The organism is Faecalibacterium sp. An58 (assembly GCF_002161515.1).
Lineage (GTDB): Bacteria > Bacillota > Clostridia > Oscillospirales > Ruminococcaceae > Faecalibacterium > Faecalibacterium avium.
In genome coordinates, this window is record NZ_NFHX01000019.1 from 1 (window position 1) to 44,070 (window position 44,070).

A 44,070-nucleotide genomic window follows, 5' to 3' on the forward strand; every position below is an offset into this window, starting at 1 on the left:
TTTTATACACCATAAGGAGGAAAAATTCATTATGAAACTCAAGAAGATTGCTTCTCTGGCGCTGGCCGGCATCATGGCCGTCAGCATGCTGGCTGGCTGCAAGGACGGCGGCAATGGCACTAATAACGGTGGTGCTTCTTCTGATAACAGCAACACCAACTCTGGTTACAGTGCGTATGTTCTGAATATGTCCAATGCTGGAGACAGCAAGAGCATTGTTGCTGCTGACGATGCAAAACTGAATGCTGCTGTCGAAAACTTTGTTAAGAATAAGCCGGTTAATTTTTCGAACATGAGCAATGTTCGGAATCTCAAACTTCTGAGTGACGTGACCGGTAAAAATAATGCTGATGTAAAGGTTTGGCTGGCTCAGGCAGCTCGTGACATGAGCGGTGCTACGGCTGTGGCTACCGGAAACGGCTGGGATACTGTTTTGGGAGTGAATGAAAATAAAGATAAAGATAAGACTGCATATTGCATCTACTATATTTCTGCTGCTATGAACGATGATGTCATCGATAACTTGGTTGCAAATAAAATTGATCAGATTGCTGGCGTCATTAATGGTAGTTTTAATCCTGATAAGGAAGATAGCTATTCCTTCACTGTAAGTGCTACCAAGGAATATTGGCAGGTTGGCAAAGATGCTAATGCGGACGATGATGGTGTTGTGATTGGCATTGCAGTTAACTTTGAGTACAACAAAGCCGAATATTGATTTTACTTATAACACCCCCGGGGCACCATACCGGGAGATGATATAAGGGGCGGGCGGGTGCCAGAGACCACCTGTGCGCTCGGGTAAAACACCCATCCGATGTGGCGGCAAAGAGGAATAGAACCAATATTCCTTCTGTTGTTGATCGCACCAAAACAAAAGAACTTTTGCGTCACGAAAGATAGGGTCCCTCTGCGGGGGTCGGCCATACGGCCGGCCCCCGCATTGTTTTGCCCCGGCTCTGCGTCCGCCGCGCCCCCTTACTTTATATATGTAGAGCGCCTTTCGCCGGGCGCTGCCATTCTCCGCCCTCTTTTGGCAGCCTTGTGCCAAAAATGGAGCGAATTCTTTATGCTTTGTGCACAATTACATCTTGCGGGACGGCCGGGTTTGTAGTATCATAAGGAAGCTGCGGGGCTTAGGGCGGCGTCCCAAAAACCCGCGAAAAAAAGTTTGATTTTTTTCAAAAAAGGGCTTGCAAAATAGGCCGGGATATGGTAAAATATCTGACGGCTGCAAAGGGCTTGTGCGATACAAGTCGTGCAGGCCACGATATGCGTTGATGCGGGAGGTTGCCGCACGGCTTGGCCGATGCGGGTTATTTCCGCGGAGTATGTCCGATCTACGAACCGGGCGAAAGAATTACTGACAGTGAAGGGATATGTCCCCGCGCCGCTGCGCGATGCGGACCAATGTCTGTTTGTCTTTGCTAGGTTGTTTTCCGGGAAAACTGCGATGGGCGGTTTACCGGCTTTTCTAATGCGAAGACGTGAGACACCCGGAACTGTGTGCAGTGATTGATCGAGTTGCCCATACTAACATTATCAGGAGGCACAACCAAATGGCAGTCAAGGAAAAGATCAGAATCCGTCTTCAGAGCTACGATGTCCAGCTGATCGATGCGGCAGCAGAGAAGATCGTCGAGACCGCAAAGCGTACCGGCGCCCGCGTGTCCGGCCCCATCCCCCTGCCCACCGACCGTGAGGTGGTCACCGTCCTGCGTGCGACCCACAAGTACAAGGACAGCCGTGAGCAGTTCGAGAGCCGCACCCACAAGCGCCTGATCGACATTCTGAAGCCGTCCAACAAGACGGTCGAGGCTCTGATGAGCCTCCAGCTCCCCGCTGGCGTGGACATCGAGATCAAGCTGTAAGGCTTTGGCTCGGGCCCTCGTTTCCCGAGGGGTCATGTTGGCGGTGACGTGCGCCGCCAACCAATAACCTTTACAGGAGGAAAAGAAAATGGTTAAAGGCATTATCGGCAAAAAGGTCGGTATGACCCAGCTGTTTGACGAAAATGGCAAGGTCATCCCTGTGACCGTCATCGAGGCAGGCCCCTGCACCGTGGTGCAGAAGAAGACTGTCGAGAGCGACGGCTATCAGGCTGTCCAGCTTGGCTTTGGCGAGGTTTCCGCCAAGAAGGTCAACAAGGCAGCAGCAGGCCACTTCAAGAAGGCCAACGTGGCCCCCAAGAAGACTCTCCGCGAGTTCCGCCTCGAGGACGTGTCCGGTCTGAATGTGGGCGATGTGATCAAGGCTGACGTCTTCGCCGCTGGCGATAAGGTGGACGTGGCCGGCATCTCCAAGGGCAAGGGCTACCAGGGCGTCATCAAGCGCTACGGCCAGCACCGCCTGCGCGAGAGCCACGGCACCGGCCCCGTTGCACGGCATGCAGGTTCCAACGGCTCGACCTCGACCCCCAGCCGCGTTTATCCCGGCAAGCGCCTGCCCGGCCACATGGGCTTTGTGCGGGTCACCGTGCAGAACCTGACGGTGGTCAAGGTGGATACCGAGAACAATCTGATCGCTGTCAAGGGTGCAGTGCCCGGCACTAAGGGCACCATCATCACCCTGGCCAACAGCGTGAAGGCCTAAGGAGGAAAGCTACAATGGCAAAATTTGACGTAGTCGATCGGAACGGCAAAAAGGTCAGCGAGATCGAGCTTTCCGACGCCGTGTTCGGCATCACCCCGAACGAGAAGGCTGTTCACATCGCAGTCGTGAACTTCCTGGCCAACCAGCGCCAGGGCACCCAGAACACCAAGATCCGCAAGGAAGTCTCCGGCGGCGGCAAGAAGCCCTGGCGCCAGAAGGGCACCGGTCACGCCCGTCAGGGTTCCATCCGTGCTCCCCAGTGGACCCACGGCGGCGTCGCCCTGGGCCCCAAGCCCCGCAGCTACAGCTACCACATCAACAATAAGGTTCGCCGCCTGGCCCTGCTCAGCGTGCTGAGCGACAAGGCCGCAAACGGCAACATGATCGTGGTGGACAGCCTGGCTGTGGAGGCCTACAAGACCAAGGCTGTGGTCCAGATGCTGAATGCCATCGGCGCCGGCAAGAAGAACCTGGTGGTCAACGAGAACGTCGATCCCATGTTCGTCAAGAGCGCCGCCAACATCCAGGGCGTCAAGACCACCTTCGCCGGCAGCGTGAACACCTATGACGTGCTGAACGCCGACAAGCTGATCCTCAGCGAAGGCGCAGCGAAGAAGCTCGAGGAGGTGCTTGGCTAATGAAAACCGCACATGACATCATCCTGAAGCCGGTCATCACCGAGAACTCCATGGCTGGCATCGCTGACAAGAAGTACACCTTCAAGGTCGCCACCGACGCGACCAAGATCGAGATCGCCCAGGCTGTGGAGACTCTGTTCCCCGGCACCAAGGTGAGCAAGGTCAACACCATTTCGGTCCGCGGCCGTTTCCGCCGCCAGGGCCTGCACGGCGGCTACACCGCCGCTTCCAAGAAGGCCATCGTCACCCTGACCAAGGATTCGAAGGAGATCGAATTCTTCAACAGCATGGTCTGATGAGGGCCGGGCCCGCCGAGGGCCCCGCTATGGGGATATGACCCCGATAATAATTCATGAGATAAGCAAAAGGAGAATAGCACAATGGCTATCAAGAAATACGGCCCCACTACCCCGGGCCGCCGCGGCATGACCGTCACGGACTACAGTGTCCTGTCCAAGGTCGCCCCTGAGCGCAGCCTGCTGGAGCCCATGAAGAAGCACAGCGGCCGCAACAACACCGGCAAGATCACCGTCCGTCACCACGGCGGCGGCAACCGCACCAAGTACCGCGTCATCGACTTCAAGCGTCAGAAGCTGGATGTCCCCGCTACCGTCAAGACCATCGAGTATGATCCCAACCGCAGCGCGTTCATCTGCCTGATCGAGTACACCGACGGCGTCAAGAGCTATATCGTCTGCCCCGAAGGCCTGAAGGTGGGCGACACCATCATCTCGGGCGCCGGCGCCGACATCAAGCCCGGCAACTGCCTGCCCTTCGAGAACATCCCCGTCGGTACCATCATCCACAACATCGAGCTGTACCCCGGCCGCGGCGCCCAGCTGGTCCGCTCCGCCGGCAACATGGCACAGCTGATGGCCAAGGAGAATGGCTACGCCCTGATCCGTCTGCCCTCCGGTGAGATGCGCAACGTGCCCCTGAACTGCACCGCAGTCATCGGCCAGGTCTCCAACATCGACCACGAGAACGTCAACCTGGGCAAGGCCGGCCGCAAGCGCCACATGGGCATCCGTCCCGGCAGCCGTGGTTCTGTCATGAACCCCAACGACCATCCCCACGGCGGTGGCGAGGGCCGCGCCCCGATTGGCCACTCCGGGCCTATGACCCCCTGGGGCAAGCCCGCACTGGGCCTCAAGACCCGCAAGCATCACAAGCGCTCCGACAAGCTGATCGTGAAGCGTGCCGGCAAGTAAGAGAGGAGTGTAGACCATGGGTAGAAGTATTAAAAAGGGACCTTTCGTCCAGCCTGCTCTTATGAAGCGCGTGGAAGCCATGAATGCTTCCGGCAAGAAGCAGGTCATCAAGACCTGGAGCCGGGCCTCCACCATCTTCCCCGAGTTCGTGGGCCACACCTTCGCCGTTCATGACGGCCGCAAGCATGTGCCTGTGTACGTGACCGAGGATATGGTTGGCCACAAGCTGGGTGAGTTCGTGCCCACCCGCACCTTCAAGGGCCACACCGGCAATTCTAAGTAAGTGAAGGAGGAACACAAACATGGAAGCTCGGGCAATTCTTCGTTATGCCCGCATTAGTCCTCGCAAGGTTTCGATCGTGATGGACCTCATCCGCAACAAACCCCTGGACGAAGCGATGGCGATCCTGCAGTACACCCCGAAGGCCGCTTGTGAGCCCCTTCTGAAGCTGGTGAAGTCTGCTGCTGCAAACGCTGAGAACAACTTCAATATGGATAAGAACAACCTCTATGTGGCCGAGTGCTACGTCTGCCCCGGCCCCACGCTGAAGCGGATGATGCCCCGCGCCCAGGGCCGCGGCTACCGCATCCTGAAGCGCACCAGCCACATGACCGTCGTTCTGAAAGAGAAAGAGTAAGTGAGGAGGTAAACAAATGGGCCAGAAAGTTAATCCGCACGGGCTTCGTGTCGGCGTTATTAAAGACTGGGACAGCCGCTGGTTTGCTTCCAAGAAGGACTTCAGCGATAACCTGGTGGAGGATCACAAGATCCGCACCGAGCTGAAGGCTCTGCTCAAGGACGCCGGTGTCCCCAAGATCGAGATCGAGCGCACGGTGGATTCTTCCACCAGCGCACCCCGCGTCACCGTCAACGTTTACTGCGCCAAGCCTGGCATGGTGATCGGCAAGGGCGGTGAGGAGCGCGTCGCCCTGCAGAGCAAGCTCTGCAAGGAGTACGGCAAGAACATCGTGGTCAACGTGATCGAGGTCAAGAGCCCCTCCACCAACGCACAGCTGGTGGCTGAGGACATCGCCCGTCAGCTGGAGAACCGCGTCACCTTCCGCCGCGCCATGAAGCAGTGCATCCGCAATGCCATGAGCCCCCGCGACCGCAGCACTGTCCCCGCAAAGGGCATCAAGGCTATGTGCTCGGGCCGTCTGGGCGGCGCTGATATTGCCCGCACCGAGAGCTATCACGAGGGCACCATCCCCCTGCAGACCCTGCGCGCCGACATCGACTACGGCTTTGCAGAGGCTGCCACCACCTACGGCCGCATCGGCGTCAAGGTGTGGATCTACAAGGGCGAGGTCCTCAAGAGCGCCAAGAACGCCAAGACCGCTCCCAAGAAGGAAGGAGGCAACAAGTAATGTTACTGCCTAAGCGTGTTAAATACCGCCGCGTCCAGCGCGGCCGCATGACCGGCAAGGCCACCCGCGGCAACGTGGTGTGCCAGGGCCAGTACGGCCTTGTTGCCCTGGAGCCGGCCTGGATCACCTCCGCACAGATCGAGGCCGCCCGTGTCGCCATGACCCGTTATATCAAGCGTGGCGGCAAGGTCTGGATCAAGATCTTCCCCGACAAGCCCGTCACCGAGAAGCCTGCCGAGACCCGCATGGGCTCCGGTAAGGGCTCTCCCGAGTACTGGGTCGCCGTTGTCAAGCCCGGCCGCGTGCTGTTTGAGCTGGCAGATGTCGATGAGGCAACTGCCCGCGAGGCTCTGCGCCTGGCCATGCACAAGCTGCCCATCAAGTGCAAATTTGTTGTCCGTGAGGACTCCGTGAAGGAGGATGGCACCAATGAAGGCTAATGAACTCCGCGAAATGCAGCCTGCAGAGCTGACCAGCAAGCTGGCAGACCTGAAGGCAGAGCTGTTTAACCTGCGTTTCCAGCATGCCATCAACCAGCTGGAGAACCCCGGCCGCATCGAGACAGTCAAGCGCGACATCGCCCGTGTGATGACGGTTCTGGCTGAGAAGCAGTAAGGAGGTTAAACGATGGAAGAACGTAATCTGCGCAAGACCCGCGTCGGCGTGGTCGTATCCGACAAAATGGACAAGACCATCGTGGTTGCCGTCAAGGACAGCGTGCAGCACCCCCTGTACAAGAAGATCCTGAAGCGCACCGCCAAGTTCAAGGCTCGTGACGAGAAGAACGAGTGCGGCATCGGTGATCGTGTTGAGATCATGGAGTGCCGCCCCCTGAGCAAGGATGTCCGCTGGCGCCTGGTCCGTATCGTCGAGAAGGCAAAGTAAGCCTTTTCGGCCCCCGCTGCTTTGAACAGTTTGAAAGGAGAAGTCTGATATGATTCAGATGCAAACTTATCTCAAAGTTGCCGACAACACCGGTGCCAAAGAGCTGATGTGCTTCCGCGTGCTGGGCGGTACCCGCAAGAGATATGCAAATATTGGCGACGTCGTGGTCTGCTCCGTCAAGAAGGCAGCCCCCGGCGGCACCGTGAAGAAGGGCGACGTTGTGAAGGCTGTCATCGTGCGCAGCAAGCATGGCGTCCGCCGCGACGACGGGTCCTACATCCGTTTCGATGAGAACGCCGCCGTCATCGTCATGGCCGACAAGAGCCCCAAGGGCACCCGCATCTTTGGACCTGTGGCCCGCGAGCTGCGTGATGCCGGCTACACCAAGATCCTGAGCCTGGCTCCGGAATCGCTGTAAGGAGGTTTTAAATTATGAATCATCTTCATGTTAAAACCGGCGACAACGTTATGATCATCAGCGGCAAGGACAAGGGCCACACCGGCAAGGTTCTGCAGGTCAGCCCCTCCGAAGGCAAGGTCATTGTTGAAGGCCAGAACATGGTTACCAAGCACGTCAAGCCCCGCCGTCAGGGCGAGCAGGGCGGCATCGTCAAGGCCGAGGGCGCTATGTACGCTTCCAAGGTGATGCCCATCTGCCCCAAGTGCGGCAAGGCTGTGCGCGTGGGCCATGTGGAAAAGGACGGCAAGAAGGTCCGCGTCTGCAAGAAGTGCGGCGCTGAGCTGTAAGAAAGGAGTATGGAACAATGGCTCGTTTGAAAGAACAGTATGTCAATGAAATTGCTCCTGCTCTGAACAAGAAGTTCGGTTACAAGAGCGTCATGCAGATCCCCAAGCTCGACAAGGTGGTCATCAACGTCGCCTGCGGCGAGGCCAAGGAGAACGAGAAGATCCTGGAGTCGGTCATGAAGGACCTGGCCCAGATCACCGGCCAGAAGGCAGTCATCTGCCGCGCCAAGAAGAGCGTTGCAAACTTCAAGCTGCGCGCCGGCACCCCCATCGGCTGCAAGGTCACTCTGCGGGGCGAGCGGATGTATGAGTTCGTTGACCGCTTCTTCAACGTTGCGCTGCCCCGCGTGCGCGACTTCCGCGGCATCAACGGCAACGCATTCGACGGCCGCGGCAACTTTGCCTGCGGCATCCGTGAGCAGATCATCTTCCCCGAGATCGACTTCGACAAGGTCGATGCAGTCCGCGGCATGGATGTCTGCTTCGTCACCACCGCCAAGACCGACGAGGAGGGCAAGGAGCTGCTGAAGGCTCTGGGCGCCCCCTTCGAGAATAACTAAGGGAGGAGATTAACCAAAATGGCAAAGCTGTCTATGAAGCTCAAGCAGGCCCGCCCTGCAAAGTTCTCCACCCGCGCATACACCCGCTGCCGCATCTGCGGCCGGCCCCACTCGGTGCTGCGCAAGTACGGCGTGTGCCGTGTGTGCTTCCGTGAGCTGGCCTACAAGGGCGAGATCCCGGGCGTCAAGAAGGCTTCCTGGTAAGTCCCAGGGGCTTTGAGGTAGTTGGATACCCGCCCCGGGGCGCAGATACGTTTCGGGGCGGTATCATTATAGAAAGAACAAACACAACGCAAAGCTAATCTAAGGAGGTTAGTGGCATGCAAATCACCGATCCTATCGCGGACCTGCTCACCCGCATCCGCAACGCCAGCACTGCCAAACACCCTTCTGTGGAGATCCCGGCTTCTAACATGAAGAAGGCCATCTGCCAGATCCTGGTCGACGAAGGGTACGTCAAGAGCATGCAGGTCAAGAACGACACTGTCCAGGGCACCATCGTGCTCAACCTGAAGTACCAGGCCAACGGCGAGCCCGTTCTGGCCGGCCTGAAGCGCATCTCCAAGCCTGGTCTGCGCATCTACACCAATTGCGAGAATATGCCCCGCGTCATGAAGGGCCTGGGCATCGCGATCATTTCCACCTCCAAGGGCGTCATGACCGACAAGGCTGCTCGTGCTGCGCACGTCGGCGGCGAGGTCCTGGCCTACGTGTGGTAAGAAAGGGGTAAAAGACAATGTCGAGAATTGGAAGAAAACCCATCGTCATTCCTGCCGGCGTCACGGTCACTGTCGATGAGGCAGCACACACCGTCGCCGTCAAGGGCCCCAAGGGCAGCCTGAATTCCAACTATCATCCCCTGATGACCGTCAAGGTCGAGGGCAATGAGGTTTTGGTTACCCGCCCCAATGACGAGAAGCTGGCCAAGAGCCTGCACGGCCTGACCCGCACCAACATCGCCAACATGGTCAACGGCGTGGTCAACGGCTACTCCAAGCAGATGGAGATCGTGGGCGTCGGCCTGCGCTGCCAGAAGCAGGGCTCCAACCTGGTGATGAACCTGGGCTATTCCCACCAGGTGATCATCTCCGACACCGATGACATCAAGATCGAGTGGCAGGATCCCAACAACTTCACCATTACCGGTATCGACAAGCAGAAGGTCGGCCAGTTTGCCGCTGAAGTCCGCGCCAAGAAGCCGCCCGAGCCTTACAAGGGCAAGGGCATCCGCTACAAGGGCGAGGTCGTCAAGCACAAGGAAGGCAAAGCCGGCAAGGGCAAGAAATAAGGTAAGGAGTGAAAGACAATGGTTAAGCAGATCGACAAGAACGAAGCCCGTCTTCGTCGTCATCGCCGCGTTCGCGGCAAGATCAGCGGCACCGCCGCACGTCCTCGCCTGGATGTTTTCCGCTCCGCCAAGCATATTTACGCTCAGGTCATCGATGATGAGAAGGGCGTGACCCTGGTGTCGGCGTCCACCCTGGACAAGGACTTCGAGGGATTCGGCGGCAACGTCGAGGCAGCCACCCAGATCGGCAAGAAGATCGCAGAGCGCGCCCTGGCCAAGGGCATCACTGAGGTCGTGTTCGACCGCGGCGGTTTCGTGTATCATGGCCGTGTCAAGGCCCTGGCTGAGGGCGCCCGCGAGGGCGGCCTGAAGCTGTAACGAGAGGAGGAAGACAGTTATGGCTATGAGAAACCGTGAAGACGACGGCATGATCACCAAGGTGGTCTCCATCAACCGCGTGTCCAAGACCGTGAAGGGCGGCCGCATCATGAAGTTTGCCGCTCTGGTGGTCGTGGGCGACGGCAAGGGCACCATCGGCTACGGCATCGGCAAGGCGGGCGAAGTGCCCGAGGCCATCCGCAAGGGTGAGGCCGCTGCCAAGAAGAATATGCACAAGATCGCCACCAAGGGCACCACCATCCCCCACGAGATCGTGGGCAAGTACGGCGCAGGCGCTGTCCTGCTCAAGCCCGCTGCCCCTGGTACCGGCATGATCGCCGGCGGCCCTGTCCGTGCTGTCATCGAGGCAGCCGGCATCAAGGACATCCGTGCGAAGTCGATGCGTTCCAACAACCCCATCAACGTTGTTTCCGCTACCTTTGCAGGTCTGTGCGGCCTGGTCAGCGCCGAGTCTGTCGCTGAGAAGCGGGGCAAGACCGTCAAAGAAATTTTTGGCTGAGGAGGGTACACACCATGGCAGATAAGATGCTCAAGATCGAGCTGAAGAAGAGCCTGATCGGCCGCGGCAAAAAGCAGATCGCTACTGCTGAGGCCCTGGGTCTGAAGAAGCCCGGCGACGTGACCGTTCAGCCTGACAATGCCGCTACGCAGGGCAAGATCGCAAAGATCGGCTTCCTGCTCAGCGTCACCGAAGCGTAACAGCAGGGGGTACACGCAATGAATCTTCATGAATTACACGCGATTCCCGGCGCCAACAAAGCCCGCACCCGCAAGGGCCGCGGCATCGGCTCGGGCAATGGCAAGACTGCCGGCTACGGCAGCAAGGGCCAGAAGGCCCGTTCCGGCGTCAAGCGCGCCGGCTTCGAGGGCGGCCAGATGCCGCTGCAGCGCCGTCTGCCCAAGGTCGGCTTTAACAACGTTTTTGCTACCCGGTACGCCATCGTCAACCTGGCGGACCTGGAGAAGGTTTTTGAGGCAGGCGCCGTGGTGGATACCGAAGCGCTGAAGGCGAAAGGCCTGGTCAAGAAGACCCTCGACGGCGTCAAGATCCTGGGCAACGGCGAGCTGACCAAGGCCCTGACCGTCAAGGCCGCAGCCTTTTCTGCTTCTGCCAAAGAGAAAATCGAGAAGGCAGGCGGGAAGGCTGAGGTGATGTAAGGTGTTTCAGACATTCCGAAACGCATGGAAAATCCCTGAACTGAAGAGCCGGCTGCTCTTCACGCTGGGCATCCTGATCGTCTACCGTCTGGGCAGCGCGATCCCTGTGCCCTTCGTGTCGGGCGACGCGCTCACGGCGATGTTCGCAAACGGCAGCATGCTGACTTATCTGGACATGATGAGCGGCGGCGCGCTGTCCCGGTGCACGATTTTCGCGTTAGGCGTCACACCCTATATCAATGCCTCCATCATCGTGCAGCTGCTGTGCGTCGCGATCCCGTATCTTGAGAACCTGGCCAAAGAATCCGACGGCCAGAACAAGATCCGCCAGATCACACGCTATGTGGGCGCAGGCATCGCACTGGTGCTGAGCATCGGCTATTATTTCCTGGTGCGCAATATGGGCGCACTCAAGTACACTGCGGGCGCCGCAGGCATCTTCACCGCCATCGTGGTGATCCTGACCTTTACCGCAGGCGCACAGCTGACCACCTGGTGCGGTGAGCAGATCGATGACAAGGGCATCGGCAACGGTGTCTCCCTCATCATCTTCGCTTCCATCGTCTCCAACTGGTCGTCGGTCACCACCATGGTCACCGATATGCTCACCCGCGCTTCCAGCGGACAGCCGCTGTACTATGTGCTGCTGCCTTTGCTGGTGGTCTTTGCACTGGCCGTGGTGGTGTTCATCGTCATCATGACCAATGCCGAGCGCCGCATCACCATCCAGTATGCGCGGCGGGTGGTGGGCCGCAAGCAGATCGGCGGGCAGAACAGCTATCTGCCCCTCAAGCTGAACATGAGCGGCGTCATGCCCATCATCTTCGCCAGCACCTTCTGCTCCATCCCCGGCACCATCGGCAGCTTCATCAATGTGGACCCGGTGGCGCATCCGTTCTGGTATGCGTTCTTCAGCACCTTCAACTACACCTCTGCGCTGTATGTGGTGGTGTATGTGCTGCTGATCGTCGCGTTCAACTATTTCTACGTTTCCATCCAGTACAACCCGATCGAGATCGCCAACAATCTTCGCCGCAACAACGGCTCGATCCCCGGCTTCCGTCCCGGCAAGCCGACCAGTGATTTCATCATCAAGACGCTGAGCAAGATCACCATGATCGGCGGTATCTTCCTGGCGCTTGTGGCTGTACTGCCCATCATCCTGGGCAATCTGACCGGCGTGGCCATCCAGCTGGGCGGCACCAGTATGCTGATCGTCGTTGGCGTGGCACTGGACACCACCCGCAGCCTGGACAGCTATATGACCATGCGCAATCACAAGGGTTTCCTGGGCTGATGTTCCCCTGACGGGATGTTTTTGAACTGAATCAAGCACCGTCGAAAAAAGCACTGGAAAGGAGAGGAGCCCTCGATTTTTCAGTGCTTTTTTGCATATTTCCTGATAAGTAAGGTATAGGCAAGAAAGGAGCATGGAAATGAATCTCATTCTGTTAGGCGCCCCGGGTGCAGGCAAGGGCACCCAGGCCGAAGTGCTCACCGCAAAACTGGGCATCCCGGCCATCTCCACCGGCAACATCCTGCGTGCCGCCGTCAAGGAGGGCACCGAGATGGGCCTGAAGGCCAAGAGCTACATGGACGCCGGCGGGCTGGTCCCCGACGAGGTGATCATCGGCATCCTGAAAGAGCGGCTGGCTCAGCCCGACTGCGCCAAGGGCTTTATCCTGGACGGGGTGCCCCGCACCATCGCCCAGGCCGAGGCCATTGAGAAGATGGGCATCCGCATCGACAAGGTGCTGGATCTGGCCGTGGACGAGAACGTGATCTTTGACCGGATGAGCGGCCGCCGCGTGTGCGAAAAGTGCGGCGCCAGCTACCATGTGCGCACCAAGCCCAGCAAGGTGGAAGGTATCTGCGACGCCTGCGGCGGCAAGCTGGTGATCCGCAAGGATGACCAGCCCGAGACTGTGCGGGACCGCCTGAAGGCATACCACGCCCAGACTGAGCCCCTGATCGAGTTCTATCGCAGCCGCGGCAAGTTGGCCGTGGTGGAGAGCGGCTCGACCGTCGAGGCTACGACGGCCGAAGTCATGAAGGCTTTGGAGGCATAAACCATTGATTCAGATCAAGAATGCGAAAGAGTTGGAGGGTATGCGCCGGGCCAACGCCCTGAGCGCCGCTGCCCTGAAGTATGGCGGCGAGCACATCGAGGCCGGCATGACCACATGGGAGCTGGATAAGCTGATCTACGAGTTCATCGTCAAGCACGGCGGCGTCCCCAATTTCAAGGGGCTGTACGGGTTCCCCGGCACCGCCTGCATCAGTTTGAACGACACGGTCATCCATGGCATCCCCTCCCATGACATTGTCATCCGCCCCGGCGACATCGTCAGCATCGACACCGGCGCCAAGGTGGACGGCTTCAACGGCGACAACGCCTGCACCTACGCTGTGGGCAAGATCGACCTGGAGGCCCAGCGCCTGCTGGATGTCACCAGGGAGTCGCTGCACCTGGGCATCGCCCAGGCCAAAGCAGGCAACCGCATCGGGGACATCAGCCACGCAGTGCAGAGCTACTGCGAGGCGGCTGGTTTTTCGGTGGTACGGGAGTTCGTGGGCCACGGCACCGGCCGTGAGCTGCACGAGGACCCCGAGGTTCCCAATTTTGGCACTGCGGGCCGGGGGCCCCGGCTTGTGCCCGGCATGACCATCGCCATCGAGCCTATGATCTGCCAGTATGGCTGCAAGATCAAGACTCTGGCAGACGGCTGGACCGTCAAGACCAAAGACGGGGGCCTGGCCGCCCACTTTGAGCATTCGGTGGCCATCCTGAAGGACCGCACCGAGATCATGACCATCGGCTGGGAGGACCCCAACTTCACCCTGTAAAAAGAGCAGGGGAAGGGGAAAGTCTGCCCACCAGCGAAGTGCACAAAAACCGAGGATTTCCGCCCCGTAAAAAGGGCGGAAATTTTTATCGGAAACACGAAAAAACCCCTTGCATTTCAACGCGAAAAGGTGTATAATCCAATAATGGCTGTGGAGGCCAGATGCTTTCTCGGCAGGCAGAGACGCGCTGTCTGTTTGCGGATTTTGTGCCGCGCAGAGGAAAGTATGTGGCGCTCACTGCCCCCGTCCGTACCAGACAAACTGAGCAGATCCATAAGGAGGCAAATAGCTTGTCTAAAGAAGACGTTATCGAGATCGAAGGCATCGTGCGCGAGGCTCTGCCTAACGCCATCTTTAAGGTGGAAATGCTGAGCGAGGACAAAGCTACTGGGAAGCTCACGCCCAGCGGCCACACCCTGCTGGCGCACATCTCCGGCAAGCTGCGGACCAACTTCATCCGCATCCTGCCCGGCGATAAGGTCACAGTCGAAATGTCGCCCTACGATCTGACGAAGGGCCGCATCACCTGGCGCTCCAAATAAGCGCCGGGGCCAACCAAAAGGAGGTTCAACATCATGAAGGTCAAGCCTTCCGTGAAGCCCATCTGCGAAAAGTGCAAGGTCATCCGCCGCAAAGGCCGCGTGATGGTCATCTGCCAGAACCCCAAGCACAAGCAGCGCCAGGGCTGATCCCGGCGCTAGGGGGTCAAGTGCGTAGAGTCCCGGCGCAGACCCCGACACTGACATGGGATGATTTTGGAGGAAATTATTATGGCACGAATTGCCGGCGTTGACCTGCCCCGCGAGAAGCGGATCGAAATAGGTCTCACCTACGTTTACGGGATCGGCCGCACCACTGCGGACAAGATCCTGGCTGCCACTGGCATCAACCCCGATACCCGCGTCAAGGATCTGACCCGTGAAGAAGAGGCCAAGATCCGTGATTACATCGACGAGGCCAACATCATCGTTGAAGGCGACCTGCGCCGCAACGTTGCTCTGGACATCAAGCGCCTGGTCGAGATCCAGTCCTACCGCGGCATTCGCCATCGCAAGAACCTGCCCTGCCGTGGCCAGCGCACCAAGACCAATGCACGTACCTGCAAGGGTCCCAAGCGCACGGTCGCCAACAAGAAGAAGTAAGGAGGATTTGAGAAATGGCAAATGCTAATAACGCCAAGAAGGGCGCAGTCCGTACCAAGCGCAGAGAGCGCAAGAACGTTGCCGCCGGTCAGGCTCATATCCAGTCCACCTTCAACAACACGGTTGTGACCATCACCGACCTGCAGGGCAACGCTATCTCCTGGTGCTCCTCCGGCAGCCTGAATTTCCGTGGCAGCCGCAAGAGCACTCCGTTTGCCGCACAGTCCGCAGCTGAGACTGCTGCCAAGACCGCGATCGAGCACGGCATGAAGACCGTTGAGGTCTACGTCAAGGGCCCTGGCGCTGGCCGTGAGTCCGCCATCCGCGCCCTGCAGGCCACCGGCCTGGAGGTCACCCTGATCAAGGACGTGACCCCCATCCCCCACAATGGCTGCCGGCCCCCCAAGCGCCGCCGCGTCTGATCGAAGGAGGAAACTAAATTATGGCAAAGAATACGCAGCCTATTGCAAAGCGTTGCAAGGCCCTGGGCATTTCTCCTGCAGTCATGGGCTATGCAAAGAAGAATACCACCCGCAACTCCAATGGCAACATGCGCAAGAAGCAGTCTGAGTACGCCATGCAGCTGAAGGAGAAGCAGAAGGTCAAGTTTATCTACGGCGTGCTGGAGAAGCAGTTCCACAACACCTTCGTGAAGGCTGCCGCCCGCCCCGGCCAGACCGGCGAGAACCTGCTGCAGATGATGGAGTGCCGTCTGGACAACGTGGTGTTCCGCCTGGGCTACGCCCAGACCCGCCGCGACGCCCGCCAGCTGGTCAGCCACGCTCACTTCACTGTCAACGGCAAGAAGGTCAACATCCCTTCTTACCAGGTCAAGGCCGGCGACGTGATCGAAGTGCGCGAGTCCAGCCGCTCTTCTGCTAAGTTCGCCAAGCTGACCGGCCCCGAGGCTCCCGTGGTGGCTCTGCCCGCCTGGCTGGAGCGCGAGACCGGCACCCTGAAGGGCACCGTTACCCGCCTGCCCGAGCGCAGCGACATCGACTACGAGGTCGCTGAGCATCTCATCGTCGAGCTGTACTCCAAGTAAAACCCATTGGAAAGGCGCGGCTTTTGTGGGCCGCTGGCCTTTCGGATTCTTTTGAGAATTGCATAATGGGCCGATGGTGAACGTCGGTTTTACAAGGAGGGCATAGATATGATGGAGATTGAACGTCCCAAAATCGAAACGGCGAGCCTCTCGCCCGACGGCCGCTACGGCAAGTTCGTAGCAGAACCTCTGGAGCGCGGTTTCGGCATCACGCTGGGCAACAGCCTGCGCAGAGTCCTTCTGTCGTCTCTGCCTGGCGTCGCCGTGACCAGTGTCAAGATCGACGGCGTAGTCCACGAGTTCTCCACCATTGAGGGCGTCAAGGAAGACGTTACCGAAATTGTCCTGAACCTGAAGGGTATTGCTGCAAAGCTGTATTCCGACGGTCCCAAAACGGTGCGCGTCGAAGCGGTCGGTCCCTGTGAGGTCACCGCTGACAGCATCAAGCAGGGCGACGAGATCGAGATCCTGAATCCTGAATGGCACATTGCCACCCTGGGCGAGGGCGGCCGGCTCGTGATGGAGCTGACCTTCGACAAGGGCCGCGGCTATGTGCCTGCAGAGCGCAACAAACAGAGCATCGTCGAGAAGAACGACATCAACACTCTTCCCGTCGATAGCATTTACACCCCCGTGCTGAAGGTGAACTACAGCGTGGACAACACCCGCGTTGGCCAGATCACCGACTATGACCGGCTGACGCTGGAAGTGTGGACGGATGGCACCATCAACGCGCAGGAGGCTGTCAGCCTGGCTGCCCGTGTGCTGACCGAGCACCTGAATCTGTTCGTCAACCTGTCGGACGAGGCCGCCGGCACCGAGATCATGGTGGAGAAGACCACCGACGACAAGGAAAAGGCTCTGGAGATGACCATCGAGGAGCTGGATCTGAGCGTGCGGAGCTTCAACTGCCTGAAGCGTGCGGGCATCAACACGGTGGAAGACTTGGTCAGCAAGAGCGAGGACGAGATGATGAAAGTCCGCAACCTGGGCCGCAAGAGCCTGGAGGAAGTCATGGCCAAGCTGGATTCGCTCGGATTCAAGTTGAACACAGACGATGATAACTAATATTGTTTAAGGAGTGAAACGGGATGCCCGGTACCAGAAAGCTCGGTAGGACCACCGACAGCCGCAAGGCAATGATGCGCGCAATGGTCACCTACCTGTTAGAGAATGGCAAGATCGAGACCACTGTTACCCGTGCCAAGGATGTGCGTTCCATGGCCGAGAAGATGATCACCCTGGGTAAGAGCGGTGACCTGCACACCAAGCGCCAGGTCTACAGCTACATCACCAAGGAAGATGTGGCAAAGAAGCTGTTTGACGAGATCAGCCCCAAGTACGCTGACCGCAACGGCGGCTACACCCGCATCGTGAAGATCGGCGTCCGCCGCGGCGATGCCGCCGAGATGGCGATCCTCGAGCTGGTCTGATCGCGCAGCGCGCAAAACAGATAAGCACCAAGCCCCTGTCCTTTTGGACAGGGGCTTTTTATAATGCCTGTGCGCCGGAAAAGGGGCGTGGGGCGTGCGGATGCCTGTCTTTGGCGGGGGCCCGGTGGACCGCAGGGCGGGGCAGGGGATGGGGATAGCCAGCCCTCTCGGCCGCCGCAGGCGGAAAAAGCAAGGCCCCGCCTCCCGGTGGGGAAGGTGGGGAAGGATGCTTACAGCACGCCCTGCTTGGCGGCATACACGGCCAGGGTACTGAGCAGGTCGGCGTTGGCTTTTTGGTAGGTGGTGCGGCCGATGTGCAGAGTGTCCAGGACCTGCTGCTCGGTCTGGTGGCGGCGGTAGCGCTGCTCCAGGATGCCCGCCCGGATGGGGTCCTGCTGCTGGTAATAGGCCGCAGTCTGGCGCAGGGCGTGGGTCCAGCACTGGTTTTCGGGGGTGGGCTGGCGCTCCAGCAGCTGCCAGTGCCACAGGGCAGCGCGGCACTGCCGCCGATGTTCGTTGGTCATGCGGGTCTCCTTTCTCGTGCGGATTGATGGATATGCATAAATATGCGTGGGGCGAGTGATTTTAAATCTACTTCAGCCGCCAAAAACAGCGCTCCTGTTCATCGGCGCTCAGCCCCAGCAGGAAGCTCAGCTGCTGGGCTTCTTCCAGCTTGAACGCGCTTTTGCCCGTTAGCTTGTTGCGCAGGGTGTTGGCGGTGATGCCCATAGCATGGGCCAGGTGTTTTTTCTTGTATCCGCTAGCGCGGACTCGTTCGTTCAGTTCCTTGCAGTCGATCATGCGTGTGCCTCCTCCTTTGGCTGAAAAATGGGTGGTTTGACTCCTTCTGCCTCCAGTCTAACACAAAGGTGATTCTGTGTCAACTAATGAGACCTGAAACACACGAAATAGTTGATTTTGAGGAAATTTTATGGTATACTAAAAGCGTAGACCATCCAAGCGCCAACATTGGGAGGGAGCAAAAATGTCTGTACTGTCGGTCCGCATCCGCCAGCGGCGGGAAGAACTGGGTATGAGCCAGGAGGAGCTGGCTGCCCGGATGGGTTACCGCTCCAAGTCCTCCATCACCAAGATCGAAAAGGGGGTCAACGATATCCCTCAGAACAAGATCGAGGACTTTGCCGCCGCGCTCCATACGACAGCCGCCTGGCTGCTGGGCCTGGAGGAGGAACGGGTGGCGGCTCCTCCGGGCTTTGAGCCGCTGCCCGCCATGGCTCGGGTGCCCCTGATCGGCTCGATCGCCTGCGGCAGCCCCATTACGGCCGAACAGAACATCGAACGGTACATCGGGGTGCCGGCGGCCTGGCACGCCGACTTTGCCCTCACCTGCCACGGGGACAGCATGGCCCCCACCATCCGGGATGGGGACATCGTATGCATCCGGGTGCAGCCTGAGGTGGAGCAGGGGGAGATCGCTGCCGTCCGCATCGGTGAGGAGGCCACCCTCAAGCACTTTCATCGCCAGGGGGATACGGTGATGCTGCTGGCAGACAACGCCGCCGTATGCCCGCCCATGATCTATGCGGGGCCCCAGCTGGCCGAGATCCAGATCGAGGGCAAGGCCGTGGGCCTGTGCCGCACCCTGTAAGGAGGGACAGCTATGCCAGACAACGATCTTACCATCCACGCCATCGCCCATATCGAGAGCGATTTCAAGGAGAAATTCGGCATCCCCCGGCAAAGCGGCCTGGTGGACGCATTGCGGGCCCGTGTGGTATTCGAGCCGCTCTATCGGGACCCGAGCGCCCTGCGGGGCATCCAGCAGTTCAGCCATCTGTGGCTGGTGTGGCAGTTCACCCAGGCGGTGCGGGACAAATGGAGTCCCACGGTCCGGCCGCCCCGGCTGGGCGGCAACACAAGGGTAGGGGTGTTCGCCACACGGTCCCCTTTCCGGCCAAACCCCATCGGGCTATCCTGTGTGCGGCTGGAAGGATTGGAGCAGGACCCTGTCTGCGGGCCGGTCCTGCTTGTGCGGGGGGCCGACCTGCTGGACGGCACCCCCATCTACGATATCAAGCCCTACATCCCTTATGTGGACAGCCATCCCGATGCCGCCGAGGGCTACACGGCCCAAACGCAGACCTATAAGCTGGCGGTGCGCTGCCCAAAGGCCCTGCGGGATCTGCTGCTTCCCGGTCAATGGGAGGCTCTGGAAGGGGTGCTGGAAAACGACCCCCGCCCCTCGTACCAGGACGATGCCCAGCGGGTGTATGGGATGCGCTTTGCCGAATGGGAGGTGCGCTTTACGGTGGCGGACGGGGTGCTGACGGTGGAACAGATCCGGACCGCGCCGGAGGAGTGAACCATGGAACTGCGAAACATCAACACTTTTTTGCATGTGGCTGAGCTGCACAGTTTTTCCCGGGCGGCCCGGGAGCTGGATTATTCCCAGTCGGCGGTGTCCAGCCAGATCGCCCAGCTGGAGGCGGAGCTGGGGGTGCCCCTGTTCGACCGGGTGGGCAAAACGGTCCGCCTGACCGATGCGGGGCAGACCTTCCAGCACTATGCCCGCATCCTGCTCACCACCGCCCAGCAGGCCCGGATGGCCCTGCAGCCCGCCCCCGAGGCCCGGGGGACCCTGCGGGTGGCGATAGCGGACAGCCTGCTCCGGGCCTTGATGCCCGGCCTGCTGAAACAGTTCCACGCCCTGTGCCCCCTGGTGGAGGTCAGCTTCCGGGCGGCCAATACCCAGGAGATGCAGGACCTGCTCAGCGCCAACCGGGCCGACCTGGCCTATACCCTGGACCACCCGGTCACCGACCCGGCTTATGTGGTGGCCCTGGATGAGCCGGAACCCTGCTGCTTTCTGGCCCCGGCGGGGCATCCTCTGGCCGCCCGGCAGGGGCTGGCCCTGGCGGATCTGGCCGGGCAGGAATTCCTGCTGACCGAGCGGGGGATGAGCTACCGGGACGCGCTGGAACAGCTGCTGGCGGCGCGCCAGCTGACCCTGCACCCCTACATTGAGATGGGGGATGCGGCCCTGCTCTGCCGTCTGGTGGAACAGGGGATGGGACTGACCTTCCTGCCGCGGTATATGGTGGATGCCAGCCTGGCGGGGGGCGCCGTCCCGCTGGATGTGGAGGACTGCCATATCGAGATGCGCCGCCAGCTGTTCTACCACAAGGATAAATGGGTCACCCCGCAGATGGAGATTTTCCTGCGGCTGGCCCGGGAGAGATAAAGCAAAAGCCCCTGCGCCTTATAAAAGGGCAGGGGCCGTTTGGCATCAGTTCTGTTTTGGGCCGGGCTTGGGGTTCTCGCAGCGCTGGTGGCAGGAGGCACAGTTGCCGCCGCAGCCCTGGTCCTTCCAGCCGCCGTGCTTGGAGATCCAGACCACCGCCAGCGCAAACAGGACGACCAGCACCAGCAAGGTGATGATCCCGCGTACTGTCAGCATGGGCAAAACCTCTTTTCTTGTGTTGGGTTGCATCGGAAAGCTCCGCGCTGCGCGGCCCTTTGGGGCGGATATCCCAGCGGTCTTGAGCTTCCGGATCCATCTTAGTATACACGATTTTGTCCGCAAGGGCAATGCCCCCGCTGGAAAAAACCGTCTGCACGCGGATTTCTTCCGGTCCAAAAAGTTTTTGCGTTTTGCGCAAAAAAGGGCTTGCATTTTTGTCCAGAACGTGCTATAATAGCGTCGTTCCGATTCGGAGGATTAGCTCAGCTGGTTAGAGCACCTGCATCACACGCAGGGGGTCTGGGGTTCGAGTCCCTAATTCTCCACCATTACAGACGTGCTTGAACACTTCGAGGTGTTCGAGCACGTTTTTTGTTTACCGGAAGTTCTGCGTCGCGGCCGCAGGACAACTACAACTGCATAAAACCATAAAAGGCAGAGCCTCTGGTGAAGGGGTTCTGCCTTTTATTATGCTTTTGGCGTTTTTATGCGTTGTCCGGTATCTCTGACCGCAGCCGTACCGCTGCGGCCATGCCGCCGTCCCCATAGGAGGGGTGGGCAAGAAAGTCCCGGGAGGCATCGCTCAGGGGCTGTCTGTCTTGCAGGCTCTGCCGGATCTCGGCCTCCCAGCCGCTGAGACGCTGGATGGAAGCCGCCTCCAGCCCCAGCAGCGCATCCGCCAGATGGGCCTGGTAGCTGGGCAGGTGCTTTTCGATGATAAAGCGCATCAGGGAAAGCCGCTTGTCCATGCTCTGGATGTTGGAGGAAGCGGGGGCGGTGCGGTATTCCAGCAGCGGCTCCGGCACGATGCCGATTTGGGCGTCCGGCCGGGTCTCCAGCAGGCGGAGGAAAAACTCCCAGTCCTCAAAGCCGGACCGCATGGTCTCGTCATAGCCGCCGCACTGTTCCCAGGCGCTGCGCCGCAGCAGATGGGTGGCGGGACAGCTGTTGCGGGAAAGAAAGGCGGTCAGGCCGCCGCCGCTGGGGCGGACCACGGCGTCCAGCACCCCGAAGGTATGCATCCAGGAGGAGGCCGCCGTCATGGCAGGGCGGGCGGCCAGCAGCGCGCTGGTTTTTTCGAGGAAGGCGGGGCGCAGCCGGTCGTCCCCGTCCAGAACCAGTACCAGGCTGGCCCGGGCGGCGCGGATGCCGGTGTTCCGGGCGGCCGAGACGCCGCCGTTGGACCGCCGGATCACCTGGACCGGCACCGGCGCGGGGCCCGCTTCGATCCCGGCCAGTATGGCAAGGGAGGCCGGGTCGGTCGAGCCGTCGTCCACCAGAAGAATGCGGGCCGGCCGCACCGTCTGGCGGTACAGGGAATCCAGGGCTTCCAGGATGAGAGGACCCTGATTGTAGCTGGTGACCACCGCCTCCACGGCGGCTGACTGCTGTGCTGTGTTCATGGGAATGACCCTCCTGTTTTGTATCGTTTCCAAACGCCAAGACCCGGGTTTTGGCGCGGAGAGAAGAAAAGAGAAGAAAGGATCGCAGCTTATTCCTTGACGGCGCCGGCAGCGACGCCCGCCAGGATATAGCGCTGGAAGAAAACGTAGATGAGGATGGTGGGCAGCATGATGATGACGATGCCGGCCGCCAGGCTCTGCCAGGAACCCTGCTGGGCGTTGGCGTAGTCCATCAGGAAGGTGGTCAGGGTCCGCAGTTTGTTTTTGGGCATGTACAGATAGGGGATGTACATATCGTTGATGATGGTGATGGCTTTGATGATGACCACCGTCGCCGTGGCGGGGGCCAGCAGCGGGAAGATGATCCGCCCGAACAGCTGGAAGTAATTGCAGCCGTCCAGCAGGGCGCTCTCATCCAGGGCCTGGGGGATGGTGGAGATGAACTGCCGGTAAATATACAGCTGCATCAGGTCGGAGGCGATGTAGATCACAATGGGGGCGCCCAGGGTGTTGTACAGGCCCAGGCTGTTGATGATCTTGAAGCGGGCGATCTCAGTGACGAAGGTGGGCACCAGCATCCCGGCAAAGAACAGGCCGACCACGATCTTTTTGCCCCGGAAGTTGAACCGCTCGATGATATAGGCTGTAATGGTGCCCAGCAGCACGTTGAAGATCAGGCTGACCGCCAGGATGATGAGGGTGTTTTTGAAGCCGATCCAGAGGTATTTGTTGCCGAGGACCGTCTCGAAGTTTTCCAAGGTGATGCGGTCCAAAGGCGGCAGCAGCAGGGGAGAGGTGTTGACCATGTCGCCGCGGGTCTTGAGGGCGGCAAAGACGGTCAGCAGGATGGGCAGAATGACCACCAGGGTCATGCCGATGCAGAGGATCTGTTTGACGATCTGCGCCATGATGGCGCGGGGACTGCGTTGGTTGAGCATATTACTTGTCCTCCTTTAAGATCACGCCGTGGATGATCTTGTTCTGCACCACATAGATCACGATGATCAGGACCATGATGGCCACCGCCATGGTGGAAGCCAGGCCGAAGTCGGAGAAGGTAAAGGCGGTCTTGATGGTGTAGAGGGTGAAGGTGCTGGAGGCGTAGCCCGGGCCGCCCGAGGTCATGACGAAGGGGATATCGAACACCTGCAGCGCGCCGCGGATGTTGTCAAACAGGACAAAGTCCACCATCAGCATGATGGAAGGGATCTGGATGTAGCGGAACATCTGCCAGGTGTTGGCGCCGTCGATGATGGCCGCCTCCTGGATGTCCCTGGAGACCGACTGCAGCGCCGCCAGAAACAGCACGATGTGGTAGCCCGAGTAGCGCCACAGAGAGACGAAAGCCAGCACAAAATTGACGATCTTGGGGTCGGACAGCCAGCTCTGGCTCAGCATCCCCAGCTTGAGCGCTTCCAGGATGGAGTCGAACGCGCCGTTGATGGGGGAGAAGAAATAGGAGAAGGCATAGGAAATGGCCACGCCGTTGATGATATAGGGCATAAAGACCATGGTCTTGTAAAATTTGGCGCCCCGCAGTTTGGAGTTGAGCAGGACGGCGAAGGCCAGCTCCACCGGGATCATCAGAAGGTGGGCAAAGAAATAGACGGCGTTGTTGCGCAGGCTCTGCCACAGGTCGGGGTTGTGGAACATATCGATGTAGTTTTCAAACCAGATGAAGTTGCTGGTGGGCGACAGGCCGTCCCAGTCGGTGAAGCTCATCCGGAACAGATCCACGGCCGGGAAAACGACGAACCCCACCAGCAGAAGCACCGGCACCGCCAGCGAGATCAGGATAAAAATGCGCCGCTGTTTGGCAAGCGTATGCATGAAAGACCCTCCTTTTCAAGAAAAGGAGCCGCTTTGCAGCGGCCCCTCGGACGAATGAGCGGTTACTGGATGCCCAACTTGGCGCGGGCCGCTGCCCACTTGGCGTCCAGGTCGGCCAGGGTGGCGTCCAGGTCGAACCCTTCGGTGAACATCTGGGCGCCCAGTTTCTTGTAGTCGAAGGCGATCTCGTTCTGGATGGCGGTGAAGTCATCGCCGGCGCCGCCGTACAGGACCATCTCGGCATCGGGCTGGGCGGTGTCGGACTCAGCCTGGATGGGGTCTTTCTCTTTGGGGAAGTTGGTCATGGAGGAAGCGCTGGTGATGTAGGCGAGGTAGCCGGGGTACCAGTCCTCGCTGTAGAACCATTCCACAAAGGCTTTGGCCAGCTCGGGGTTCTTGGAGTGGGTGGTCACGCCCATAAAGCTGTCGCCCTGGACGATGTAGCGGAAAGGCTCGTCCTCGGTCATCCGGACGGGCAGGTAGAAGGTGCCCAGCTGGTCCACGTTCTCGGCGCCGTTCATGATGTCCTGCAGGCCCCAGTCGCCCAGAGCCGTGATGGCGGCCCGCTTCTGGGTGAACAGGGTGGTGGCCTGGTCTTTGCTCAGGCCCAGGGGATCCTTGCCAAAGACGCCGCTGGTGAACAGGTCATAAATGCGGTGGTAGGCGACGTTGATGTCGGTGCCGTCGGCAAAGGGGGCGTCCTGGGCGGCCATGTCGTTCCAGTTCTGGCCGTTGCCGTTGATGAGCGAGGGCATGAACTCCATGAAGGGATAGTCGGGCCACTCGTCTTTGGCGCCCATGGCGATGGCCATGAAGTCCGGGTCGGATGCGCCGAAGTGTGCCTGCAGGGCGCTGGCTGCTTCCTGCAGCGCGGGCCAGGTGGTGGGCACTTCCACGCCGGCCTCCTGGAACAGGTCCTTCCAGTAGTACACGTATTCGTAGCCGGCGGTCATGGGCACGCCCAGGATCTTGCCGTCCACGGCATAGCCCTCGGCCAGGCTGTTGTTTTTGGCGGCTTCGGTGTCGCTCAGATCCAGCAGATAGTCCTTGAAGCGGGCCAGGGTGAAGGGCTTGTTGAACATGACGTCGGGCAGCTGGTTGGCCGAGGCGCGCATCTTCATGGCGTTCCAGTACTCGGTGTCGTCCTTGATCTTTTCCACTTCGATCTCGGCGTCAGGATACTTCTCCTGGAACTTGCCCACCATGTCGTTTTCGTCGATGTAGTTCATCAGGTTGTTGTCCCAGATGGTAAAGACCAGCTCGCCCGAGAGGCTGGCTCCGGCGCTGCCGGCCGCGCCCGAAGCGGCGGTGCTGCTGCCCGAACCGCCGCAAGCGGCCAGGCCCATGGCTGCGGCGGCCGCACCGGCAGCCTGCAGGAACGAACGGCGTGAGATCTTTTTCATGATGATTTCCTCCCCATGTACCAAAGTGGATGCGTTTTCACAGTCAGCGGACGGCGGCGTGTACAGGTTTTCGCCGTCCCTTTTTCTATCAAAAGTATACCGTTCCGGGGGTCGGGAAAACAGAAGGAAGCGTTTGATTTCTTGAGATTTTTTCAGGTGTTTTTCTTGCTTTGGCGGTAGAGCTTGGGCGTTGTGCCCATCTTTTTCTTGAAAACCTGGTTAAAGTGCTCAACATTGTGGTAGCCGGACGCTTCGCACACCTCATAGATCTTCATATCCGTCTGGAGCAGCAGCTGGCTGGCCCGCTCGATCCGCAAAGCGTTCAGATAGCTGATGAAGGTACAGCCGTATTCTTTGGCAAAGCGGGAGCTGAAATACTTTTCGTTGAAGCCCACATGGTCGGCCACCGTCTTGAGGGTGAGCTCCGGGTTGATCAGGTTGTCCTGGATAAAGACCCTGGCCCGGGCCATGGGGTCTGCCTCCTGGTGGGATGCCGCGGCGCAGGCGGACTGCACCCGCCGCAGGATGCCCTGGAGCCACAGCTCCCGGTCGTTGGAAGAATCCATCTCCAGAAGGGTGTCCAGCAGATCCTGCCGCTCGGGCAGGACCGCGGCCAGACTTTGCCCGGAAAGCTGCAGCTTCTGCTCCAGGCCCAGAAGCAAAGCGGCGCACCGGGCGGTGTGGGCCTCGCCCTCCTGCCGGCGCAGGTCCACGAACCAGAGGGAGGTCTGGCGCTGGGCGTCCCGGCCGCCGCCGCAGACCGCTTCCACCAGGCCGGCGCAGGCCGCAGCCTCCTGCTCGCACCGGTGGGCCAGCGAACCATAGCGCAGGCTGCCGCACACCGCTCCCGGGCCGCGCAGGGCAGCCAGGCGGCACAGCTGCCCGCACTGGCGCGCCGCCTCGGGGATCTGGGTGTGGGGGATCACCCCGCTGATCCCCACCGAGACCTCCAGGTTCATCATATCTTTCCAGACCCGGCAGATCTGGCGGACCGCCAGATCCATCCCGCTTTCGGCCCGGAAGGGGTCGGCCGCCTGGTAATACAGCTCATAGTAGGAGGGGTCCACCGCCCGGATGGCTGCCCGGGCACTGACCCGCGGGATCTGGCGGGCCAGCTCCAGCATGGGCCGCTGCATCCGCTCCCGCAGGTCGCCCCCGTAGCGCTGGGCCACCTGGGCGAAGTTCTGCACCGAGAAGGCCGCCGCGATGTACTGCCCTGGCGGGAGGGAAAGCTCCTCCTTCCGGCCGGTCCCCGGGGCCGCCGCCTCATGGAACACCTTGTCCCGCAGGTCGTCCAGCAGGCGGCGGAGGGTGTGTTCGTTCAGGTTGGCTTTCAGCAGGTAATCGTAGGCCCCCAGGCGGAAGGCGTCCCGCACCAGCTCGAATTCGTCGTAGCCCGACAGCACCACCGATACCGGCAGCCGCGCGCTGGCCCGCAGCTGTTCCAGCAGCTGCAGGCCCCCGATGCCCGGCATCTTGATGTCGGTGATCAGCAGGTCCACGTCGTGCAGGCGCAGGTAGTCCAGGGCCTGCAGCCCGTTGATGCAGTCGTGTACGATGTGGTAGCCGCAGCTCTCCCAGTCCAGCAGGGAGGACAGGTTGGCGCGGACCAGGGCGTCGTCATCCACGATCAGTGTCCGGATCATGTGCTTCCTCCTTTTCGCAGCGGTTCAGCGGCAGCCGCAGCCGCACGCAGGTCGAAACGTTGGGCTGGCTCTCCACTTCCATTTTGGCCAGCGGCCCGTAATACAGCCGGATGCGGGCCAGGACGTTTTCCAGTCCGATGCTGGTGTTGTCCTCTTTGGTGCGGGGACGTCCCCGCAGGATCTGCTCGATCTGTTCGGGCGTCATCCCCTGGCCGTTGTCCCGCACCTCCAGGCAGAGGCTGTCTCCCTCGCAGTAGACCGAGATCCAGACCTGGCCCAGCTCCTCATCCATCTCGGTCAGGCCGTGGGTGATGGCGTTTTCCACCAGCGGCTGCAGGATCAGCCGGGGCAGCAGGTAGCCCTCGCACTCCGGCTGGATCTGGTAGTGGACCTCGAACCCCTCGCTGTAACGGATCTGCATCAGATAGACATAGCTGTCCAGCACTTCCAGCTCCTCCCGCACGGTATAGGGGCTGACGTTGCTGCGGAAAGAGCAGGACACGATGCTGATGAGGGCGGCGGCCATCCTGCGGATGCCGTCGTGCCCCGACACCTGGGCCATGAACCGGATCGAGTTGAGGGTGTTGACGATAAAATGGGGGTTGATCTGGCTTTGCAGCGCCTGCATCTCGGCGGCGTGCTTGCGCCGGTGGGCTTCCTCGTTGATGGCCAGCATATTTTTCAGGCTCAGGACCATCTGGTTGAAGGATTCCATCAGGTCGCGGATCTCCTCGTGGCCGCTGGGCTCCACCTGGATGTCCAGGTCGTTGTTGACCAGCTGGCGCATCCCCTGGGCCACCGTCTGGATGGGGGCGACGATGGCGTTCAAAAACCGGCGGGAGAACAGATAGAACAGCCCCAGCAGCCCCGCCACCACCAGCACCAGGGCGCTGCCCACCTGCCGGAACCCCCGGGTCAGCTGTGCCTCCTCGATGAAGGTGACCAGGGTCCAGCCTGTGTCGGGGATGGGCCGGGAGCGGAACAGAAAGAGGGCGGACCCGCCGTTTTCCCGCAGCGGCGCGCGGTGGAGCTGGCTGTCGGCGGAAAACATCCCGGTGTGCGCGGCAAAGTATTCCTGCAGCGCCTGACTGCCGAAATCGCCATAGAGGACCTGGCCGTTCTCGTCCAGCAGGACGGTCCGGCCCAGCTCCTCCCGGCCCCGCGCCCTGCGGATCACATCCCCCGCCTGGGTGGAGGTGAAGAAGGCCAGCAGGTCGATCTGCCCGCTTTTGTCCGAGGAGGTGTCCAGGGCCATCGCCGCCACCAGGATCAGGACATTGCGCCGCTGGCCGGTGTAGGTCAGGCGGACGCGGTTGGTGTCGTAGCCGCCGATCTGGACCTGGTTGGGATCCCGGCGCGCCCGGGCGTACCAGCCGGAAGCCTGCACCGCATCGACCGGCAGGATGATCTTGTCGGCCATATAGACGCTGCCGCCGTCCTTCATATAGAACATCCCGCTGAGGATGTCCTGGGACGGGACCACGGCGGTGTGGAACGCCTGGTCCAGCTGCTGGCTGTAGGTGAAATACTGGTCCGCATTGGCCGCCTGATGCACCTGGGCCGCCATGGCGGGGAACTCGCCGTCGTTGGTGTATACGAAGTGGGACAGCTGCAGGGAAGCGGTGCGGATATCGTTTTCCAGGGCGGAGACTACGCTGTCCTGGAAGGCGTCGATGGTTTCCACCGCCGTCTGCCGGATCAGGTAGCTCACGACGCTGAACGCCCCTATAAACACCACCAGCAGCGGGATGACGACCATGATGGTGAAATTACGAAAATAAAACCGCTTGAGCACCGCCTGCTTTTTCTGGCCGGTCATATGCGTTCCACCTCTCCACTTGTATGACAGGTTCTGCGTACGCTTTGATTATAAGGTTTTGCGGGCTGCTTCGCAAGCGCTGCCAAACAAAAAACGGGCCGGTTTGCAGGGGCGCGGCGCTTGCCGGAAAGACGGCTTTTCCGATGAGAACAAGAATACGACAGAATCTGCACAATTTTGGTATAAAAACTGTCCTCCATTTTGTTAAAATAAATTGTACAAATTGAACAGAAATGCGCCGGAATAGCAGAGAACTGTTCAAGCAGACCAAAAAAGGAGGCATGGTCATGAGAATACGAAGGTTACTGGCAGCTGCCATGGCGGCTGTAATGGCAACAGGAATGTGCGGCGCTGGGGCGCCGGCTCTGGCGGCCGGTCCGGTGTCCGCCCAAAACAAGGAGGTCCAAGCTGAAATGCAGCAGCCCATCAACACTGCCCCCGAGGCAGAAAACAGCCTGTCTTACGAGGGGTACACCCTGCGCTGGCAGGACGAGTTCGACGGCACCACCCTCAACCGGGAGGACTGGAATGTGGAACTGCACGATCCCGGCTGGGTGAACAACGAGCTGCAGGCCTATGTGGACTCGCCGGAGAACATCTACCTACAGGACGGCAGCCTGGTCATCAAGCCGGTGGAGATCAAAAATGCCGACGGCACGGTGTCCTATACGTCGGGCCGCGTCAACACCCAGAACAAGCATGATTTCAAGTACGGCCTGTTCGAGGCCCGGGTCAAGGTGCCGGAAGGCCAGGGTTTCCTGCCCGCTTTCTGGATGATGCCCACCGACGAGAACCTGTACGGCCAGTGGCCCCGCTGCGGTGAGATCGACATCATGGAGGTGCTGGGCAACGACACCACCAAGTCCTACGGCACCGTCCACTATGGCAACCCCCACAGCGAGCAGCAGGGCAGCTATGTGCTGCCTTCCGGCAGCTTCTCCAGCGAGTACCACAACTTTGCGGTGGAGTGGGAGCCGGGCCGCATCAACTGGTATGTGGACGGCAACCTGATCCACACCGCCAACGACTGGTATTCGGCCACCGAAGGGCAGGGCGAGATCACCTATCCCGCCCCCTTTGATCAGCCCTTCTACATCATCCTCAACCTGGCCGTGGGCGGCAACTGGCCCGGCAGCCCGGACGAGACGACCAACATTGCCCAGGCGGCCATGTACATCGATTACGTCCGCGTCTATCAGAAGGACAGCTACGATGAGGATGTGGAGCGTCCCGAGAAGGTGGTGGTCCTGCGCGATCCCGACGCCAACGGGAACTACATCGTCAACGGCGACTTCGCCCAGGCCGAGGACCTGGCGGACGAGTCCGGCTGGATCTTCCTGACCACCCTGGGCGGGCAGGCCCAGGCAGCCATCCAGAACAACACCATGCGGATCGTCACGACCGACGAGGGCACCGTGGATTACAGCGTCCAGCTGGTGCAGCCCGGCCTGCCCCTGAAACAGGGCGGCGTCTATCAGGTCAGCTTTGACGGATGGGCGGACGCTCCCCGCACCATGAAGGTGGGCGTGTCGGCCCCCGACCGCTCCTACCAGCGCTACCTGGAGGATACCACTGTCGCCCTGTCCCCCGAAAGGCAGACCTATACCTACACCTTCACCATGGAGGCGGATGACGACGCCAATGGCCGTCTGGAGTTCAACCTCGGCGCGGCCGGCTCTGCCGCCGGCGTCACCATCGCCAATGTCAGCGTCAAGAAGGTGGGCCAGGAGGACATGAGCCGGCAGGAAAAGACGGTGCTGGCAGACGGCAACTATGTCTACAACGGCAAATTCCAGGAGGGCGAAAAGCGCCTTGGCTACTGGAGCGTCTGGGAGCTGGGCAGCTCGCAGGTCACCGTCACCAACGACAACAATGTCCGCCGGCTGCGGATCGAGGCCGGTCCCTTCACCTCCATCCTCAACCCCGTGGTGGTCTATCAGAAAGACCTGGCCCTGACGGCAGGGGATTATGCGCTCAGCTTTGACGCGGAGGGCGCCGCAGGCAAGAACATCACCGTTCAGGCCGCGGGCCGCAGCTTCAAGGCGGAGATGAACGGCAGCGAGACGGCCTATGAGTACAAGCTCTCGCTGGCCAAGGAGCCCGCCTGCAACGACATCGCCTTCATCATCCGTGAGCCCGGCGTCTACTACATCGACAACGTGCGGATCGAGGAGGACACTCTGATCAAGAACGGCAGCTTCAACGCCGGCTTTGCAGGGTATGAGCTGTACGCCTATACCACTTCCGATGTCAGCTATGTGGTGGACAGCCTGAACGAGGACAACGCCGCCGACATCACCATCCGCAACACCGGCGACGAGGCCTGGAAGATCCAGCTCAAGCAGAGCAATGTGGAGCTGGAGGAGGGGCAGTGGTATCGGCTGTCCTTCCAGGCAAAGTCCAACCTGGACCGCAAACTGATGTTCGCCATCCAGCGCGACGGCTCCGCCGATGACAACTGGACGCCCTATTCCGGCGAAAAGATCGTCCAGCTGGGTGCAGACTACCAGACCTATTCGGTCACGTTCCAGATGGCCTATCCCACCGACCTGAAAGCCGTGCTGAGCATCTCGATGGGCGCCGTGGCCGGGGAACAGATCAGCCAGCAGCACCGCATCTGCATCGACAACATCCTGCTCGAAAAGATCGAGGCCCCCGCCCTCTGATCCTAAAAGCACACATACACAAAATGCCCCCGGCCGCAAGGCCGGGGGCATTTTGAATGGTTAGGACTTGAGCCGGAGAAGATCAGCCTCTCAGCTTTTTGGCCAGCGCCATCACGCGGCCGGCGCAGGTGCGGATGTCCTCTTCGGACAGGCTGCCGTCGGCGTAGGCGCTGCGGATGTCGGCATCGTCGTCGGGGTTGCCGGGCATGATGATGTCGTTGCCGGCTGCGGCGCATTTCCAGGGGGTGCTGCCGTCGTCGGGGACGGTGGTGTTCCAGTCCGACATGATCACCCCGTCGAAGCCCCATTCCTGCCGGGCCAGCACGGTGCACAGGTCGCGGCTGTTGGAGGCGTAGACCCCGTTGATCCGGTTGTAGGAGGACATGATGGCTGCGGGGGCGGCGGTCTTGACGGCGATCTCAAAGCCGCGCAGGTAGATCTCCCGGAGGGCCCGCTGGCTGATCTGGACATCCACGCCCATCCGGTTGTCCTCCTGGTTGTTGCAGGCAAAGTGCTTGATGGTCACCCCGCACCGGCCGCTCTGCTGGACGCCGCAGGTCACGGCGGCTGCCAGTGTGCCGGACAGGAAGGGGTCCTCTGCGTAGTACTCAAAGTTGCGTCCGCACAGGGGGTTGCGCTGGATGTTCATGCCCGGGGCCAGCCACAGGTCCACCCCGAACTCCTCCATCTCGCGGGCGATCGCCCGGCCAAATTCCTCCATGAGGACGGTGTCCCAGGTCTGTGCCAGGGCGGTGCCCACCGGGAAGGCCGTGCAGAACTGATAGTAGGTGTCGGCATTGTCGTGCTGCGGCGGGGTCTCCAGATAGCCGTTTTCCAGCGAGCCCAGCACCCCGACGCCGTAGACCCGGCCCGAGGCGCGGTCCACCTGGTAGCTCTGGCGCAGGCGGAGGCCGGCAGGGCCGTCCGCCATGATCAGGGAGGGCACGCCGTGGCTGGCCTCCAGCTCCTCGGTGCTCTCGCCGGCCGAGCCGGGCACCCGGACGCCGGCCGAACCCAGGGTGCTGGTCCCCTTGGTGATGTTGCCGTACAGCAGGGGGATCAGCTCCTCCACAGGGCCCTCGGCCAGGGGCGCCGCGGGACGCTCGGGGAGGCTCTGGGGCTGGGGGCAGAAGCCGTAGACCGGCAGCTCTGCGGGGTGGGACGCTTCCTTTTGGGCGGCGTCTGCGGCGCCTAGCTCATCCAGCGAATGGTCCAGGGGGCAGATGGGATGGGTCCGCTCGATGAGGGTTTCGGTGTCCACGCGGATCTGGGCGCAGAGGGTCACCGAGGCGCTGCTGTTGCCCACCCAGACGCCATAGAGGCCCTGCTCCACCACCCAGCCCTGCTTTTGCGGGGCAAAGGTGGCCAGCTGTTTTTGGGGGATGCGGATGGTCAGGGTCTGGCGCTCCTCGGGGGCCAGGAGGCGGGTCTTGGCAAAGCCTGCCAGCCGGCGCAGTTCCTTGGCGCCGCCGTTCTGGGGGCAGGAGATGTAGACCTGCACCACTTCCCGGCCGGAGAAGCAGATGCCTGCGTTTTCGGTCTCCACGTCCACCTCGATGGCGTCCGATCCCACGCGCAGGCCCGCAAAGCGCAGCGAAAAGTTGGTGTAGGACAGCCCGTAGCCGAAGGGGAACAGGGGCTGCACCCCAAAGCTGTCAAAGTAGCGGTAGCCTACATAGATCCCCTCCTGGTAGACGGCCTTTTCCAGGTCGCCGTCCAGGTAGCTGAAACGCTCGGCGCAGGGATAGTCGGTGTAGCGCCGGGCCCAGGTGGCAGTCAGCTTGCCTTCCGGCGTGGTCTTGCCCAGCAGTACGTCTGCCACGGCATGGCCCCCTTCCTGGCCCAGCTGGGACAGCTGCAGCACCGCCTCGATGTGGACCGCCACGTCCAGCAGGTCGGTCAGCTCCACGGGGCCGCCGGCGTTGAGCAGCAGGACGATGGGCAGGCCCAGACGGTCCAGGGTGCGCAGGTCGTTCCACTCGCTGTCGCTGAGATAGTAGTCGCCTTTTTCCAGGCGGCGGTCCTTGCCCTCGCCCGCGATCCGGCTCAGGACATAGACCACGGCTGCCGCGCCCTGCACGTCCTGGGGCATGATGGGCCGGCCCTGGGGCAGGACAAAGGGGTTGGCCGAATAGGCGTCAAAGGGATTGTCCACCTGTTTGGCCGCCTCCAGCACCTTCTGTTTCCAGGCGGCGCGGGCCGCATGATAGCGGGCCTCGTAGTCCTCGATCCAGCCCTCGCTTGTCAGGCGCAGCCCTGCGCCCTTCAAGCCCTGGTAGATGGAGACGTTGGAGCGGTTGTTGACGTCGCCCGAGCCGATCCCGCCCTTGACCGTCCGGCTGGCGCCGGCGCCGAACAGCGCCACCGGGGCCGAGAGATCCAGAGGCAGGGTGCCCGTGTTTTTCAGCAGGACGATGCCTTCTGCGGCGGCCCGGCGGGCCAGACGGCCGTGTTCCTGCTCCCGCAGGGAAGGCTCCTGGATGAGGGTGCCGCTGTATGTGCGTGCGTGTGTCATAATGACCTCCGTTTGTGTTCTTCCGCCGAGAAAAAGCCGCCATAGCTTGGACCATGGCGGCTTTTCCCGAACGTTTGTGATGTAGAAGAAGGAGAAAGATAAATGCTTATTCCTTTACACCGCCCAGCGTGATGCCGGCAATGATGTACTTGGAGAGGAGGAGATAAACGAGGATGATCGGCACGATGGCCACCATGATCATCATGTAGATCTTGCCCATGTCAAAGTTCATGTAGTCCGCGCCGCGCAGCGTGGCGATCAGGATGGGCACCGTCATCTTATCCTTGGACTGGATGATCAGGGCGGGAACGAAGTAGTTGTTCCACGAACCGACGAAGCTGAAGATGGCCTGCACCGCGATGGCGGGTTTCATGATGGGAAGCACGATGCGGTTGAAGGTGTGGAACTCGCCCGAACCATCGATGCGGGCCGCTTCCACCAGGGACAGCGGCAAGGAGGACTTCAGGTAGCTGTACATGAAGTAGAAGATGGAGGGGGATGCGATGGACGGGATGATCAGAGGCCACAGGGTATCGTACAGGCCCATGTTGGTGATCAGCCGCAGAAAGCCCATGGCGGTGACTTGGGTGGGCATGACCAGGATGCCCATGATGAAGGTGAAGGCGAACTTCTTCAGCTTGAAGTTGTAGGCGTAGAGGCCGTAGGCTGTCAGAGCCGAGAAGTAGGTGCACAGTGCCGCCGACGCCGAGGAAACGATCAGACTGTTGAGGATGCCCTTGAACATGGGGAAGCTGCCGTCGTTGGCCACGTTCTTGAGGTTTTCAAAGAAGTAGTTGCCCGGCAGCCAGGAGAAGCCCTTCTGCAGGTCGGCGTGGGAACGCGTGGAGTTGATGATCAGGATGTAAAAGAAGAACAGGCACAGGAACGACAGGATCGCCAGCACGACATAGGCAAGGATGGTCTCGCCCATTTTGACGCGTCTGTTTTTCATACCTCTGCGCCTCCTTTCTTTTTCGCCGTATGGGCAGGCTTGGCCGCAGTGTCATCCTTGCCGTTGGTCATACGGTAGACGATGAAGCACAGGATGCCGCTGACGATGAACAGGAACACCGAGAGAGCGCCGGCCATGCCGTAGTTGCGGCTCTTGAGGTGGTTGTTCAGGAACATGATCAGGGTCATCGAGGTACGGTCGGGGCTGCCCTGACCGTTGGTCAGGATCTGAGGCACGTCGAACATCTGCAGGCCGCCGATGATCGAGGTGATCAGGGTGTAGGCCAGGATGGGCCGGATGAGGGGCAGCGTGATGCGGAAGAAGCGTTTGACGCTGGTGCAGCCGTCCAGCTCGGCAGCCTCAAAGATCTCGGGGCTGATGCCCATGATGGCGGCCATCAGCATGATGGTGGTGTTGCCGAACCACATCAGGAAGTTCATCAGGCCCACCAGGCTGCGGGTGCCAAACGCCGTGCCCATGAAGTCGATGGGCTCCTTGGTGATGCCCATCGACATCAAGATCGAGTTGATGGGGCCGCTGTTGGAGAACAGGGCGAAGAACAGCATGGCGAAGGCCGAAGCCATGATCAGGTTGGGCAGGTAGATGACCACCTTGAAAAACTGCTTGCCGCGGATCTGGAGCCGCATATCGGTGAACCAGTTGGCCAGCAGCAGTGCGATGACGATCTGGGGGATGAAGCCGATCAGCCACAGCAGCAGGGTGTTGCCCGCGTACTTGAGCAGGTCGGACTCAAAGAGGCTCTTGTAGTTCTGCAGCCCGATGAAGTTGGGGCCGATCTCTTTGATGCCGGAGCGGTAATACTCATAAAAGCTGTAGCGGATGGTATCCACCAGCGGGATCAGAGAAAAAATGAAAAAGCACAGAAAGAACGGGATGATAAAAATGTATCCCCACTTTGCATAACTCAGGTGCTTGCGTTTTGGTTGCTTCATAACTCACCGTTCCTTTCTCTGGAAAAACCGGCATGGGGTTTCAGGCCGGGATGGATGGCGCTGCCGGTCAGTCGGGCCACTGGACCGTGGTGATGTCGGGGTAGCGCTCCATGATGGAGGTCTCGAAGTTCTCCTTGGCACGGTCGAAGTCAACGTTGCCCTGGAAGTAATCGCTGAAGGCGTTCTGGATCAGCTCGACGCAGCCCTGGTCATAGGAGGACAGGGGAGCCATGACGATGTTCTGGGCCACGGGAGAGAAGTACTCGTAGGCATTCTGGCCGCCCAGGAAGGCAGAGGCGAAGGAATCGTCGCTGGCGGCTTCTTCCATGCCGCTCACGGTGTTGGTGAAGTCGAGGTAATCCTTGGAGATCTTGATCAGGTTGTCCTTGTCGGCGGTCAGGGCCAGGATGATGTCCCGCACGTGCTCGGGGTTATCGGTGCCCTGGCAGGCGTGGATGTAGGAACCGCCCCAGTTGTACTCCTGCGGGGGATTGGTGACAGCCCAGGAACCCTCGGGGCCGTCCCAGTTGGGGGCCAGGGTGAAGTCGATGCCCCAGGCCGGCATCAGGAAAGCGAACACCTTGGAGGCGGAGCCCATCGACTTGTTCCAGTCGTCGTTGAACTGGCCCTTGACGGTCTTGTTCAGGTAGCCGGCGTCCAGCCACTCCTTGGAGTCGGTGACCCACTTCATGATCTGGGCGTCCACGGTGATGGTGCCGGAGCCCTCAACGCCCCAGGGCTGGCTGATGCTGTTGCCGTACAAGCGGAAGGTGTCGGCGTAGGAGGCCAGTGCATAGTAGCCCTTGGCCTTCAGTTCCTCGGCGGTGGCGCGGAAGGTATCCCAGTCCTTGACCTTCTCGCCGATGGCCACGGGATCGTCGGTGCCGAAGGTGTCCAGAGCGATGTCGCGGCGGTAGACCAGCAGGCCGGGGCAGCACTGCCAGGTGGAACCGCGCTGCACGCCGTTGGCGTCCGAAGCGGTGGTCTTGGTAAAGGGATACTGGTCGGCCAGGTCGGTGTCGGGGTCGATGCCCAGGTCGGTCAGGGGCATGGCCACGTCGGCAGCGGCGTCGGTATACTTAAAGACGTAGTCGGTCTCGGACAGGAAGATGTCCACCTTGTCGTCGGCGGCAGCGCTTGCCTGGTTCAGCAGGGCCTCGTCCAGCTTCTGCTGATAGACGCCGTCCTGGTTGGGGTTGATGATCCAGTGGATCTCAGTGCCGTCCTTCAGGGTGGTCACGGTGCCGTCGTCCGAGGTGCTCTCCACTTCGGGATAAACGGCTTCCAGACGGGTGCGGAACTCGTCGTTCCAGCTGTAGATGTTGATGACCTTGCCCTCGGCCGTGGCGCCGGCGCCGGATGCAGCGCCGGATGTGGCGGTGGAATCACCGCCGCCGCAGGCGGCCAGCAAACTGGTGGTGCCCACAGCGCCCACGCCCTTCAGGAAAGAGCGGCGGCTGATTTTGCTTGCGTTCATAGTATGTACCTCCTCTTTGGTCGTGCAGTGGGGGCTTTTTTGTGGGAGCCCCGTCTTGTAACTGTATTATAACGGAATATTTCCGGCTGAATATATAACAATTCCATAAAAAATATCAAATCCTTGACAAGCTTTTGGACATAAGAGTAAAATGCGTCATGATTCTGACACTTTTGCGCATGGTTTTGATTTTGGGCTGCGTCCGGATCCTATATAATATGGGTAAACATACTGCAATGGAAAGGAGAGGTATCATTGAACCATCTGCACTTTGTGGACGGGGACGGCAGCTTCACCCTCAGCAAGCCCGAAAATGTCAGTTATCTGTACTTCCCGCTTGCCTCGGAGACCGGGATGAAGAGCTCTGTCACCCCCAATCTGGGCGGCGACGCCAAGCTGGATCAGGAGACGTTCCTGCTGGAGCCGGTCAGCGCGGAGAACCTGCACAATAACCGCTCGGTGCGCAATTTCTGGCTGGCAGGGCCGGAAGGCGAAGTCTTTTCGGCGGCAGGGGCCTCGGCCGGGCAGGAGGCCGCCCGCTTCACGCCCGCCCAGGACGACAGCGCGGTGACCGCCGGCCTGATGTGGCACACCCTGGAGCGGGACTGGAAGGACATGGGGCTGCACACAGCAGTCACCACCTTCTGCCCCCGGCGGGACCGTGTGGAGATCATGCTGGTCTGTGTGCACAACCGGTCGGACCAGCCCCGCCGGGTGACCCCCACCGCGGCCATCCCCCTCTATGGCCGCAGCGCGGACAACATCCGGGACCACCGCAACGTCACCTCGATGCTGCACCGCATCTGGACCGGGGACAACGGCGTGATGGTGCGGCCCACCATGTCCTTTGATGAGCGCGGGCACCGGCCCAACCACAAGATCTATTATGTGTGGGGCTGCGGCCCCGACGGGCAGAAGCCGGAGGGCTTTTACCCCACCGTGGAGGACTTTTTGGGGGAAGGCGGGACCTACCTGCATCCCCGGGCCGTCCTGGAAGGGCGCCCCGGCGCTGCGGCCGGCTGCACGGCGGAAGGCCGTGAGGCCATGGGCGCATTCCGCTTCCCGGCCGTCACCCTGGCGCCCGGCCAGAAGGCGGAATATGTCCTGCTGCTGGGCGTAGAGGACAGCGAGGCGGATATTGCCGCCGTCTGGGAAAAGTACGGCGGACAGGAAAAGGCCCTGGACGCGCTGGAGAGCACCCGGGCCGACTGGCTGGAGAAGGTGAACGTCCGCTTTGCCACCGGCGACGCGGATTTTGACTGCCTGATGCGGTGGGTCTGCTTCCAGCCCTTCCTGCGGCGGCTGTTCGGCTGCTCCTTCCTCCCGCACCACGACTATGGCCGGGGCGGCCGGGGATGGCGCGATCTTTGGCAGGACTGCCTCTCCCTGCTGCTGATGGACCCCGGCGGGGTCGGCCGGATGATCGAGAAGAACTTCGGCGGCGTGCGGATCGACGGCACCAACGCCACCATCATCGGGGACGGGGACGGCAATTTCATCGCAGACCGCAACGGCATTGCCCGTGTCTGGATGGACCACGCCCTGTGGCCCCAGATGACCGTCAAGCTGTACATAGACCAGACCGGCGACGTGGCCATCCTGAACCGGCAGGCCCCCTATTTCAAGGACGCACAGGCCATGCGGGGCACCCGGATCGATCCCGAACACCGGCCCGAGCAGGGCTGCTGGCAGCGCACGGCCGGCGGGGAGGTGTATGCAGGCACCATCCTGGAGCATCTGCTCATCCAGCAGCTGGCCGCATTTTATGAGGTGGGCCGGCACAACATCTACCGCCTGCGGGGCGCAGACTGGAACGATGCGCTGGATATGGCCGCCGCGCATGGTGAGAGCGTCGCCTTCACCTGCGCCTATGCCGGCAACCTGCGGGAGCTGGCGGGGATGATCCGCCTGCTGCAGCGCAGCACCGGAGCCGCCAGCGCCCGCATCCTGGAGGAGGCTCTGGTGCTGCTGAACGACCAGCCCGAGGTGCTGGACCAGGTGGAGGCCAAGCACCGGGTGCTGGAGCAGTACGCCGGCGCGTGCAGCCACACCATCAGCGGCCGGCAGGTGGAAGTCCGGCTGGAAGATCTGGCCGCCAGCCTGGAAAAGAAGGCCAGCTGGCTGACCGCATGGCTGCAGGGCCATGAGTGGATCGACGCGGGCGACGGCCAGGGCTGGTACAACAGCTACTACGATGACCATGGCCGGGCGGTGGAAGGCATCTTCCCCACCGGCGTGCGCATGATGCTGACAGGGCAGGTGTTTGCCATCATGGGCGGCGTGGCCACCGACGCGCAGGTCGGCCAGATCACCCGGAGCGCAGACCGCTATCTCTATCGCAGGGAGATCGGCGGCTACCGGCTGAATACTGATTTCCACGAACTGAAGTTCGATCTGGGACGGATGTTCGGCTTTGCCTATGGTGAAAAGGAGAACGGCGCGGTCTTCTCCCACATGGCTGTGATGTACGCCAACGCGCTTTACCGCCGGGGCTTCGTGCAGGAGGGCTGGAAGGCCCTGAAGAGCCTGGCGGATACCGCGCTGGATTTCGACACCAGCCGCATCTACCCGGGCATCCCCGAATACTTCCGCGCCGACGGCCGGGGGATGTACCACTACCTCACCGGCGCGGCCAGCTGGTACATGATGACCATGATCACCCAGGCCTTTGGCGTGCGCGGCGAAGCCGGGGATCTGCTGCTGGAGCCCAAGCTGACCGCCGGCCAGTTCGACGAAAAGGGCCGCGCCATGGTCAGCGTTACCTTTGCAGGACGCAGGCTGACGGTCTGCTATGAAAACCCGGAGAGGCTGGATTATGGCAGCTACCGGATCGGGGCTGCGGCGTGTGACGGCGCAGAGCTGTGTGCAGGCAGCTCGAGCAGCCTTCTGATCTCCCGGGCCATGGTGGAAGCACTGCCGGCTGCGCCGGAACACCGTATCACGGTGACGCTCTGCTGAACGAAGCAGGCAGGGAACAGATAGATCAAAAAAAGGAAACGATTTTATGAGATACGGATACTTTGACGATGCCGCCCGTGAATATGTGATCGACCGCCCCGATACCCCGGCCCCCTGGGTCAACTATCTGGGCTCGCCGGAATATGGCGCCATCATTTCCAACAACGCAGGCGGGTACAGCTTTGCCCGCTCGGGCGCAAACGGGCGCATCCTGCGCTATGTGTTCAACCAGTTCGACCGCCCCGGCCGCTACCTCTATCTGCGGGACAACGCCAGCGGCGACTACTGGTCGGCTTCCTGGCAGCCGGTGGCAAAGCCGGTGGACGTCTACCGGAGCGAGTGCCGCCACGGCATGGGCTACACCAAAATGAAGGCCAGCTATGCCGGCATCCGCTCGGAGGCGGCCTACTATGTGCCCCAGGGCAAGGCCTATGAGGTCTGGGCCCTGACGGTGGCCAACGAGTCGGACCGCCCCCGCAGCCTGACCCTGACCGGCTACGCCGAGTTCACCAACCACAGCAACTACGAGCAGGACCAGGTCAACCTGCAATACTCCCTCTTTATCAGCCGCACCCTGTTCGAGGGCAACCGCGTCACCCAGCAGATCCATGGCAATCTGGACGCCCTGGCGCAGGGGGAGGATGTGGATGACAAGACGGTGACCGAGCGCTTCTTTGGTCTGGCCGGCGCGCCGGTGTCCTCCTACTGCGGGGACAAGTCGGTCTTTCTCGGACCCTACCACGACTACGGCGACCCCGCCGGCGTCGCTGCCGGGGACCTGGGCAACACCGACAGCTACAACGAGAACAGCTGCGGCGCCCTGTCCTGCGTGGTGGAGCTGGCCCCCGGTGAGCAGAAGACGGTGGCGTTCGTGCTGGGGATGAAGCCCTCGGCCGAGGCGGCCGAGATCCTGCAGGACTATGCCGACCCCGCCGCCGCGGCTGCCCGTGAGATCGAGGCTTTGAAGGCGGAGTGGTATGGCCGGTTCAGCCATCTGCAGGTCCAGACCCCCGACCCGGCCTTCAACACCATGCTGAACACCTGGAACGCCTACAACTGCTTCATCACGTTTGTGTGGTCCCGGGCTGCGTCCCTCATCTACTGCGGCCTGCGCAACGGCTACGGCTACCGGGATACCGTGCAGGATATCCAGGGCATCATCCATCTGGAGCCCGAAATGGCCTGCGAGAAGATCCGCTTCATGCTGTCCGCCCAGGTGGACAACGGCGGCGGGCTCCCCCTGGTCAAGTTCACCCACAACCCCGGCCACGAGGATACCCCGGACGACGCCTCCTATGTCAAGGAGACCGGCCACCCCGCCTACCGCGCCGACGACGCCCTGTGGCTGTTCCCCACGGTGTACAAATATGTGGCCGAGACCGGCAACACCGCTTTCCTGGATGAGGTGATCCCCTTTGCCAACCGGTCCGAGGGCACGGTCTATGAGCACCTGAAGCGCGCCGTGCAGTTCTCGCTGGATCACCTGGGCCCCCACGGCCTGCCTGCCGGCCTGTACGCCGACTGGAACGACTGCCTGCGTCTGGGCGCCAACGGCGAGTCCACCTTCGTGGCCCTGCAGTTCTACTATGCCATGCGGATCCTGCGTCAGTTTGCGACCCATCGCGGGGCCGAAGCGGACGTCCAGTGGCTGGATGGGAAGCTGGCCGAATACGAGAGCAAGATCCAGGACCTCTGCTGGGACGGCGACCGCTTCATCCGCGGCTACACCGAGACAGGGGAGCGGATCGGCGCGGCCGGCGACCCCGAAGCAAACTTCTGGCTCAACCCCCAGAGCTGGGCCGTCATCAGCGGCCTTGCCACCGCCGGCCAGCGTGAGACGGTGATGGACGGGGTCAGCCAGCGTCTGAATACCGCCTACGGTGCCGTCCTGATGGACCCGCCGTACCATGCCCACGCCTTTGACGGCGCCCTGGCGGTCATCTACAACCCCGGCACCAAAGAGAACGCCGGCATCTTCTCCCAGTCCCAGGGCTGGCTGATCCTGGCGGAGGCCCTCTGCGGCCATGGCCGGCGCGCGTTCGGCTACTTTACCGAGAATGCCCCCGCCGCCCAGAACGACCGGGCCGAGATCCGCCATCTGGAACCCTACTGCTACGGCCAGTTCACCGAGGGCCCGGCCAGCAAACACTTTGGCCGCTCGCAGGTCCACTGGCTGACCGGCACCGCGTCCACCGTCATGGTGGGCTGCGTGGAGGGCATCCTGGGCCTGCGGCCCGACCTGGACGGTCTCCGTCTGGCCCCGGCCATCCCCGCCGAGTGGGACGGCTTTGCCATGGACAAGGATTTCCGCGGCAAGAAGCTGCACATCCGGGTGGAGAACCCGGACCATCGGGAATCCGGTTTCCGCAGCATGACGGTCAATGGCACCGCCTATTCCAGCAGCTACATCCCCGCAGATGCGCTGCAGGAAGAAAATCAAATCGTGCTTGTCCTCTAATATCTGTCTGCACAATAAAAGGAACGCCGCGAAGGCACGCCCTCTTTGGGGCTGCGCTTTCGCGGCGTTCCTTTTATGCGGATCTCAGTTTGGCTGGTCTGTGGGGGCGGACGCAGCCCGGCGGCTCCGGCGGCCCCGTGACGGTTCGGCGTTCCACTCCATCATATAGTAGGTGTCCCGGTACTTTTTGGGGGTCATCCCCACCACCTCGCGGAACTGCTGGATGAAGTGGCTTTGGGACGAGAAAGACAGCCGGTTGGCGATCTCGATCATCGAGTCGTTGCTGAACCGCAGCAGATTCTTGGCCATATCGATCTTGCGGTTGCGGATATAGGCGCTGACCGAGATGCCGGTCTCCTTTTTGAACAGGCGGGACAGATAGCTGGCCGAAACGCCCAGCACATCGGCCAGGTCCTCGATGGTGATCCGCTCTTTGATGTGGGAATAGATATACTCCTTGCAGGCGTTGATGTGCTTGGAGTTGGTGTTGTTGTGGTGGTAGCGGCGCATCTTCTCGGCGTAATCCATCACCATCTCGTCGTGCAGGTGCTTGATCTCATCCACCGTGCGGATGTCGTCCAGTTTCTGGATGTAGAAATCGCTCATCCGGAAGGCCTGTTCCAGCTCCATGCCATACTGCCGGCACATACGGGTCACCATGGCGGTGGTGACAACAAAATGATACTTCAAATTCATGACCGGGTCTTTGGACAGGACCCCCACCCCGTCCAGATCCATGAAGCGGTCCTGCTCACAGTTCTTGCGCACTGCGTCCACTTCACCGTTGGCTACGGCACGGTAAAACAAGAATTCTTCGCTGGGTTCGCGGTGCTCTGTTTCGTCCATGTCATCGTTGGCTTCGATCACAAGCCATTCGTCTTTGTAACTCATAGATACGCTCCCTTCTGCAGTCGATCCCGTTCAAGGAAAGTAACATACAAGTGTTGTTTATGTTGGGACTGTACAAACGTACAGATGCCGTTTCTGGCGAGCCACCACTTAATTATAATAACACACCGGAGGCATTTTCTCAAGGGCCGAAACAAAACAGGGAGCATCCGTTTTCTCTGCCCCGGCACCCCGGCCGCACAGGAAAGGCCCGCCTGCCAAGAAAGCCCCCGGCGTCCGAAGTTAGAGATTTCAAACTAAAGAAAATAAAGAAAAAATGGAAAAATTGAAAATTGGGTCTTGACACCGGGGGGGGTATGTTATGATAGGCACACAAAGGAAAGGACCTTCCTTTGAACCTGTTTTGG

52 protein-coding genes and 1 tRNA gene are annotated in these 44,070 nt (G+C 60.8%); 39 read left to right on the forward strand and 14 right to left on the reverse strand.

The genetic code is table 11. The features are described 5' to 3' along the window. Positions 1-31 precede the first annotated feature (31 nt). The 32 genes from B5G12_RS10460 to rplQ all read left to right on the forward strand — a co-directional run bounded on the left by B5G12_RS10460 (position 32) and on the right by rplQ (position 17,313). Positions 32-718: a hypothetical protein gene (locus B5G12_RS10460; protein ID WP_144064135.1), complete on the forward strand. Its 687-nt coding sequence runs from the start codon at positions 32-34 to the stop codon at positions 716-718. Between the two features lie 841 nt (positions 719-1,559). Next, positions 1,560-1,871, forward strand: coding sequence for a 30S ribosomal protein S10 (gene rpsJ, locus B5G12_RS10465; RefSeq protein ID WP_087231854.1), 312 nt, complete (start codon positions 1,560-1,562; stop codon positions 1,869-1,871). An 88-nt stretch (positions 1,872-1,959) separates the two neighbouring features. After that, a complete protein-coding gene (rplC, locus tag B5G12_RS10470) occupies positions 1,960-2,592 on the forward strand; it encodes a 50S ribosomal protein L3 (protein ID WP_087231856.1) in 633 nt (210 codons plus the stop codon). A 14-nt stretch (positions 2,593-2,606) separates the two neighbouring features. After that, positions 2,607-3,230, forward strand: a complete 624-nt coding sequence (gene rplD / locus B5G12_RS10475) for a 50S ribosomal protein L4 (protein WP_087231860.1) — start codon at positions 2,607-2,609, stop codon at positions 3,228-3,230. After that, positions 3,230-3,526 carry a 50S ribosomal protein L23 gene (gene rplW / locus B5G12_RS10480; RefSeq protein WP_087231864.1) on the forward strand — a complete coding sequence of 99 codons (297 nt, stop codon included), beginning with the start codon at positions 3,230-3,232 and terminating at the stop codon, positions 3,524-3,526. The genes rplD and rplW overlap by 1 nt, the downstream gene beginning before the upstream one ends. Before the next feature lie 84 nt (positions 3,527-3,610). Continuing rightward, positions 3,611-4,441, forward strand: coding sequence for a 50S ribosomal protein L2 (gene rplB / locus B5G12_RS10485; protein ID WP_087231867.1), 831 nt, complete (start codon positions 3,611-3,613; stop codon positions 4,439-4,441). A 16-nt stretch (positions 4,442-4,457) separates the two neighbouring features. Continuing rightward, complete coding sequence (gene rpsS, locus B5G12_RS10490) at positions 4,458-4,724, forward strand: 30S ribosomal protein S19 (protein ID WP_087231870.1); 267 nt, start codon at positions 4,458-4,460, stop codon at positions 4,722-4,724. Positions 4,725-4,743: 19 nt separating this feature from the next. Beyond that, complete coding sequence (gene rplV, locus B5G12_RS10495) at positions 4,744-5,079, forward strand: 50S ribosomal protein L22 (RefSeq protein ID WP_087231873.1); 336 nt, start codon at positions 4,744-4,746, stop codon at positions 5,077-5,079. Positions 5,080-5,095: 16 nt separating this feature from the next. Next, on the forward strand, positions 5,096-5,809 hold the full coding sequence (rpsC, locus tag B5G12_RS10500) for a 30S ribosomal protein S3 (RefSeq protein WP_087324881.1): 714 nt from the start codon (positions 5,096-5,098) through the stop codon (positions 5,807-5,809). Beyond that, a complete protein-coding gene (gene rplP, locus B5G12_RS10505; protein WP_087231879.1) occupies positions 5,809-6,249 on the forward strand; it encodes a 50S ribosomal protein L16 in 441 nt (146 codons plus the stop codon). Before rpsC ends, rplP begins: the two co-directional genes overlap by 1 nt. Continuing rightward, complete coding sequence (gene rpmC, locus B5G12_RS10510) at positions 6,239-6,424, forward strand: 50S ribosomal protein L29 (RefSeq protein WP_087231882.1); 186 nt, start codon at positions 6,239-6,241, stop codon at positions 6,422-6,424. Before rplP ends, rpmC begins: the two co-directional genes overlap by 11 nt. Positions 6,425-6,436: 12 nt before the next feature. Further along, positions 6,437-6,694, forward strand: coding sequence for a 30S ribosomal protein S17 (rpsQ, locus tag B5G12_RS10515; RefSeq protein ID WP_055190687.1), 258 nt, complete (start codon positions 6,437-6,439; stop codon positions 6,692-6,694). A 49-nt stretch (positions 6,695-6,743) separates the two neighbouring features. Then, entirely contained in the window at positions 6,744-7,112 is a 369-nt protein-coding gene (gene rplN, locus B5G12_RS10520; protein WP_087231885.1) for a 50S ribosomal protein L14, read from the forward strand. 14 nt (positions 7,113-7,126) lie between these two features. Continuing rightward, positions 7,127-7,441: a 50S ribosomal protein L24 gene (gene rplX, locus B5G12_RS10525; protein ID WP_087231888.1), complete on the forward strand. Its 315-nt coding sequence runs from the start codon at positions 7,127-7,129 to the stop codon at positions 7,439-7,441. Positions 7,442-7,458: 17 nt separating this feature from the next. Continuing rightward, the gene (rplE, locus tag B5G12_RS10530; RefSeq protein WP_087231891.1) at positions 7,459-8,001 is read left to right on the forward strand and encodes a 50S ribosomal protein L5; all 543 of its coding nucleotides are present in this window, start codon (positions 7,459-7,461) and stop codon (positions 7,999-8,001) included. An 18-nt stretch (positions 8,002-8,019) separates the two neighbouring features. Next, positions 8,020-8,205 (forward strand): type Z 30S ribosomal protein S14, encoded by a 186-nt coding sequence (locus B5G12_RS10535; RefSeq protein WP_087231894.1) that lies wholly within the window; start codon positions 8,020-8,022, stop codon positions 8,203-8,205. Between the two features lie 116 nt (positions 8,206-8,321). Further along, positions 8,322-8,720: a 30S ribosomal protein S8 gene (gene rpsH, locus B5G12_RS10540; RefSeq protein WP_087231897.1), complete on the forward strand. Its 399-nt coding sequence runs from the start codon at positions 8,322-8,324 to the stop codon at positions 8,718-8,720. Positions 8,721-8,737: 17 nt separating this feature from the next. Further along, positions 8,738-9,289: a 50S ribosomal protein L6 gene (gene rplF / locus B5G12_RS10545; RefSeq protein WP_087231899.1), complete on the forward strand. Its 552-nt coding sequence runs from the start codon at positions 8,738-8,740 to the stop codon at positions 9,287-9,289. Positions 9,290-9,307: 18 nt separating this feature from the next. Beyond that, positions 9,308-9,667, forward strand: a complete 360-nt coding sequence (gene rplR / locus B5G12_RS10550) for a 50S ribosomal protein L18 (RefSeq protein ID WP_087231902.1) — start codon at positions 9,308-9,310, stop codon at positions 9,665-9,667. Between the two features lie 19 nt (positions 9,668-9,686). Beyond that, positions 9,687-10,187: a 30S ribosomal protein S5 gene (gene rpsE, locus B5G12_RS10555; protein ID WP_087231905.1), complete on the forward strand. Its 501-nt coding sequence runs from the start codon at positions 9,687-9,689 to the stop codon at positions 10,185-10,187. A gap of 14 nt (positions 10,188-10,201) precedes the next feature. Then, positions 10,202-10,387, forward strand: a complete 186-nt coding sequence (gene rpmD / locus B5G12_RS10560; protein ID WP_087231908.1) for a 50S ribosomal protein L30 — start codon at positions 10,202-10,204, stop codon at positions 10,385-10,387. Positions 10,388-10,405: 18 nt separating this feature from the next. Then, a complete protein-coding gene (gene rplO, locus B5G12_RS10565) occupies positions 10,406-10,846 on the forward strand; it encodes a 50S ribosomal protein L15 (RefSeq protein ID WP_087231911.1) in 441 nt (146 codons plus the stop codon). Between the two features lies 1 nt (position 10,847). Continuing rightward, a complete protein-coding gene (secY, locus tag B5G12_RS10570) occupies positions 10,848-12,143 on the forward strand; it encodes a preprotein translocase subunit SecY (protein WP_087231914.1) in 1,296 nt (431 codons plus the stop codon). A 139-nt stretch (positions 12,144-12,282) separates the two neighbouring features. Continuing rightward, positions 12,283-12,915, forward strand: a complete 633-nt coding sequence (locus B5G12_RS10575; RefSeq protein ID WP_087324882.1) for an adenylate kinase — start codon at positions 12,283-12,285, stop codon at positions 12,913-12,915. A 4-nt stretch (positions 12,916-12,919) separates the two neighbouring features. After that, complete coding sequence (gene map, locus B5G12_RS10580) at positions 12,920-13,693, forward strand: type I methionyl aminopeptidase (protein WP_087231920.1); 774 nt, start codon at positions 12,920-12,922, stop codon at positions 13,691-13,693. 290 nt (positions 13,694-13,983) lie between these two features. Next, positions 13,984-14,235, forward strand: coding sequence for a translation initiation factor IF-1 (gene infA, locus B5G12_RS10585; RefSeq protein WP_087231923.1), 252 nt, complete (start codon positions 13,984-13,986; stop codon positions 14,233-14,235). 33 nt (positions 14,236-14,268) lie between these two features. Further along, the gene (gene rpmJ / locus B5G12_RS10590) at positions 14,269-14,382 is read left to right on the forward strand and encodes a 50S ribosomal protein L36 (RefSeq protein WP_005921832.1); all 114 of its coding nucleotides are present in this window, start codon (positions 14,269-14,271) and stop codon (positions 14,380-14,382) included. Between the two features lie 81 nt (positions 14,383-14,463). Further along, a complete protein-coding gene (rpsM, locus tag B5G12_RS10595) occupies positions 14,464-14,835 on the forward strand; it encodes a 30S ribosomal protein S13 (protein ID WP_087231926.1) in 372 nt (123 codons plus the stop codon). Positions 14,836-14,849: 14 nt separating this feature from the next. Then, on the forward strand, positions 14,850-15,257 hold the full coding sequence (gene rpsK, locus B5G12_RS10600; protein ID WP_087231929.1) for a 30S ribosomal protein S11: 408 nt from the start codon (positions 14,850-14,852) through the stop codon (positions 15,255-15,257). 20 nt (positions 15,258-15,277) lie between these two features. Next, a complete protein-coding gene (rpsD, locus tag B5G12_RS10605) occupies positions 15,278-15,880 on the forward strand; it encodes a 30S ribosomal protein S4 (protein ID WP_087231933.1) in 603 nt (200 codons plus the stop codon). Between the two features lie 108 nt (positions 15,881-15,988). Beyond that, positions 15,989-16,948, forward strand: coding sequence for a DNA-directed RNA polymerase subunit alpha (locus tag B5G12_RS10610; RefSeq protein WP_087231936.1), 960 nt, complete (start codon positions 15,989-15,991; stop codon positions 16,946-16,948). A gap of 23 nt (positions 16,949-16,971) precedes the next feature. After that, positions 16,972-17,313, forward strand: coding sequence for a 50S ribosomal protein L17 (rplQ, locus tag B5G12_RS10615; protein ID WP_087231939.1), 342 nt, complete (start codon positions 16,972-16,974; stop codon positions 17,311-17,313). A 230-nt stretch (positions 17,314-17,543) separates the two neighbouring features. Here the strand turns inward: rplQ and B5G12_RS10620 are convergent, their stop codons facing one another. Next, complete coding sequence (locus B5G12_RS10620) at positions 17,544-17,837, reverse strand: SqdX protein (RefSeq protein WP_242956011.1); 294 nt, start codon at positions 17,835-17,837, stop codon at positions 17,544-17,546. 67 nt (positions 17,838-17,904) lie between these two features. Then, a complete protein-coding gene (locus B5G12_RS10625) occupies positions 17,905-18,114 on the reverse strand; it encodes a helix-turn-helix domain-containing protein (RefSeq protein ID WP_087231943.1) in 210 nt (69 codons plus the stop codon). A 184-nt stretch (positions 18,115-18,298) separates the two neighbouring features. Here B5G12_RS10625 and relB point away from each other — a divergent pair, with 184 nt between their 5' ends. Genes relB through B5G12_RS10640 form a run of 3 tightly spaced genes read left to right on the forward strand, consistent with a single transcriptional unit; the run spans position 18,299 to position 20,515 of the window. Beyond that, on the forward strand, positions 18,299-18,922 hold the full coding sequence (relB, locus tag B5G12_RS10630) for a type II toxin-antitoxin system RelB family anti-toxin (RefSeq protein WP_087231946.1): 624 nt from the start codon (positions 18,299-18,301) through the stop codon (positions 18,920-18,922). Between the two features lie 12 nt (positions 18,923-18,934). Beyond that, on the forward strand, positions 18,935-19,636 hold the full coding sequence (tsaA, locus tag B5G12_RS10635; RefSeq protein WP_087324883.1) for a tRNA (N6-threonylcarbamoyladenosine(37)-N6)-methyltransferase TrmO: 702 nt from the start codon (positions 18,935-18,937) through the stop codon (positions 19,634-19,636). Positions 19,637-19,639: 3 nt separating this feature from the next. Further along, on the forward strand, positions 19,640-20,515 hold the full coding sequence (locus tag B5G12_RS10640; RefSeq protein WP_087324884.1) for a LysR family transcriptional regulator: 876 nt from the start codon (positions 19,640-19,642) through the stop codon (positions 20,513-20,515). Positions 20,516-20,560: 45 nt separating this feature from the next. On the opposite strand, the gene B5G12_RS10645 is transcribed toward B5G12_RS10640, so the two are convergent. Next, positions 20,561-20,731: a FeoB-associated Cys-rich membrane protein gene (locus tag B5G12_RS10645; protein ID WP_087324885.1), complete on the reverse strand. Its 171-nt coding sequence runs from the start codon at positions 20,729-20,731 to the stop codon at positions 20,561-20,563. A gap of 255 nt (positions 20,732-20,986) precedes the next feature. On the opposite strand from B5G12_RS10645, the gene B5G12_RS10655 reads away from it, so the two are divergent. Next, positions 20,987-21,063 (forward strand) — tRNA-Val (locus tag B5G12_RS10655). Positions 21,064-21,219: 156 nt separating this feature from the next. On the opposite strand, the gene B5G12_RS10660 is transcribed toward B5G12_RS10655, so the two are convergent. The 6 genes from B5G12_RS10660 to B5G12_RS10685 all read right to left on the reverse strand — a co-directional run bounded on the left by B5G12_RS10660 (position 21,220) and on the right by B5G12_RS10685 (position 28,835). Then, on the reverse strand, positions 21,220-22,137 hold the full coding sequence (locus B5G12_RS10660) for a glycosyltransferase family A protein (RefSeq protein ID WP_087324886.1): 918 nt from the start codon (positions 22,135-22,137) through the stop codon (positions 21,220-21,222). An 89-nt stretch (positions 22,138-22,226) separates the two neighbouring features. Then, on the reverse strand, positions 22,227-23,075 hold the full coding sequence (locus B5G12_RS10665) for a carbohydrate ABC transporter permease (RefSeq protein ID WP_242956012.1): 849 nt from the start codon (positions 23,073-23,075) through the stop codon (positions 22,227-22,229). 1 nt (position 23,076) lies between these two features. Continuing rightward, a complete protein-coding gene (locus B5G12_RS10670; RefSeq protein ID WP_087324887.1) occupies positions 23,077-23,967 on the reverse strand; it encodes a carbohydrate ABC transporter permease in 891 nt (296 codons plus the stop codon). Positions 23,968-24,029: 62 nt separating this feature from the next. Beyond that, the gene (locus tag B5G12_RS10675) at positions 24,030-25,370 is read right to left on the reverse strand and encodes an ABC transporter substrate-binding protein (RefSeq protein ID WP_087324888.1); all 1,341 of its coding nucleotides are present in this window, start codon (positions 25,368-25,370) and stop codon (positions 24,030-24,032) included. Between the two features lie 152 nt (positions 25,371-25,522). Beyond that, positions 25,523-27,016 carry a helix-turn-helix domain-containing protein gene (locus B5G12_RS10680; RefSeq protein ID WP_087324889.1) on the reverse strand — a complete coding sequence of 498 codons (1,494 nt, stop codon included), beginning with the start codon at positions 27,014-27,016 and terminating at the stop codon, positions 25,523-25,525. Then, positions 26,991-28,835, reverse strand: coding sequence for a sensor histidine kinase (locus tag B5G12_RS10685; protein ID WP_087324890.1), 1,845 nt, complete (start codon positions 28,833-28,835; stop codon positions 26,991-26,993). The genes B5G12_RS10680 and B5G12_RS10685 overlap by 26 nt, the downstream gene beginning before the upstream one ends. Before the next feature lie 413 nt (positions 28,836-29,248). Here B5G12_RS10685 and B5G12_RS10690 point away from each other — a divergent pair, with 413 nt between their 5' ends. Further along, positions 29,249-31,501, forward strand: coding sequence for a carbohydrate binding domain-containing protein (locus B5G12_RS10690; protein WP_242956013.1), 2,253 nt, complete (start codon positions 29,249-29,251; stop codon positions 31,499-31,501). 82 nt (positions 31,502-31,583) lie between these two features. Here B5G12_RS10690 and B5G12_RS10695 read toward each other — a convergent pair whose 3' ends face one another. The 4 genes from B5G12_RS10695 to B5G12_RS10710 all read right to left on the reverse strand — a co-directional run bounded on the left by B5G12_RS10695 (position 31,584) and on the right by B5G12_RS10710 (position 37,398). Further along, positions 31,584-34,016 carry a glycoside hydrolase family 3 protein gene (locus B5G12_RS10695; RefSeq protein ID WP_087324892.1) on the reverse strand — a complete coding sequence of 811 codons (2,433 nt, stop codon included), beginning with the start codon at positions 34,014-34,016 and terminating at the stop codon, positions 31,584-31,586. 106 nt (positions 34,017-34,122) lie between these two features. Then, positions 34,123-34,968, reverse strand: coding sequence for a carbohydrate ABC transporter permease (locus B5G12_RS10700; protein WP_087232009.1), 846 nt, complete (start codon positions 34,966-34,968; stop codon positions 34,123-34,125). Continuing rightward, a complete protein-coding gene (locus B5G12_RS10705) occupies positions 34,965-35,921 on the reverse strand; it encodes a carbohydrate ABC transporter permease (protein WP_087324893.1) in 957 nt (318 codons plus the stop codon). Before B5G12_RS10705 ends, B5G12_RS10700 begins: the two co-directional genes overlap by 4 nt. A 67-nt stretch (positions 35,922-35,988) precedes the next feature. Continuing rightward, positions 35,989-37,398 carry a twin-arginine translocation signal domain-containing protein gene (locus tag B5G12_RS10710; RefSeq protein ID WP_087324894.1) on the reverse strand — a complete coding sequence of 470 codons (1,410 nt, stop codon included), beginning with the start codon at positions 37,396-37,398 and terminating at the stop codon, positions 35,989-35,991. 255 nt (positions 37,399-37,653) lie between these two features. On the opposite strand from B5G12_RS10710, the gene B5G12_RS10715 reads away from it, so the two are divergent. Both B5G12_RS10715 and B5G12_RS10720 read left to right on the forward strand, forming a co-directional pair. Continuing rightward, positions 37,654-40,356, forward strand: a complete 2,703-nt coding sequence (locus B5G12_RS10715) for a GH36-type glycosyl hydrolase domain-containing protein (protein ID WP_087324895.1) — start codon at positions 37,654-37,656, stop codon at positions 40,354-40,356. A 46-nt stretch (positions 40,357-40,402) separates the two neighbouring features. Next, positions 40,403-42,814, forward strand: a complete 2,412-nt coding sequence (locus B5G12_RS10720) for a glycoside hydrolase family 94 protein (protein WP_087324896.1) — start codon at positions 40,403-40,405, stop codon at positions 42,812-42,814. Between the two features lie 84 nt (positions 42,815-42,898). Here B5G12_RS10720 and B5G12_RS10725 read toward each other — a convergent pair whose 3' ends face one another. Next, on the reverse strand, positions 42,899-43,705 hold the full coding sequence (locus B5G12_RS10725) for a helix-turn-helix transcriptional regulator (protein WP_087232024.1): 807 nt from the start codon (positions 43,703-43,705) through the stop codon (positions 42,899-42,901). Between the last annotated feature and the right edge of the window lie 365 nt (positions 43,706-44,070).

Excerpts from the sequence above, each read along its gene's own strand:
- B5G12_RS10460 (WP_144064135.1), top strand. The coding sequence starts at position 32 with ATGAAACTCAAGAAGATTGCTTCTCTGGCGCTGGCCGGCATCATGGCC.
- rpsJ (WP_087231854.1), top strand. The coding sequence starts at position 1,560 with ATGGCAGTCAAGGAAAAGATCAGAATCCGTCTTCAGAGCTACGATGTC.
- rplC (WP_087231856.1), top strand. The coding sequence starts at position 1,960 with ATGGTTAAAGGCATTATCGGCAAAAAGGTCGGTATGACCCAGCTGTTT.
- rplD (WP_087231860.1), top strand. The coding sequence starts at position 2,607 with ATGGCAAAATTTGACGTAGTCGATCGGAACGGCAAAAAGGTCAGCGAG.
- rplW (WP_087231864.1), top strand. The coding sequence starts at position 3,230 with ATGAAAACCGCACATGACATCATCCTGAAGCCGGTCATCACCGAGAAC.
- rplB (WP_087231867.1), top strand. The coding sequence starts at position 3,611 with ATGGCTATCAAGAAATACGGCCCCACTACCCCGGGCCGCCGCGGCATG.
- rpsS (WP_087231870.1), top strand. The coding sequence starts at position 4,458 with ATGGGTAGAAGTATTAAAAAGGGACCTTTCGTCCAGCCTGCTCTTATG.
- rplV (WP_087231873.1), top strand. The coding sequence starts at position 4,744 with ATGGAAGCTCGGGCAATTCTTCGTTATGCCCGCATTAGTCCTCGCAAG.
- rpsC (WP_087324881.1), top strand. The coding sequence starts at position 5,096 with ATGGGCCAGAAAGTTAATCCGCACGGGCTTCGTGTCGGCGTTATTAAA.
- rplP (WP_087231879.1), top strand. The coding sequence starts at position 5,809 with ATGTTACTGCCTAAGCGTGTTAAATACCGCCGCGTCCAGCGCGGCCGC.
- rpmC (WP_087231882.1), top strand. The coding sequence starts at position 6,239 with ATGAAGGCTAATGAACTCCGCGAAATGCAGCCTGCAGAGCTGACCAGC.
- rpsQ (WP_055190687.1), top strand. The coding sequence starts at position 6,437 with ATGGAAGAACGTAATCTGCGCAAGACCCGCGTCGGCGTGGTCGTATCC.
- rplN (WP_087231885.1), top strand. The coding sequence starts at position 6,744 with ATGATTCAGATGCAAACTTATCTCAAAGTTGCCGACAACACCGGTGCC.
- rplX (WP_087231888.1), top strand. The coding sequence starts at position 7,127 with ATGAATCATCTTCATGTTAAAACCGGCGACAACGTTATGATCATCAGC.
- rplE (WP_087231891.1), top strand. The coding sequence starts at position 7,459 with ATGGCTCGTTTGAAAGAACAGTATGTCAATGAAATTGCTCCTGCTCTG.
- B5G12_RS10535 (WP_087231894.1), top strand. The coding sequence starts at position 8,020 with ATGGCAAAGCTGTCTATGAAGCTCAAGCAGGCCCGCCCTGCAAAGTTC.
- rpsH (WP_087231897.1), top strand. The coding sequence starts at position 8,322 with ATGCAAATCACCGATCCTATCGCGGACCTGCTCACCCGCATCCGCAAC.
- rplF (WP_087231899.1), top strand. The coding sequence starts at position 8,738 with ATGTCGAGAATTGGAAGAAAACCCATCGTCATTCCTGCCGGCGTCACG.
- rplR (WP_087231902.1), top strand. The coding sequence starts at position 9,308 with ATGGTTAAGCAGATCGACAAGAACGAAGCCCGTCTTCGTCGTCATCGC.
- rpsE (WP_087231905.1), top strand. The coding sequence starts at position 9,687 with ATGGCTATGAGAAACCGTGAAGACGACGGCATGATCACCAAGGTGGTC.
- rpmD (WP_087231908.1), top strand. The coding sequence starts at position 10,202 with ATGGCAGATAAGATGCTCAAGATCGAGCTGAAGAAGAGCCTGATCGGC.
- rplO (WP_087231911.1), top strand. The coding sequence starts at position 10,406 with ATGAATCTTCATGAATTACACGCGATTCCCGGCGCCAACAAAGCCCGC.
- B5G12_RS10575 (WP_087324882.1), top strand. The coding sequence starts at position 12,283 with ATGAATCTCATTCTGTTAGGCGCCCCGGGTGCAGGCAAGGGCACCCAG.
- rpmJ (WP_005921832.1), top strand. The coding sequence starts at position 14,269 with ATGAAGGTCAAGCCTTCCGTGAAGCCCATCTGCGAAAAGTGCAAGGTC.
- rpsM (WP_087231926.1), top strand. The coding sequence starts at position 14,464 with ATGGCACGAATTGCCGGCGTTGACCTGCCCCGCGAGAAGCGGATCGAA.
- rpsK (WP_087231929.1), top strand. The coding sequence starts at position 14,850 with ATGGCAAATGCTAATAACGCCAAGAAGGGCGCAGTCCGTACCAAGCGC.
- rpsD (WP_087231933.1), top strand. The coding sequence starts at position 15,278 with ATGGCAAAGAATACGCAGCCTATTGCAAAGCGTTGCAAGGCCCTGGGC.
- B5G12_RS10610 (WP_087231936.1), top strand. The coding sequence starts at position 15,989 with ATGATGGAGATTGAACGTCCCAAAATCGAAACGGCGAGCCTCTCGCCC.
- rplQ (WP_087231939.1), top strand. The coding sequence starts at position 16,972 with ATGCCCGGTACCAGAAAGCTCGGTAGGACCACCGACAGCCGCAAGGCA.
- B5G12_RS10620 (WP_242956011.1), bottom strand. The coding sequence starts at position 17,837 with ATGACCAACGAACATCGGCGGCAGTGCCGCGCTGCCCTGTGGCACTGG.
- B5G12_RS10625 (WP_087231943.1), bottom strand. The coding sequence starts at position 18,114 with ATGATCGACTGCAAGGAACTGAACGAACGAGTCCGCGCTAGCGGATAC.
- relB (WP_087231946.1), top strand. The coding sequence starts at position 18,299 with ATGTCTGTACTGTCGGTCCGCATCCGCCAGCGGCGGGAAGAACTGGGT.
- tsaA (WP_087324883.1), top strand. The coding sequence starts at position 18,935 with ATGCCAGACAACGATCTTACCATCCACGCCATCGCCCATATCGAGAGC.
- B5G12_RS10640 (WP_087324884.1), top strand. The coding sequence starts at position 19,640 with ATGGAACTGCGAAACATCAACACTTTTTTGCATGTGGCTGAGCTGCAC.
- B5G12_RS10645 (WP_087324885.1), bottom strand. The coding sequence starts at position 20,731 with ATGCTGACAGTACGCGGGATCATCACCTTGCTGGTGCTGGTCGTCCTG.
- B5G12_RS10660 (WP_087324886.1), bottom strand. The coding sequence starts at position 22,137 with ATGAACACAGCACAGCAGTCAGCCGCCGTGGAGGCGGTGGTCACCAGC.
- B5G12_RS10665 (WP_242956012.1), bottom strand. The coding sequence starts at position 23,075 with ATGCTCAACCAACGCAGTCCCCGCGCCATCATGGCGCAGATCGTCAAA.
- B5G12_RS10670 (WP_087324887.1), bottom strand. The coding sequence starts at position 23,967 with ATGCATACGCTTGCCAAACAGCGGCGCATTTTTATCCTGATCTCGCTG.
- B5G12_RS10675 (WP_087324888.1), bottom strand. The coding sequence starts at position 25,370 with ATGAAAAAGATCTCACGCCGTTCGTTCCTGCAGGCTGCCGGTGCGGCC.
- B5G12_RS10680 (WP_087324889.1), bottom strand. The coding sequence starts at position 27,016 with ATGATCCGGACACTGATCGTGGATGACGACGCCCTGGTCCGCGCCAAC.
- B5G12_RS10685 (WP_087324890.1), bottom strand. The coding sequence starts at position 28,835 with ATGACCGGCCAGAAAAAGCAGGCGGTGCTCAAGCGGTTTTATTTTCGT.
- B5G12_RS10690 (WP_242956013.1), top strand. The coding sequence starts at position 29,249 with ATGCAGCAGCCCATCAACACTGCCCCCGAGGCAGAAAACAGCCTGTCT.
- B5G12_RS10695 (WP_087324892.1), bottom strand. The coding sequence starts at position 34,016 with ATGACACACGCACGCACATACAGCGGCACCCTCATCCAGGAGCCTTCC.
- B5G12_RS10700 (WP_087232009.1), bottom strand. The coding sequence starts at position 34,968 with ATGAAAAACAGACGCGTCAAAATGGGCGAGACCATCCTTGCCTATGTC.
- B5G12_RS10705 (WP_087324893.1), bottom strand. The coding sequence starts at position 35,921 with ATGAAGCAACCAAAACGCAAGCACCTGAGTTATGCAAAGTGGGGATAC.
- B5G12_RS10710 (WP_087324894.1), bottom strand. The coding sequence starts at position 37,398 with ATGAACGCAAGCAAAATCAGCCGCCGCTCTTTCCTGAAGGGCGTGGGC.
- B5G12_RS10720 (WP_087324896.1), top strand. The coding sequence starts at position 40,403 with ATGAGATACGGATACTTTGACGATGCCGCCCGTGAATATGTGATCGAC.
- B5G12_RS10725 (WP_087232024.1), bottom strand. The coding sequence starts at position 43,705 with ATGAGTTACAAAGACGAATGGCTTGTGATCGAAGCCAACGATGACATG.